The sequence below is a fragment of the Bradyrhizobium sp. USDA 4538 genome (genome assembly GCF_024171045.1).
GTDB lineage: Bacteria > Pseudomonadota > Alphaproteobacteria > Rhizobiales > Xanthobacteraceae > Bradyrhizobium > Bradyrhizobium australafricanum.
Genome location: NZ_JALJZE010000001.1, coordinates 7,338,302 through 7,395,161, shown reverse-complemented (window position 1 = coordinate 7,395,161; position 56,860 = coordinate 7,338,302). Strand labels below are relative to the sequence as shown.

Below are 56,860 nucleotides of genomic sequence, written 5' to 3'. Positions count from 1 at the left end.
GCTGCGACGTATGGCAGCCGCCGCAATTGGCCTTGTCCGGATCATTGAACAATTGCAGGCCGCGCAATTCGCTCTCGTTCAATCGCGCCCTGCCCTCCAGCCAGTAGTCGAACTTGCTGGTGTAGGGATGGAAGCTCGGCTCCTCCACCTGATAGCGCGCGACGGCAAACATCGCCTCCGCGACCAGCAGCCGCGTATTGTCGAAGACACCGGCGCCGAACAGCTCGGCGAAGCGCGGCGCGTAGCTCGCCTGGCGCAGCTTCTGCGCCACGATTTCGATGCTGCCGCCGTCCATCTCGTTGGGATCGAGCAGCGGGAAGATCGCCTGGTCCTGCAGCGTATCGGCGCGGCCGTCCCAGAACAGTCCGCCCTGCGGCACGATGTTGACCGCCGACGCGGCAGTCCCGGTCGCGACCTTCTTGGCGCGCGGAGCCTGCTGGCCGAGCGCGGCCAGTTGCGCGAAGTCGACGACATTGTCGTCTTCGTCCTTTTCCGGCCCGATGCTGAAATTCGGCTGCCGCTCGAGATAGGTCAGGCCCGGCACGGCGCGTGTCCCTTGCCGGGATTGCGCGGGCCCGCCGAGCATCACCGGCCCATCATTGGGTGGCCCGTAGGCGTGGTCCGGACTGTGACAGGACGCGCATGACAATGCGCCCGACGAGGACAGCGACGCGTCGAAAAAAATCTTCTGGCCGAGCTGCGCCATGGCGGACAGCGGAGCAACAGGCGGACGCCTGAGCTGCACCGGGTTCGGATTGGTCCCCGGAAGTCCCTGCGTCTCGACGGCCGCAACGGCGCCGGCCATGCACAGCAGGCCGGCGCCGAGAAGCCACAAGGTGCGGCCATTCATATCAGATCCAGTGTCGTTAAGCGTTTTCGCGCGAACTGGAGACCAGTTCGCGCGAGCAGAACGCGTCAGGGCAGAGCTTCGGTTCTGATTGGATCAGAACCGAAGGGCGTTAGTGGTGATGGTGATCGTCCGGCGCGCTGACGATGACGGTGCCGGCGGTCGGATCGAGAAACAGCGTGTCCTGCCGGTACTCGTGGTCCTGGCCGTGGCCGCGCTCGAAGTCGAACATGTCGGCGATCGATTCGACGTTGTCGTCGAACGAGCCGCCGCCGAGACGCTGGCCGTGCAGCCAGTTGTCCTCGATGAAGCGAACGACGGAGGCCTGCGAGATGCGGGTGTGGCTGACGTAATTCCGCTTGGCGAAGGGCGAGATCACCAGGAACGGGACACGCGTACCGGGACCGCAGCGGCCGTTTACCGGCTGGCCGTTGAGGCCGTTCGGCGGCGTCTGCCTGCCGATACCGCGACCGCACTGGCCGGGACCGTTGACCTGGTCGGCGGTGGGATCATACGAGGCGCTGATCGGTGCAAGGTACTGGTGGTCGTACCAGCCGTCGGAGTCGTCATAGGTGATGATGACGGCGGTCTCGCCCCACTCCTTCTGCTTCTGCAGGAAGTTGATCAGCTCGACATTGCCGGCCTGCTCATCGAGCGGATCGGAGTTGCCAGGATGACCGTCCTGATAGGCCGGCATCTTGATGTAGGAGACGGCCGGGAAGTTGCCGGCCTTCACCGAAGCATAGAAGTCCTCGAGATCGTAGGCATGATTGGCCGGATCGAGCGTCTTGCTGCCGGGCATATAGGAGTGTCCGACCGCATTCACCGAGCTCGGTCGCGCATGGGTCGGGTTCGCGGTCGACTTGTAGTACTGGAACCAGGCGTGGTGCGGGATGTAGTCCACGACGGTGCCGTTGACGTTGCTCGAGAACGTGCTGCGGCCGCAGTTGGTGGTGCCGTTGCTGTTCTTGAGCGTCAGGTCGAAGCCGCCCATGAAGCTGCCCCAGCTGATCTGCTCGGCATTGAGCAGGTCGCCGATGTTCTTGCTGGTCATCAAGACCTGGCTCGTCGTGCTCGAGCAGGCATCGTAGGCAGGGTCGGTATCACCGATGAGCGTCAGGCCGCCCTGGCCGTCGGCGATCGACGATGACGAGCCGACGATGTTCTGCGCGCCGTTGGTCTGGCCGGACACGACCTCGAGCGCGCCGGGCGTCGACGGACCAAAGGTGTCGGTCCAGCTGTTGTCGCTCATCGCGAAGTTCTGGGCGTAATTCCAGAACGCGGTGACGGTGTTGCCGTCGAAATAGCCCATCACCTGCCCGTTGGTGCCGAACGCGCCGACGCCGCCGGCGGTGCCGCGACCGGTGAATTTCGGAAACAGGTCTTCCTTGCCGTTGTCGACCGCCTGCTGCTCGGGCGTATAGGCGTGGTTCTGCGACTTGGTGTTGGCCTGGGTGCGGTCGAGGCGGAACGGATTGGTTGCGCCGGTGCCGTTGGCCGGATTGGTGTTCGGGTTATTGGTCAACAGATTGGCGCTGGCGAGATTGTTGACCTTCGGCGTATGCGGCTTCGCCGTGAACGGAATCGAGCCGGTCGGGTTGGTCGCAACCGGGTAGGTTGCGAAGTAGTGATCGAACGAGCGGTTCTCGTTGAAGATGACGACGAGATGCTTGATCGGCGTTTGGGTGTGGATGTCGTGCGGATGATGATCGTGGCCGTTATTGCCCTTGTTGTCGTCCTGAGCGGCGGCGCTGCACATCACCGCAGCGGCAGCAACCAGACAGACTCCGACCGTCGAAAGAAATTTGGCTTTCACCGTAGTGCCCCTTTTTATTTTTAAGGATTTATGACGTCGACCTGCGACAAGTTATCCACCACCGATGACAGCGCTGTGTCGGTCGAATGAATGCGACGAACGATGATGCGCGCTCATGTCCGCATCGGTTGCAGATATCGGGGGACCAATCTTTGCGCGCATGACAGACGCCCTCCTCTTCCGTCTCACGCGATCGGCTATCTGTGGACGCGGTTTCGGTCACAAGACATGGAATTGAACGGATCGCGTTGGAGATGACTGCAGCAGTCAGCAATCATGCGAACAGGTTGTGCACCGCCGGCTGTCGCGGCTTGCTCACGCCCGAAAAAAATCCGCGCCTTCCGGGGATGTGTCCCGAAAAGCGCGGATGCTTGGTCTGGTGGCGGATGAAGGCCGCGATTCAACTCGGCGTGAAGCCTACCCCTTCATTCCCGTGATCGAAGCACTGACCGCGCGCGGATCGCGCTGCGGCCAGCGGCCGCTCTCGACCTGCGCCAGGAATTCGCCGACGATCCGGTTGTATTCGTCGGGCTCCTCGATGTTGATGGCGTGGCCGCAGTTCGGCATCACCGCGAGCGCGGCCGACGGGATGCTCTGCTTCATCAGGATGCCCGGCAGCAGGCAAGGCCAATCCTCGTCGCCGGTGATGATCAGCGTCGGCACCTTGATCCGCTTCATCTCGTCGACCAGCGTGTAGAGCGAAGGGCGCTCCTTCTGTACGCCCTGCTGGGTGTTGGCCGATCCCACCGCCGAATGCTCGGCCAGCATGGCCTTGAACTCGGCATGGCCGCGCGGGTCCTTGTTCTCGTACTGCACGCGGGTCGGCCCGTAGGCGTAGCGCTCGGCGAAGGTCGGAATGCCCTCCTTGCGGATCATGCCCGCGATCACGTCGGCCTCGGCGCGAAACGTCTCGCGCTTATCGAGCTCGGCGCCGTAGCCGCAGCCACCGATGCATAGCGACAGCGCCCGATCAGGGTGACGTAATCCGAAATGCAGCGTCGCAAAGCCGCCCATCGACAGACCAACGATATGCGCCTTCGGCGCGCCGATGTGATCGAGCACGGCCAGGATATCGTCAGCGGCGCGCGCCTGCGAATAGGACGAGACCTGCTCCGGTACATCCGACGGCGGAAAGCCGCGCGCATTGTAGGCGATGGTCCGGAAGCGCTTGCCGAAGTGCCGCATCTGCGGCTCGTAGCTGCGCAGGTCGCCGGCGAACTCGTGAACCAGGATCACCGGATGCCCCGATCCGGTCTCCTCGAAATAGAGCCGCACTCCGTCGTCTGTCACAGCATAGGGCATGTTGATCTCCTGCCTTCTCTCTTTGCTTGTTACGGATTGGTCGCGTTACGGAATGGTCGCGGCCTTCAACGGCTTGGCGCGCGGCAGATAGGTGCCGTGCTCCTTGCCGCCGATGAGCGTACCGTTATCGACGACGACCTTACCGCGCACCATGGTCAGCACCGGCCAGCCCGTGACCTCGAGCCCCTCATAGGGCGTGTAGTCCGCGCCGTCGTGGATCAACTCGTGGCGAATCGTGACCTTGCGCTTCGGGTCCCACAGCGCGATGTCGGCATCCGAGCCGACCGCGATGGTGCCCTTGCGCGGATAGAGGCCGTAGATCTTGGCGTGGTTGGTGGCGCTGAAGGTGACAAAGCTGTTGAGGTCGATCCGTCCCTTCACCACGCCTTCGGAGAACAGGATCGGCAGCCGCGTCGCCACACCCGGGATTCCGTTCGGCACCCAGCGGAAGCTGGTACGTCCCTTCGGCGCAAGCTTGCCCTGCGGGTCGTCGTAACGGAACGGACAATGGTCCGACGAGAACACCGAAAACACCTTCTGCTGCAGCCCTTCCCAACAGGCCTGCTGGCTGGCGACGTCGCGCGGCGGCGGCGAGCAGACGTATTTTGCGCCTTCCATGTTGAGCTGATCGAGATCCTTTTCGGTCAGCATGAGGTATTGCGGACAGGTCTCGCCCATGACCCGCAAGCCCCTTTGCTGCGCGCGCCGGATTTCGTCCATCGCCTCGCGGTTCGAGACATGCACGATCATGATCGGCACGTCGACGAGCTCGGACAGCGAGATCGCGCGATGGGTGGCCTCGCGCTCGACCGGGATCGGCCGCGAGGTCGCATGGAAGCGCGGCGCGGTGTTACCGGTCCGTTCGAGCCGGTCGGTCAGGAAGCGGATGGCGTCGAAATTCTCCGCATGCACCATCAGCATGGCGCCGGTCTCGCGCGCGACCGACATGGTCTCGAGCAGCTCGCGGTCCGACAGCGCGAGGCCCTCATAGGTCATGAAGACCTTGAGCGAGGTGTAGCCGTCCTCGACCAGGGCCGGCAGCTCCTGGCCCAGCACATGCTCGGTCGGATCGGTGAGGATGAGATGGAAGGCGACGTCGACATGGCACTCGCCTTCGGCCAGCGAATGGTAATGCTTCAGCGCCTCGCGCAGGGTCTGGCCCTTCTCCTGCAGACAGAACGGCAGCACGGTGGTGTTGCCGCCGAAGGCCGCCGATCGCGTGCCGCTGGCAAAACCGTCGGCCATTACGATGCCGTCACCGGACGGCTGGGCGAAGTGGACATGGCTGTCGATGCCGCCGGGCAGCACCAGGCGGTCGGTGGCGTCGATGATCGTGGCTGCATCGCCGAGATCATGGCCGAGCGCCGTGATCTTGCCGCCACGGATACCGACGTCGCAGGCGAAGGTGTCGGCCGCGGTCACCACGGTGCCGCCGCGGATAATGGTGTCGAAGGACATCAGTTTGTTCCCTCCTTCGGTGAGCGGTGTTCGATGATTGCGGCGAGTGGCTCGGCCAGCCCGCGCGTCGGCTTCGGATCGGGACGGCGGAAGGTGCCGGCCACCGCCTTGCGCGGCTTGAGCACGGCGAGCGTCTCCGCCTGCCGCACCGCCGCCGCGACCGGATCGACCACCGGCACCGGAATGCGGTCGCGGACTTTTGCCGCGAGTCCGGCAAGCGGTGCGCCCGACAGAATGACGACGTCGGCGTTGTCCTGATCGACCGCACGGTTGGCGAGCGCGACCAGCAGCTCCTCCTTCTCGGCCTGCACCTGCGAGATCGACTGGAAATGACCGTCAAGCGTGCGAATGCCGGCGCAGCGCGAGCTCAGCCCGTGCATGGCGACGCATTCCTCGTACCAGGGCGCCAGCGCGCCGGCGAAGGTGACGATACCAAACCGGCGGCCGAGCATGCAGGCCGTGAGCATCGCAGCTTCGGCCAATCCCACGACGGGGAAGGCGAACAGCTCACGCGCGCCGAACAGGCCGGGATCGCCGAACGCCGCGATGACAGCGGCATCGACGCCGGGGCCGGCTTCGGCCAGCATCTCCAGCGCGATCGCACCACCGATCTGGGCCTCGGCGCGGGTCGCGATATAAGGCACGCCGCGCGCGGCGGTGAGCGGCACGAGCTCGGTGCCGGCGGATGCCGCCTTGCTGCCGGCGGCATGGAGCAGATCCGTCACATCAGCCGTCGTGTTGGGATTGAGCAGCAGGATCTTCATGGCGCAACGTTCCTCGTCTTGCGGCCGCGCGGCCTTGCCGGTGCCTCCGGTGCCGCGGCGTCGTCCGCCTTGTCGTTCATTGCCTTGGCATCCAGCGTCTCGGCGACGATCTCGCCAGTGCGGCGCACGTGGTGGGCCAGTATCTGTCCGGCCCGGGCCGCATCACGCGCCTTCAGCGCCGACAAAATCTCCTGATGCTCTTGCACCGATTCATCCCAGCGGCCGAGCACCGACAGCGCGAAGAAGCGCGCCCGCTCGGCCCGCGCCAGCAGCGCCTCGTGCGTCGCCTTCAACACGGCATTGCGGGCGAAGCCGACGATCGCCGAATGGATCTGCTGATTAACTTGAAAATAATCGCGCAGCTCGCCGCGGCCGTGATGCCATTCGATCTTGTCCTGCAGCGCCGCGAGCCGTTCGAAGTCGTCCGGCTCCATGCGCAGCGCGGCGAGCTCGGCGGCGCAGCGTTCGATGCCGCTGACGGCCTCGAACAGTTCGGCGAGTTCGGCACGGCGGAACGGCGCCACCACGGCGCTGTGGTTGAGCCGCAGCTCGACCAGGCCCTCGCTCGCCAATTGCTTCAGCGCCTCGCGCAGCGGCGTGCGCGAGACGCCGAGCGCGTCGGACAGGTCCGCCTCCCCCAGCGATTGCCCCGGCGCCAGCTCGCCGCGCACGATCATGGTGCGCAGCCGCGCCGCAGCCTGCTCGTGTAGCCCGACCCGCGGCACACGCAGGCGGCGCCGTTGCAGCGCGGTCATCGCGCGCTTGGGTTCCTTGTTACGTCTGGTCGCCTTGGGTTCAGTCACCGCTTGCCTTCACTGTCATGATTGGAGATCGCGCCCTCCCACGTGGATCGCGGCGGCCGCGCGCAGATCGGGGTTCGAGAACAGGCTGCCCCAGCCCTGCACGCGCGACGGATCGCAGCCGGCCGCGGCAAGGCATGCCCACAGCGTCACCGCAATCGAATCCAGCACCGGGACGCCAAATCCGCGCTCCAGCCGCTCGGCCGCGCCGGCGCCGCGCATGTTGGTACAGAGCACGACGGCGGCATCGCAGCCCTCGCGCACCACCTCCTCGATCAGCCGCGCGACCTCGGCCTCGCTGACCTCGGCAAAGGAGAAATTGTCCTGCAGCGACAGATGCCGCTCGGCAAAACAGTGCAGCCCTTGCGAATTCCAGTTGGCGACGATCCGCTCCTGCACGTCCTTGCGATACGGCGTCACCAGCCCGATACGGCTGGCGCCGATCCGCCGCAACACGTCGCGATAGGCCAGCACCGTGGTACAGGCCTTGATACCCGTTGCCGCCGTGATCTCTTCGCACAGGCTCTCGTCGCGGTCGAAACCGAGCCAGCTTGCCGAGGTGCCATTCCAGGCGATGACGTCGACCTTGGCATGCGCCAGCAGCTCGGCCGCGCGAAGAATCTCGCTGGCGTCGAACTGGCGCAGCGCCTGCTCCGACAGCGCGATCTCGGTCACCTTGAAGCGCGAGAAATGCGCCGAGACGTCGTCGACGCCCGATAGCATCGCGCAGGTGATCGGCTCGAGCGCGGTATTCGACGACGGCGTCAGCATGCCGAGCCGGACGGGACGTGTCATTGGTGAGCCTCATCAAGCGGGCGAATCCTTGGCGGATTCGGCCGCATCCGTTTTAGACCGGGAGCTTGCGGCTGTAATCGATCAGGGTCGAGCAGATCAACAGCGCAATGCCCGCGGCGGCGAAATACATCAGGGCCAGGAAATAGGAGCCGGTGGCCTGCACGATGAAGCCGACGATCAGCGGCGTCGTGATGCCGGCGATGTTGCCGCCGAGATTCATGCAGCCGCCGAGGAAGCCGGACTTGCCGCGGCCCGCCAGCGCCGACGGAATCGCCCAGTACATGCCGCACCAGCGCAAGAAGAACAGCGTCGTCGACAGCAGCACCACGACCGCAACCGCGTTGGTGACGTAGGCGACGAGGAAGATCGACACCGTCGCCATGATCGCCGCGATGCCGAACAGCGTGCGGAACACGGTGTTGGGCGACCCGCCCCGCTCCCGCCAGTTATCGCCGATCCAGCCGCCGACCAGTTCGCCGACGAAGCCTGCGAAGAAGATGATGAAGGACGCGCCGCCCAGCGCCTTGATGTCGAAGCCGTGCACCTTGAACAGGTAGGTCGGCATCCAGGTCAGCAGCCCGTAGAACGTGGTGTTGAAGAACATCCAGCCGAGGCACATGCACCACACCGAGCGAAACCGGAAATACGCCATCCAGCTTGCGCCCGAAGACGGCGGCGTCGCCGCATCCTCGATCGCGTGCGCCTCCTCGAGATAGCGCGCCTCGGCTTCATTGACCGACGGATGCTCGCGCGGCACGTTGCGGATGTAGTACCAGGCCCACAGCCCGCACAGCATGGTGCCGACGCCGGCGATGACGAAGGCGACGCGCCAGGAGCTGAACGCCGCCATCAACCAGGCGATCACGATCGAGCCGAGCGCCGCACCAAGCGGCGCGCCGCCGTCCAGCAAGGTGGCGCCGCGGCCGCGCTCGGTCTGCGTCATCCAGATCGCGTTGAGCTTGCCGCCGGCCGGATAGATCGGCGCTTCCGACGCGCCGAGCCCGAGCCGGGTCAGCAGCAGCAGCATCCAGCTGGTGGACAGCGCCGCCAGCGCCTGGAAGAAGCCCCAGAACAGCGTCGCGAGCGCGATCACGATACGCGGCTTGAAGCGATCGGCGAGCATGCCGCCCGGCACCTGCATCAGCGCATAGGTCCAGAAGAACGAGCTCAGGATCAGGCCCTGCATCGCCGGATCGATATCGAACTCCTTGGCGATGACCGGCATCGCGACCGAGAGCGAGGCGCGATCGATATAGTTGATCGAGATCAGGAACAGCATCAGCAGGAAAATCTTCCAGCGCACGCCTGAAGGCTTTGCCGTATCTGCCATTGCGATGGTGGACACCTGATCGCTCATTGCTTGCTCCTCCCGACAGATTGTTTTGCCCTGCCGCGCCCCTCGTCCTTGACGGTCGCTGGCCTCTCCTGCCCTGCGTGAAGTCTGCTTCAAGGCGGCAAACGGGACAAGCACATTTTGTATTCTGCATACAATTTAGTTTATCTTATTGATATAAGTCGATATTTTATCAATCTTGCGCTTCAATTGAGCAGCCGATGATCAGGAATTGGGCGTCAGGTCAGCCGCACGAGGCAGGCGATTGCAGGGAATTGGCCCGGCGTCGCCGCTGCAACAATCGCCCGCCTCGGTGCTCTGCTCACTGCAAAAACGAGCCTAGCCCGCATGAGCGAAGCGACATGCGGGGACAAAACCAGCCCCGGATATCGCTTCGCTCATCCGGGCTACGTAGGCACGGACAGCGGCGCCCCGGGGCCGTTGCCCGGGACGCAGTGAGTGAGCTAGCGACGGATGAAGGCCGCCACCACCGCGCTGGAGGTTGCGCAGACGGCGACCACCAGGAACACCAGCGAGGTCTGGTTATGCTTGTCCATGAAGTGGCCGATCATCGGCTCGCCGAGACCTGCGAACAGGTAGGCGAAGAAGTTCATCACCCCGGTCGCGGTCCCTGCCCGTTTGTGGCCGACCAGATCCGGGCACAGCGCCCAGAACGAGGATTGCGGACCGTAGGTGAAGAAGCCGCACAGGAACAGCACGGTCATCCCGAGAACGATGTCCGAGGTCGGGATCGCGTACATGCACAGCGAGGTGACCGCGGCGAGCGCCATGTAGAGCACGATGGCGAGGTAGCGGCGCGAGCCGAACACCTTGTCCGAGACCCAGCCATTGCTGAACGCGCCGACCGCCATGCCGACCGGCAGCGCGATGCTGATCCAGCGCGGATCGATCACCGAGGCGGCGCCGGCCTTGGCCCAGTTGCCGCCGAGGAAGTGGACGGGCACCCACACCAAGAGGCCGTAACGCGCCGCGTTCTGGAAGCCGATCGCGACGCCGGCGACCAAAAGGCGCCAGTTCGACAGCACCGCCTTGTAGCGCGCCAGCGAGCCCTCATTGGCGCTGACCGCAGTTTCCGCAGAGGCGACATCGTCGGCCTCGTCATGCGGCGAGGCAAAGCCCATGTCCTCGGGCTTCTCGCGCGCGATCAGATAGAACGCGATGCCGCCGAGCAGCAGCAGCACGACCGGGATACGGAAGATCCAGCGCCAGTCGAGCTGGAAGTAGCCGACCACGACCAGCGAGGTGACGAACGACAGCACCGAGGCGAGACCGGCCGCGAATGTATAGAGTCCGTAGACCGTGCCGCGCTCGTGGCGGCCCCACCAGTTCGACAGCAGCCGGCTGCCCGGCGCCCATCCCATCGACTGGAAATAGCCGTTGATGCCCCAGAACGCGGTGAGGCTGACGATCCCGGTCGAGAGACTGGTGGCCCAGTTCATGATGAAGGAAAGGATCGCGCCCGCGCTCATCACGCGGCGGCCGCCGAACTTGTCGCCGAGATTGCCGTTGATCGCCTGCCCGACCGCGTAACACCAGAGCAGCGCCGCGCTGGCCCAGCCCAGCGCCTCCTTGGTGACGCCGAACTCGGCCTGGATGCCGGGAATGGCGAAGCCGAAGGTTTGCCGCCCGGTGTAGAAGAACAGATAGCAGAACATCGCCGCGAACAGCATCCGCCACTGCGCGCGGCGGAACGATGTCGCGAGCTCCGGATTTTGCACTCCGACCGAGCCGACGCCCGACGGACTGAACGTGATCGACATTAAGGCCTCCCCTGATTGATTGGTGATTGCAGTCGGCCGCCGCGTTGTTCTTGTTGCGCGCGTGCGGCCCTCGTTCGGACGTCCCTATGCCGGCCAGGGCAGCGAATAGGTCTTGACGTTGGTGAAGCTCTTGATCGCCTCCTGCACGCCTTCCTTGTAGCCAAGGCCGGAATCCTTGATCCCGCCGAACGGTGACATCTCGATCCGGTAGCCCGGCACTTCCCAGACGTTGACGGTGCCGACGTCGAGCTCATTGACGAACCGCGTGATGTAGTCGAGCCGGTTGGTGCAGACGCCAGACGACAGGCCGAACGCGGTCGCGTTCGAGATCCGGATCACGCTGTCGATGTCGTTGGGCACGCGGATGATCGGGATCACAGGCCCGAAGGTCTCCTGCATCACCAGCTCGCTGGTGTAGCGAATCCGGTCGACCACGGTCGGCGGATAGAGCGCGCCGTCGCGAGCGTTACCGTGCAGCAGCTCGGCGCCGTCGGCGACGGCGGCATTGACGCGGCGCTCGAATTCCTTCGCCGCGCCCTCATGGATCACGGTGCCGACGTCGACCGTCGGGTCCATCGGGTCGCCGCATTTCAGCTTGCGCGCCTTCTTCAGCACCAACGCGACAAAATCGTCAGCGACCGCCTCGACGCAGAGGATGCGCTTGACGGCGGTGCAGCGCTGGCCGGAATTCTTGGTGGCGCCGGTGACCGCGAGTTCGGCCGCCTTGTCGAGGTCGGCGTCCTCCATCACGATCAGCGGATCGTTGCCGCCGAGCTCGAGCACCAGGCGCTTGTAGCCCGCTTTATTGGCGATGTGCTTGCCGACCCTGACCGAGCCGGTGAAGGTCACGAGATCGGCGTCCGGATCGGTGATCATCGCATCCCCCATCGAATGCGGATTGCCGGTCACCACCGACAGCATCTCCGGCGGCAGCCCGGCTTCGTACAGCACGTCGGCGAGCGCGAGCGCGGTCAGCGGCGTCAGCTCGGTCGGCTTCAGCACCACGCGGTTGTTGGTCGCGATCGCCGGCGCGATCTTGTGGCTCACCATGTTGAGCGGATGGTTGAACGGTGTGATCGCCGAGATCGCGCCGAGCAGCGGGGTGCGCGTCGTGAAGATCTTGCGCGCCTTGCCCTGCGGGCTGATGTCGCAGGAGAACGTCTCGCCGTCGTCCTTGATCGCGAGCTGGCCGGCAAACGAATAGACGTCATAGGCGCGCCCGGCCTCGTAGAGCGAATCCTTCCAGCACAGGCCGGACTCGGCGGTGATCAACCGCGCAAATTCCTCCTTGCGCCCGGCCAGGATCTCGGCGGTGCGCAGCAGGATGCGCTGGCGCTCGTAGCGCGTCAGCTTCGGCTTGAACGCGGCCGCCTTGGCGAAGGCGCTGCGCACATGCTCCGGCCGCGCCGCCGGCACCGTGCCCACCACCTTGTTGGTGTAGGGACTGAAAACCTCGACATGCTCGTCGGTGTCGACGAGGATGCCCGCGATGCGCATCTGCTCATGGCGAACGGCCGGGCTCTGGATGTTCATGGCACTGTCCTTGGGGTCCGAATGCGTCACTGGATGCGGTTGAGCGCGACGTCGAAGGCGTCGAAGTTGCGCAGGGCGTGGCCGGCGGGCAGCGCGATCTTGCGGTTGGCGATCAGCGGCACCCGCTCCTCGGTCAGTCCGCCATGCGAGCGCAGCGGCTCGGTCAGGCCCGACAGATCGTGACGCGCCTCGCTGGTGCCGAGCACCTTGTGCCTGGTCGAGATCACGACGATGTCGCCGATCCGGTCCGGCGGCAGCTCGAACCTGGCGCAGGCCTCGTTGCGCGTCAGCGCGACCTCGATGCCTCCCGTCGCACGCAGCCGCGACAGCAGCGTGTCGACGTTGGCGCCCTCCGGCGTGTAGATCGTCGCGAACGAGCCGAGCGAGCCGTGATGGGCGACATAGGGATCGGTGATCGGCAGGATCACGCGTGCGGCACCCGTACCCGTCCAGTCGTCCATGACGTCCTGGAGGTAGATCACGTCGGGCTTGCCGTCGGGCAGGAACTTGTCGTTCATGCCGTGGTCGGCGGTCGCCACGATGTTGCAGCCGAGCGCATCGAGCTTCGCGAGATAGCCGTCGATCATCGCGTAGAAGTCGTTGGCGATCTTGGTGCCGAGCCCGACCTTGTGCTGGATGTAGTCGGTGGTCGACAGGTACATCAGATCGGGACGGTAGCGCTCGACCAGCTTGACGCCGGCCGCGAACACGAAGCGCGACAGATCGGCGGAGTAGACCTCGGGCAGCGGCAGGCCGACGAAATCGAGCACATCATCGATGCCGTTGGCGGCCTTGGTGGCCTGGTCGGCCTTCTCCGACGAGAACGCGATGGCGCGGCCGCTGGAATAGTCCAGACCGTACGCAAGCAAGGTGCGCAGCTTGTCCTTGGCGGTGACGGCGGCGACCTTGTAGCCGGCGTCGTGGACACCGGCGAGGATGGTCGGTGCGCGCAGGAACTTCGGATCGTTCATCATGACTTCGGCGTTGTTCGCCGTGTCATAGAAGTAGTTGCCGGCGATGCCATGCACCGCGGGCGGCCGTCCGGTGATGATCGAGAGGTTGTTCGGATTGGTGAAGCTCGGGATCACGCTGGCGGCATGGACATGCGCGCCCTCCTTCATGAAGCGCGCGAAGGTCGGCGCGACGCCGGCCTCGATCGCCCGCTCGATATAGCCAGGCTCCGAGCCGTCGAGGCAGATCACGACCGTCGGCCGCGTCGGCGCGTCGTAACGGCGCCCGTTGACGGTGATTGTCTTGCGATTGTCTTGCATGATACCTCTCCTTGTCACTGCGCCGCCGTCACGCGCTCACCGCGCTCGGCATCCGCTGCGTCTGCGCTGCCTCGATCAGCCGTTCCTTCGATCCCAGGAAGTTGCGGCCGCGCTCGCCTTCGAGCGAGTCCGCGATCAGCGCGTGCCATTCGGCGCGCTCGATCCTGTAGGCGGCCGGATTGCAGGAGATGCCGAGCCGCGCCATGAAGTCCTCGAGATCGTCGGCCGCGCGCGCGAGGTCGCTGCCGAAGATCTGCCGGAGGCTGTCCTCGCAGAGCCCGCCTGCCCCTTTGACGCTGCGCAGCACCATCGGCAGCGAGAACGAGCAGGCGATGCCGTGCTGCACGCCGTGCCGCAGCGTGATCGGATAGGACAGCGAATGCGCGATCGCGGTCTTGGTGTTGGAGAACGCGAGGCCGGCAAACAGTGCCGCCTGCGCCATGCGGCTGCGCAGCTCGAGATTGCCGAGGTCATTGGCGAGCTTCGGCAGCACGTCGAGGATGCTGCGCGCCGCGGCCACCGCGTGGTTGGCCGACACCGGGTTGTTGTTGACGTTCCAGATGCTCTCCAGTGCATGCGACAGCGCGTCGAGCCCGGTGCTGACGGTGAGGAGTTGCGGCTTGCCGAGCATCAGGCGCGGATCGATCACGGCATGGGTCGGATAGAGCGACGGACGCGCCAGCGAATATTTCTTGCCGTTGGCCTCGTCCCACACCGTGCCCCAGCAGGTCACCTCGCTGCCGGTGCCGGCGGTGGTCGGCACCGCGATGATCGGGATCGCCGCGAGGCGCTCGGCGCCCTGCTGCGTCTCCAGATAGGTCTTGACGGTCGCGAAGTCGCCGCCGGCGGCCGCGAACACCTTTGCGGAGTCGATCACCGAGCCGCCGCCGAGCGCGACGATCACCTCGGGCTGCCTCGCGAGCCCGGCAAAGCGCGCGGTCTGTTCGGTGAGCAGGCGGTAGTCCGGATTGGGCGCGACGTCGCGGATGGTCAGGACCGACGGTCCCGCCGCGGCGCGCAGCCGCCGCTCCAGCTCGTCGAAGACCGGCTCGCCATAGGTCACGAGCGCGTAGGCGCGCTTGCCGATCAGTCCCGGCAGCTTGTCGAAGCTGCCGGCTCCGAATTCGATCCTCACCGGGTTGGAATAAGTCCAGTCCATCAGCGCGTCCTCCGTTTGGCGCGAAGGTACGGCGCCGGCTGCTATTGACAAATTCATTCTACGGATGCGTTCTATTGATTATGTCAATAGTGTTCAGCCAGCTGCGCGCCTTCCATGCGGTCGCCGCCCATGGTGGCTTCACCGCGGCCTCGCGCGTGCTCAACGTCGGCCAGCCGACATTGACCATCCAGGTCAAGGAGCTGGAGGAGAGCTACGGCGTCGAGCTTTTGATCCGGAAGCCGCGGCATACCGAACTCACCGAGGCCGGCGCCGCGCTGTTCGAGATCACCCGCGGCATCATGACGTTCTGCGACGAGGCCCACGACCTCCTGGCCGCGCACGGCAAGGCGACCAAGGGCCATCTGCGGGTCGCGACCGTCGGACCGTTTCATGCCACCGAAATCATCGCGGCGTTCAAGCGCGATCATCCGGAGGTGCAGATCTCGACCCTGCTCGGCAATTCCGAACGCACCTTCCGCCACATCGTCGACTTCGAGGCCGACGTCGCGATCCTGGCGGAGGTGCCGGAGGATCCGCGCGTCACCATGATCCCCTACCGCACGCACCGCGTGATCGTGTTCGTCAACCGCGACCATCCCTGGTTCAAACGCAAATCGGTCAGGCTGCGCGAGCTGGCCGACCAGCCTATCGTGCTGCGCGAGCGCGGCTCGACCACGCGGCGCGCGTTCGAGGCGACGATGCAGGCCGAGGGCATCAGGATCGAGCCGGTGTTCGAGATCGAGAGCCGCGAGGGCGTGTGGAAGGCGGTCGAGCGCGGCCTCGGCATCAGCGTCGTCGCCGACTTCGAATTCGTGCCGCATCCCAACCTGCGCGCGCTGGAGATCAGCGACCGCACCATCAAGACCCAGTACAGCATCGCCCATCACAGCGGGCGCGGTCATTCCCCGATCATCAAGGCGTTCATCGACACGGTTCGGCGGATGAAGGGGCGTGATGCTACCGCGAGGGGGTCTTCGGCCCGGCCTTGAGTGCGAACAGCGCCAGAAGCGCGGCCAAGCTCAGAGCCGATGTGACCGCAAGCGTGTAGCCACCGAGCGGCGAGATCAGGAATCCGAATATGAGGGGCGCGAGCGCTTGAGACAGTCGCGACGGCGCGCCGAGCAGTCCCAGGCGGTAGCCGTAATCCTTCGGACCGAATATCGCCAGCGGCAGCGTGCCGCGCGCGATGGTCAGGATGCCGTTTCCGGCACCGTGCAACAGCGCGAACACCCCCGCGAAGCCACCGCCGAACAGACCGATGACGCAGGCGCCCAAGGGATGTGTGATGCAGGCCAGGCGCGCTGACCAGAGCGGATGGAAGCGCTTCAGCAGGCTCGCTTCGACAATGCGTGCCGCCACCTGCGCCGGGCCGATCAGTGCGCCCGCCGCGATCGCCTGCGCCGGCGTCGCACCGAGCGACTCCAGAATTCGCGGCAGATGAACCGCCATCGCCGACGTCACGCTCCAGGCGGCGGCGAAGGCAAAGGCGAGCAACACCATCGCGCGATCGATGGCAATGTGCGGCTTCGGCGTGTCGGCCGCGATCCGATGCTCCCGCTTTAGCCCGGGGATCAGGAGGCCGTTGAGCGGCAAGCAGATCAGGATGTGCGCAGCGGCCCAGCCGAAGCAGGTCCAGCGCCAGCCGATGGTTGCGAGCCCCCACGCACTCAGCGGCCAGCCGATCGTGCTGGCAAAGCCCGCGATCAGGGTAATGCCGGTGATGGAGCGACGGGCGGCGTTGCCGTAGATGCGCCCGAGCGCCGCGAAGGCTGCATCATACAGGCCAAGACCCATGCCGACGCCGAGCAACAGCCAGCTCACCGCCATCAGCACGCCGCCCTGCGACAGCCCGAGCAGGATCAGACCGGACGCCAGGATGAGGTTGGACGCGCAGAGCACTTCGCGTCCGCCCATCCGGTCGATCTGGCGGCCGACGCGCGGACCGAGCAGCCCGGAGATCACGAGCGCCATCGAGAACGCGGCGAACAGCCAGTTCGTCGAGATGCCGAGGTCCCGCGCGATCGAGTCCGCGAGGATGGCAGGCAGATAATAGCTCGACGCCCAGGCAAGGGTTTGCGTGGTCCCGAGCGCAACAATCAGGACGTTGTCTGCACGGCGGCTCATCCGGCGCGCGCACCCGGCGTCCTGGACGGAACCACTTCTCCGTCTTCCTTGACGAACTGGCCAATGTCCGTGGCGAGAAGGTCAAGCACGACCTCGGACGGCCGGCACAGTTTCACGCCGTTCGGCGAGACCACGATCGGCCGATTGATCAGGATCGGATGCGCGATCATGAAATCGATCAACTCGTCGTCGCTCCATTTCGGATTGGCAAGGTCGAGCGCTGCATAAGGCGTGCCTTTCTCGCGGAGCAGCGCGCGGGGCGTCATGCCCATGGCCTTGATCAGGGAGATCAGCGTGTCGCGCGCGGGCGGCGTCTTGAGATACTCGACGATCTCCGGCTCCTCCCCGCTTTGGCGGATCATGGCCAGCGCGTTGCGCGACGTCCCGCAAGCGGGATTGTGGTAAATCGTGATCGTCATCGGATTGCTTCCATCTTCGTTTCGCTCTGCCGCAGGAGCCACGTCATCAGCGCCAGCGCGGCCATCGCCCCCAGAATCTCGGCGACGATGAATCCCGGCAGGTCCTGCGCGCGGATACCGGAAAACGTATCGGTGAATGATCGCGCGATGGCAACGGCTGGGTTGGCGAAAGACGTGGAGGCGGTGAACCAGTAGGCGGCGGTGATGTAGAGCCCGACCAGCCATGGGATAGCGGCCTCGCGAAACCGCAGGCCACCGATGATCGTTGCGACCAGTCCGAACGCGGCAACGAATTCCGCAAACCACTGCGGGAACCCGGTCCTCGCCCTGGCGGAGAACTCCAGGAGCGGCAGGCCGAACATGGCATGCGCGACCATCGCACCCAGGATTCCCCCGAGCACCTGCGCCGCGACGTACTGCGCCGCGTGCGGCAGGCGGAGTTCGCCCTTGAGCGTGAACACCAGCGTAACCGCCGGATTGAAGTGCGCGCCGGATATCGGTCCAAGGATCGTGATCAGCACCACCAGGATGGCACCGGTCGGCAGCGTATTGCCGAGCAGCGCCAGCGCCACGTCCTTGGTCAGGGTTTCTGCCATGATGCCGGAGCCAACGACGGTCGCGACCAGAAGCAACGTGCCGAGACCTTCGGCCACAAGGCGCCGTGGCAGATCGAAATCGCGCATCAGACGCGCGCCTTCTTCTTGCTCGTGGAAGGCTTGCACTGGGCGGCGGCGAGCGCCGGCGCGCAGATCTCCGGGTGGCCCGCGCAGCAATCCTTCATCAGGAAGGCAATGAGGTCGCGCAAACCGGTGAAATCCGCCGAGTAGATGATCGAGCGCGCCTCGCGGCGCGGCAGGATCATGCCGGCGTGTTCGAGGTCCTTCAGATGGAACGACACGTTGGATGGCGACACCTCGACCGCCTCGGCAATCGCCCCCGCGGCCATCCCCTCAGGACCGGCCTTGACCAGCAATCGCACGATCCGCAGCCGCGTTTCCTGCGACAGCGCGGCAAACGCGGTTCGGGCTTGACGCTCCTCCATCTTTCGATAATCCTACAATTCAATAATCATTGGAATGAGGATAGCAGCCATGGACACGCTTGCCAATACCCGTTCGATCGTCGGCGCCCTGCTTCCGGTGGAAGAGCTGTCATCCGCGGCCCTCCTTTCCGGCCTTGAGGCGCACAAGGAGAAACCGCTGATCTTCAGCTACGACGGCCGGGACGTCCGCCCCAGCTACCACGTGACCGAAGTCAAGACCGGTTCGTTCAGGGCGCTCGATTGCGGCGCGAACCCGGAGAGCTGGAGCGAGACCTTCATTCAGCTCTGGGACATCGAGGAGGAAAACCGCGGTCACATGCCGGCCGGAAAATTTCTTGCGATCATCCGCAAGGTCGACGAGGCCGTCGGCTTCGACCCGCAAGCCCGGCTGACGTTCGAGGTGAGCGACGGTGTTCGGCCGATGCAGATCTATCGCGCCGAACGCATGGATGCCGGCGACGCGGCGATCCGCGTCTATCTCTCGGCGCGCCCGTCGAGCTGCAAGCCGCGCGACCGATGGCTCCAGGAACAGCAGTCCTGCTGCGTACCGAAAGCCAAACAGCCTTGCTGCGGGTGATGGATGCTTGAACGCCTGATATGGCCAGACGTGTCACGCGGATTGGCGCTCGCGGCAAGGCTGCCCGGAAATCGCCGATCACTGAGTTGCCCGACAGGTCAAGCCTCCGAAGCAAAAATATTTCGCTTTATCAGAAGCGCAACTCAGTGTATGAATAACGCGTCTCACCCGATCGAGGGGCGCTGCGCATCGTCACGGGTGTTGCGGTGAGATGCGGTGGACGCGGCAAGCGCAACTGACGAGTGCGCATGATGCGGACGGCGAAATCGTGCAGGCCTGACGCCCTAGCGGCAGGTGTCCTCTCGCAAAGTGCGCAAACGTTTGCGAGGGCGGCGACAAAAAAGCCCAGTCTCGCCGGGGAGAGCACGTATAAGCCGTAACCCATCGCGCAGGGAAAGCCGGGTTGTTTCCGGTTACACCTGTGGTCCTACCCCCCGAGCTTTCTACCTTTTGCTCGGGGCCCATGGGTGCGATCGGCACCCGGCTTTCCCTGCGCCCTCTGTTCAAGAGAGGGCGGAACAAAAAGCAAAGCTCGGGCAGATCATGTCGCGAGAATGCGAAAGTTTGACTCCCGATCGTGCAACACACTCGCTGTCGTCCCTGCGAAAGCAGGGACCACCACAGATCGGCATTGTCGCGGGATGGTTGAACGACGAGTCCCGTTCACAACACGGGCCGCGGAGTATGGGTCCCTGCTCCCGTGCGCAATTGCGCACTAGGCAGGGACGACACCGAGATTGCAGCGATGATGGAGCGCGCCCTACCCGCTCAAGCCGCCGTCGGCTCGCTCGACAGCGCGGCGAACACCGTCTCCGGCGAATGGGCGATCACGGCGAGCAGCGCGCGGGCAGGTCCGCGTGGCGCGCGCTTGCCCTGCTCCCAGTTGCGGATGGTTTCCACGGGCACGCCGAGCTTGGCGGCGAATTCCAGCTGGGTGAGCTGGGCCCGGCGGCGCAGATCGCGTACGGCCGGCTGCGCGGCCGCAGGCTGCATCGCCGCCCGGTCGGGATGTGCGGGCACGAGCGGGATTTCCTGCCCGTCGCGCAATTCGACGATCCGTCCGTCCGCCTTGAGCCGCAACCGCTGCATGATGGCCCCCGTGATGGCCCCTTGGAGATAGCGGCATCATCGATGAAGCGCGTTAAGTTCGGATTAACGATAAGCGGCCCGGCGCGGCTCGCGCCCGAACCATGCGCCGCCCTACCCGCGAGCGCGTTACTTGAGGCCGAACCACAGCGTGGCGATGCCGAGGAACGAGAAGAAGCCGACCACGTCGGTGACGGTGGTGACGAAGGTGCCGGAGGCGACCGCGGGGTCGGCCCGCACCCGTTCCAGCACCATCGGGATCAGGATGCCGCCGAGCGCGCCGGCGACCAGATTGCAGATGATCGCAAGCCCGATCACGATGCCGAGGCCGGGGATCTTGAACCACGCCACCGCGGCAACGCCGGTGATGACGGCAAAGGCGATGCCGTTGACGAGCCCGACCATGGTCTCGCGCAGCACCACCCGCATCGCGTTGTACGGGCCGAGCTCGCGGGTGGCGAGCGCGCGCACCGCGACCGTCATGGTCTGGGTCGCGGCATTGCCGCCCTGGCTCGCCACGATCGGCGCCAGCACCGCGAGCGCCACCATCTTCTCGAGCTGGCCCTCGAACAGACCGAGCACCGACGAGGCCAGGAACGCGGTAGCGAGATTGACCAGGAGCCAGTTGAAGCGGCCGCGGGCGATGGTCCACACCGTGTCGGACAGCTCTTCGTCGCTGGTGACGCCGCCGAGCGCCTTCAAGTCTTCGTCTGCCTCCTCCTCGATCACGTCGACGACGTCGTCGATGGTGATCACGCCGACCAGCCGGTCGATGGTGTCAACCACGGGAGCTGCGACCAGGTTGTACTTGCCGAACATCCGCGCGACCTCTTCCTGGTCTTCCAGCGCGGAAACCCGGCGACGGTCCTCGTCGATCAGATCCTTGATCGGGACCGGGCGGCGCGCGCGCAGCAGCACGTCGAGCGGCACGGCGCCGAGCAGGTGCTTGTCGGCATCGACCACATAGATTTCGTAGAAGCGATCCGGCAGGTCCGGCGTGTCGCGCATGTAGTCGATCGCCTGCCCGACATTCCAATCTGGCGGCACCGCGATGAACTCGGTCTGCATCCGCCGGCCGGCGGAATTCTCCGGGTACAGCAGACTGCGCTCGATGTCCTCGCGCTCGGCCGCCGGCAGCTTCTCCAGGATCTCTTCCTGGTCCTCCTCGTCGAGACTCTCCAGGAGCTCGACGGCGTCGTCAGATTCGAGCTCGCGGACGCCCTCGGCAACCGTCTCCGGCTCGAGTTCCTCGAGGATCTCCTCGCGGACGGTCTCGTCGACTTCGTTGAGCGCCGAGAAGTCGAAATCGGTGCCGGTGATCTCGACCAGGGTGACGCGGTCGTCCGGCTCCAGCGCCGCGATCAGGTCGCCGAGATCGGCCTCGTGCAGTTCCGCCACCACCTCGCACAGCAACGGCCGGTCGGCGGCGTGGATGGCCCGGGTGATCGCCGCGACGAATTCGCCGCGGAGCTCGCCCTCCTCGTCCCGCATCGGCATCCGGGCCAGCGGATCGGCCTCGGCGGGTTCGGCAACGTCGAAATTCTCGGCCATGCCGTGTTTCGCCGGTTTGACAGGAGGGGAAAAACTGGTTGGATGAGTGCGGAACGGATTACCTAATCGGTGGGGCCCAGTGCAATGAGAAAGATGTCGAGCGCACCGCGACCGCTCCGGAAGGCTTTCGCGGCGCTGGTCGCGCTCGCGCCTATTGCACTGTTCGGCTCGGCGCACGCCGCCGAATGCCAGCGCAAGGACGCGCTCGGCACCTCACGTGTACTCGAGGTCGACCCCGCGACCTATCCGCGCGTCGGGCTGAAGAGCTTTCCGCAGACCCTGCCGCTCAGGGATGGCGAGGTCGTGCTGACCTTCGACGACGGACCGACGCCGGGGGTCACCGACAAGGTGCTGACGGCGCTGGCGGCTGAATGCGTGCAGGCAACCTTCTTCATGGTCGGCCGCAACGCGGCCGATCATCCCGATATGGTCCGCAAGATCGCGCGCCTCGGCCACACCATCGGCTATCACAGCTGGGACCATCCACATCTCAACAAACTCCCGCCGGATCAGGCCGAGGCGAACATCAACCGGGGGATCGAAGCGGTCCAGAAGGCCCTGCGCGGCACCGAGAGCAAGATTCCGAGCACGCCGTTCTTCCGGTTCCCCTATTTCGAATCGACACCCGCCCTGCTGGACCACCTGGAAAAGCGCGGTATCGCGGTGTTCGGAGCCGATTTCTGGGCCAGCGATTGGAACAAGATGACCCCCGAGGAGGAACTGAAGCTGCTCACCGGGCGGCTCGAAGGCCACCGCAAGGGAATTGTCCTGCTGCATGACCCGCAAATGCGGACAGCCGAGATGCTGCCCGCCTTCTTGAGGTACCTGCAGGAGCATAAATACCACGTCGTCCACGTCGTCCCGGCGGCGCTGAAAACCGTGTCCGACCGGTCACATTGAACCCGGGACCCAAGGTGGATTACAGACCGTTAAGGCGGCATTCATGGCGCCGCACCTAAGGATTCGTCAGTGCGTTTGGAATGCGGCCGAGATTCGATGATTGCAAACGTCCTGGTGATGATCCGGAAGCGGTCGCGGACCGTGGTCCGCGCGGGGCTGCTGGGCTGCGGCTTGATGACGCCGTATGCCGCCCTCGCCGCAGACTGCCCTAACCCCAACGCACTCGGCACCTCGCGGACCCTCGTCGTCGATCCCAAGGAGCATCCCCGGATCGGCACCATGCAGTATCCGGAGACCTTGCCGCTCGCCGATCACGAAGTGGTACTGACCTTCGACGACGGGCCGTTACCTAAATACAGCAACCAGGTGCTGGCGATTCTCGCCAGCCAGTGCGTCAAGGCGACCTTCTTCACCATCGGCTCCCAGGCCCGGTTCAATCCGGAGGGCGTGCGCAAGCTGATCGCGGCCGGACATACCGTCGGCACGCACAGCCAGAACCATCCGCTGACGATGAACAAGATGCCGCTCGAGAAGGTGCGGCAAGAGGTCGACGACGGCATCGCCTCGACGCTCGCCGCCCTCAATGGCGACAAGAGCAAGCTCGCGCCGTTCTTCCGGATTCCCGGCCTGATGCGCGCCGAGATCCCGGAGGCCTATCTGGCGTCCCAGGGCATCCAGGTCTGGAGCGCCGACTTCCCCGCGGACGACTGGCGCCACATCTCGCCGCAGCGGGTCTATGACCTCGCGATCCAGCGGATCGAAGCCAAGCGCAAGGGCATCCTGCTGCTGCACGACATCCAGCCGCGCACCGTTGCGGCGCTGCCGCGCATCCTCAGCACGCTGAAGGAGCGCGGCTACCGGATCGTTCATGTCGTGCCCGCAACGCCCGATCGCCCGGCGACGCCGACCCAGCCGCAGCAATGGTACCTGCATCCGCCGACCGAGACGGTGGCGACCACGCGCTGGCCCAAAATTCCGAATTTCGTGTTCACCGCGACGCGGACGCTGCCTGCCCCGGTGTTTGCCGACATGGATTGGCGCGATGCCGACATCCTCGACCACGCACAGCACGCCCGGGTTGCGATGCCCGTCCGCACGCTGTGGCCGCAGCCCCAGCTTGCCCGGTTCGCATCCGTCTCGACATTGCCGGTCCCGGCGTCCGACGTGTTCCGCGTTCCCGAGGCGCTTGACCTGACCCTGCTCGCAGCCCGATCGGCGGCCAATCGCCGCCTCGTGCAGCGCGCGGCAGTTGGCGTTGGCATACCGCGCGCGCAGGCGTTCTCCGCGCGCCAGGCCAGGCATCCGAAACAGGCCGCGCATCACGTGCCCGCCGCGGCGCACGGCAGAGCCCATGGCGCCCCCTTGCATGTCGCACCGCCGGCCGCGGACAATGCGTCAGTTCACGTCGCCAATAATCTGAAGAAGCGTACGCCGCGCGCCGAGGCGGCGGCGGCCGGCAGGCGCGTGCCTGATTGACGTGATCTAGCTGGCCACGATCTTGGCGACGCAGAGCAGGATCACCAGCGCCAGGAAGAAGATATCGATATAGGATTTGATCTCGCCGGCATGCCTGAGCACGGTGACATCGGCGACGATCTGCCTGCGCGAGGCGACAGCATTGGGCCCCTCGCCGGCCGCCGCGGCGAGCCGTCGCGTCTCGCCCTCCAGGCGCTCGATGCGCTGGAAGAAATAGAACGAGCGCAGGCCGGAAAAGGCGTGCATCGCCGCATAGACCAGGACCAGAATCGCGACCGTCGCGCGCTGCTCGTACTTCTCCAGAAGGTTCAGCGTGAAATAGACCAGCCCCAGGAACACGAAGTTGGAGACGACACGGTAGGCGTAGCTGGCAAAGATCATCAGGCGCTCCGGGTAAGCAAGCTTGCATCCGCGCAATCGCCAGAATCGGTGGCCGCGGTACCGGCATCTATTCGGTCGGCGTTACAGGATCGCGTCGAGCGGCATCTCCGCCTCAGCAGCCGGCTCCAAGTCTGGACATGAGTCACGCGCGGCCGGCGAGCGGCCGCGCTACGAAAACCTCAGCGATTTCAAGGATTAGTTGAGGCATGGTGCGCTCGGAGGGCGTTCGTATTCTGTTTAATTTCAATGATTTAGAGAGGCAGCCAAAGGAATTAGGTGCCTTTCCTGCGCGAAAGTGCATTTTTGGGCGCCCAACCCGGGCTTCGGAACGCTGCCGCTCACCGGCGCCAAACTATGCGAAGTCGATGAATTTAGGCACCGCCCTGAAACCATGCTGTCGGGTTATGACGCATCACCGCGCGACAGAACAAAACAGGAACTATACTTCGGCGCTATACTGTACTACGTAGCTGCTTTTGGTTGTGGAATCACTTCGCTTCAATGTCTAAAACTGACTTAGTCCGCACAAGCCGAGATGGCGATCAGTTCCATTACTTGTGGGCCGCCCGACGCTGTCTGAGGCTCCTATCCTCGGATAGCGGTTTGGTTGCCGTGGCCATTGAAGGCCCATCACCGGACGAGCAACCGGGTAGCGCGCCTGTCGAGGCCGGTGAAGAGCTCATCGACATCGCCGAATATTTTGGTAGCGAGGACATCAAGCAGGCTCGCTTGGTGCGCTACATGCAGCTGAAGCACTCAACGTTGCACGCGGATGACCCGTGGACGGCAAGCGGGTTGGAAAAAACCATCCGGGGTTATGCGAAGCGCTACGCGGAGTTGCAAAAAACGACACCGCGCGCAGAGTTAGCGAACAAACTCGAATTTTGGTTTGTAACCAACCGGCCGATAAGCTCGGATGTCGCCGAAGCGGTTGAAGACGCCGCAAACGAAGCCACGGCGCGTCATCCGAATGAGCGGAAAAAGTTGGAAGACTTCACCGGATTGACTGGTGCTGATCTCGCAGACTTTTGCAAACTTCTTCATTTTGAAGACCGGGAAGACGGTTACTGGGATCAGCGCAACATCTTGTTCCAAGATGTGAGCGGCTATCTGCCGAATGCCGACGTCGATGCGCCAACTCAGTTGAAGGAATTGGTAACCCGCAAGGCGCTTTCCGAGAGTGGCCAGAATCCGATCATAACGAAGATCGATGTCCTACGGGCCCTTAAAACCGACGAAAGCCTTCTCTACCCGGCTGCCAATCTGGTAGCGGAGGTCAGCAATGCGGTGCCCCGTGAGCAGGAGCCCACGCTTATACAACAAATTGTGGCTGCGAACGGTCCTGTTGTCGTCCACGCTTCAGGCGGCGTTGGAAAATCGGTATTCGCAACGCAAATCGGCCAAAAGCTTCCGCCGGGATCGGTCTGCATTCTCTACGATTGCTTTGGTAATGGCGAATACCGCAGCGCGGCTAAGTATCGCCACAGGCACAAAGATGCTCTCGTTCAAATCGCGAACGAGTTAGCTGCAATGAGTCTCTGCCACCTTCTCATCCCGACAGCGAGTGCGGACGCCGCCGCCTATGTGCGGGCTTTTGTTTACAGGCTTCGCCAAGCAGCAACCTTGGTTCGATTGGCCAATCCTCACGCGCTGCTTTGCATTGTGGTGGATGCGGCCGACAATGCGCAGATGGCGGCGCAGGAAATCGGCGAAATTCGTTCCTTCGCAAAAGATCTCATTCGCGTTCAAATTCCTCAGGGCGTGCGGCTTGTGTTTCTTTGTCGTTCACATCGCAGAGACATGCTTGAGCCTCCCCATAACGCCGCTGTGGTTGAGTTGCGGCCATTCAGCCGCGCCGAGACAGACGCGTTTCTGCGCCAGAACTTTCCAGACGCAATCGCTCGCGATGTCGATGAGTTTCATCGGCTGAGTTCGCATAATCCGCGTGTGCAAGCATTAGCCCTGTCGCGAGGACTCCCTCTGCAAGAAACACTGCGGTTGCTTGGCCCGAACCCAACGACCGTGGAAGATGCAATTTCGAGTTTGTTGGATGATGCGATAGCCAATCTCAAAGATGTTTCAGGCCCCATCGAGCGATCTCGCGTAGAAGCGATCTGCGAGGGATTGGCGGCGCTGCGGCCTCTGGTTCCGATACCAATATTGTCCGAGATGTCCGGCGTCGAGCAGGATGCCATCAAGAGCTTCGCCTATGACATAGGGCGCCCACTTCGCGTCGTCGGCGAAACGGTCCAGTTTCTGGATGAACCCGCCGAAACCTGGTTTCGAGAAAAGTTTCGACCAACGGCAGCGAAGATGGGCGAGTTCATCGCGCGACTAAAGCCCCTCGCGGGCAAAAGCGCCTATGTTGCCTCAACCTTGCCCCAGCTAATGCTTGAGGCCGGTCAATTTAATGAGCTCGTTGAGCTTGCGCTCTCGTCAAGCGCGCTTCCAGAGGGAAGCCCGCTTGAAAAGCGGGATGTCGAACTTCAACGGCTGCAATTCGCCCTGAAAGCGGGGCTTCGATCGCGGCACTATCTGGCGGCAGCCAAGCTCGCCTTAAAGGCCGGCGGCGAAACAGCAGGCGATGAACGACAGCGGAGCCTGCTTCAGGCCAATACGGATCTCGCTGCCGAATTCCTTGAGACCGATCTCATTCAGGAAATCGTCTCTCGCCGCACATTCGGATCGGGCTGGCTTGGATCGCACCACGCCTACGAAGCCGCGTTACTGTCCGGACGTGAGGAGTTAATTGGCGAAGCTCGCAGCCGCCTTCGCATGGCTCATGAATGGTTACGAAATTGGTCGCGTTTATCACCCAAACAACGCGAAGAAGAGCCCATCGAGGATCAAGATATCGCTGAGCTTACGCTTGCGCATCTTAATATTCATGGTCCGACGAATGGCGCGGATAGCCTGAGAACTTGGAAGCCACGGGAGGTCTCGTATCGTGTCGGCCGCTTAGTAGTGCGCAGACTAATCGATCACGGCCGATTTGCCGAAATCGAAGAACTAGCTCGCTCCGCGGGCAACGATGTCGGCCTAGTTCTGGCTGTAGCGCGCGAATTGCGCGAGGTCCAAAAACAACCGCCTGCAGAGGCGACAAGGCGGACGCTTAAGCTGCTGCTAGGTCGCCGCATCGACATCCGCAAGGCTGAAGGTTGGGATGACAAACAAGAATCTGTTGATGCGGTTCTCGCACTCGTAGAGTCAGCGTTAAAGGGGGGCGAGGTGACATATGATGACGCGGACAGGCTGCTTTCGCGCTATTTGCCGTCCGAGCCTCCCCGTGGGCTAGCATCGCGATTTTCGACGGCCCGGTTTCCGTTGCTTCGTGCGTACACCTTGAGAGCTGCTTTACGCGAACAACCGCTCGAACTGGCGGATGTAGCGCATGCCGAACTTAAGGAAGAAATTAACAAGGCGAACCAGCATTCAAAGTCCCGCGACTTACAAGAATTTGAAGAAGACGTTGGCGCGCTGCTTCCCTGGCACAAGCTTTGGGCTTCGGTCCTAATCGGACGCGTCAAAAAGGAAGACGTCGCGCAGGAAATCGCAAAAACGGCCGCAACTTCGTCGAGAGCGGAACGGATCTATTATCGCGACGGTTTCCATACCTCGAATGAAGTCGCCTTGCTCTGGATGGACATCCTTCATCAGACGGATACGGCAACGCCTGAAGCGTTGGCAGCGTTCGATCAGTGGAAGAACACGCTGAAGCGTCCGTTGTTTACACCGACACTTAATTCGATCTGCCGCCTGTGTGCGCTGAAGGATGACACGAAATCCACAGCCCTTGTGTATGCCGCGGAGTCGTACGCACTGACCAAAAATGAGCGCTCAAACGCCGACTCAAAATCGGATGGATATATCGACGTCGCGCGCGCAATTCTAACGACAAGCAAAGCCGATGCGAAAGCGTATTTCAATGAAGCAGTGGAGGTTGCCAGCAAGATAGGCGATGAAAATCTCGCCAGATGGGAAGCCATCCTTGATCTGGCAGACCACGCATCGCGCCCCGATCGACCGGCTCCCCTAGCTGCGTATAAGTTCTCGCGCTGTGCCGAGCTAACCTATGCTTATGTTGATCGTGACAAGCATTTTCCTTGGCACAGCACGGTTCACGCGCTTTGCGGCCTGTGTCCGACATCGGCACTCACCGTCATGAGCCGCTGGCGAGACCGAGGTTTCGGCTGGCATGAAAGAATATTGCCAATCGCCGTCGAAAACTTAATCGAGCGCAATGTTCTTGATCCCCGAGACGCGCTGCCTCTCGTGGGATTTCGAGCGGAGTGGGATTATGATGGGTTGCTTGGCCATATCTTAGCCAGATGTGAGAATTCATCTGAAACGGCTTCCGCAGCCCAGATCATTTATCGTTATGCGCGTTTCGCTATCTCCGAGTCATCAAGCTTGAAAAAGCTTCAAGATGTGGCGGCCAAGCATGGCATTACGCTGGATGGTCTTGCCCAGGCAATTTCCTTCGCTGAGCAAGAAGAGAAAGATCGCAAGCAAGACCATGACACCTATGACGCAGTTGATGTCTTGAAGGATCAACCGAGCCGCGATTGGAACGCGATATTTGCAAGCACTGATCTGACATCGCCGAGCGGGCTCTCGCAGGCTCATGATGCATTTAGACAGACGGAGCCCCCTTTTTATGAGGAGGAGTTCTTCAGTCAAGCAATGCAACGAATTCGGCCTGGAGCCGAAGCTCAGTTTGTCGAGGCTTTTGTCCAAACCCCGGAGTTTGAACTCTACTCCTTGCGGCACTTTTTGGAGCAGATACCAGCTAGCTGGAAAGATAGACCAGCAATTACGCAGGCGCTGGCGCAGGCTTTTAAATTGTTTTGCCGTCGCCACTGCATGGACATCAGAAAGAGCCGTTATTATCAACGGCTACCGCTTGAGAAGGCTTGCACGATAACCGGCGTTAGCGTGGACGAAATTGTCGATGTCGTGCTTTCGGCAATCGGCGAGACGTCCGACTTGATTGAAACCGACCGGCTCTTCTCGCTCCTCGGCCTTCTCACGTATAAACTATCGGCCGACGAAGCGCTTGAAGCGTTGACCTATGGCATGGACTTGTTCAATTCCGCATTGGACGATGCGGATGGCGACGGGCCGTGGAGAGACGACCTTTTGCCTCCCGCTGATATTCGCGAAGCCCTAGCGGGCTACATTTGGGGCATGCTGGCGGCGCCACAGACGGTGTCACGGTGGGAAGGAGCGCATGCCGTACTTGAAACCTGCACGTTTGGACGCACCCATCTTTTAACTTGTTTGATGACGCTGGCCTCGCGTATGCGGGGGACTCCATTCGCTGATGGGGATTTCCATTTCTATCGATTGCATGCAGTTCAATGGCTGCTCATCGGTCTGGCACGCGCCTCAATAGCTAACCCCAGGATCCTGATTCCGCACGCTCAGCAACTTCTCGATCTGACCACGAAACCGCACGTTCTGATCAGGGAATTTGCAGCGCGCACCCTGCTTGCGCTGATCGAGACAGGCCAACTTTCTGATGAAGACGGACTAGCGGATCGTTTGAAGAGCATCAACGAATCTAAAATGGCCATTGTTGAGTCGGACGCAGATGATGATATCCTCGCAAGTGAGCCCGATGAGGTCGAGAAGGACGAAGACCGCTATTATTTCGGCATAGATATCGGCCCCTATTGGTATGCTCCGTTGGGCCGCATCTTCGGCGTGTCGCAAGCTGAGATTGAGAGAAGAGCCCTTAGGGTCATCCGAAAAGATTTCGTATTCTCTGCGAGAGGTCGATGGGACGAAGATGAACGTGCCAAGCGAAATCTCTATGAAGAACAACACACCTCTCATTCACACGGTTCATCTCCTCGCACCGACAATCTCCATTTCTATCATGCCTACCATGCGATGATGGTCGTTGCCGGACAGTTGCTCGCGACGAGACCGGTCCATCGCAATCGCAGTTACGATGAGGGTGACAAGTTTCAGGACTGGGTCTGCGAGCACGATCTCACACGCAAGGATGGGCGCTGGCTTTGGGATCGTCGCGATCCTCAACCCCTTGAAAGAAACGGATGGCTCCAACGTAGCAGGGACGATTCCGATCGACGAACAATAACCGATGGTGATTTCGAGGAAGCGCTACGCTCGGGCGCCACGCTGAACGTATGGGGGTCTTGGTCAAAGGCCGATTCGCACCGGGAACAATCAACAAACATCTACAGCGCGCTGGTTGGTCCCGATCGAAGCGAAGCGCTGCTGCGTGCTCTCGCCAGTACTAGGGACTCATATGATTACGCTATCCCCAGTGCCGATAGTGAGATGGAGATTGATGAATCAGGCTTTGAGCTCAAGGGATGGATACAGCTTGACAGTGCGGGATCGCGGCTGGATGGACAGGATCGCTGGGCCGGAGGGATTCCCTTTCCTCCGCCGCAACCGGCGCCGTTCATTGTTCAGCTGATGGGCATTCAGACGGACGCTGACCGACGCTTCTGGAAAGACCAACACCAAGTGTGCAGTATAGAAAGCCAGGTGTGGGGACACTTCGATGAAGGCAAGCGTCACACAAGCACGAATCCGGATAATGGTCGCCGTCTCCAGGCGTCGCTGCATTTTATGACCGACATGCTGAAAAAGCTGAACCGCGACCTCATCATTGAAGTACAAATCGAGCGTCACCGCCGTTATCGATCATATGAAAGTTCAGAAAAAGATGACGAGCGGGTCCCGAAGCAAGCCAAACTCTATCTCCTGAGCGCCGATGGAAACTTTCGCACAGTCTGAAAAGGTCTTTGAACTCGGCCGCAAGCTCGTCGATGAGTTGGGGCTAGCCGACTCAACAGATACGTTGGGTCGGTGGATGGCGCACTATATTTCCGATCTGATCGTCAAAGCCGAGAATGCGAGCGTGGCCAATAAGGCGGTTGCTGAAAAGGAAGCATCCGAAGCCATCCTAAATCTATGGAGGCATCGTTCGGAGCTTCCGGACGGCAAACGCCCGTTTGGAGAGTTGGAGCCGATCATCCGGATCGTTGAAAGCCTTGATCCGGAAAACACTACGCCGCGTTATTTCAGGGGACGACGTCCTCCGAAGGATGAAAAAGCGGAGACTTCGGAGCAGGAAAGTTGGCTAAACGTGGTCGAGGGGCTCGACTATTCGGCGAAGGTGCTTATTGGCCATTGCCTCGCAGAGGCGGCCGGCGCCGCACTGGACAAATCGAAGGAATGGGTAAAGCTTGCCGAGACGATCGACGACGACGGCGTGCCGGAAATCGTTATACGCCTTGTCGTAAGTGCCGCGGATATAGACAAGGCGCCCGATCTCAACGCCGAACAACGCAAACTTCTCACCAACAGAATTGAACGTTTGAAGGCATTCGTAGGCATAGCAAAGTCGGTTGCCGAGACACTTGAGCACCGCCTTGAAACAATTCCCTCGGCAACCGAAAGCGATGATGAGACGATAGTGCTATCGGCTCCCCCGGAGTTACACGATCCATTCGCGGAAGATTAGCCAATATTCCAGCCACGTTCTAAGGACCATTCTATCTCAAAGGGGAAGCCGCCCATCGAATGCGACGGGTGCGCCTTGTAGCGCTCGCAGAACTGATCGAAGACGCGACGAAATGCATCTTTGGTGCCTGACGATATCTCCCCGGCCCGAAATTTCTTTAGTTGGATTCCGAGTTCACACGTATCGAGTTGATCGAGGAGATCATAATCCGGGAATTCGAGATCCTGGTTTCTCACGCCAGTAGTTGACCAAAGGACCTGGTCCTCAAAATAGAGGCATGACAGCCGGCGCGCGTTCCCGTCCTTGTCGTTGCCGATAATGCCGTGCCAACCCTTCTTAATGCCGGGATCGAAAGTCTTGAAGAAGGTATGGATTGATTGCGTCGCCGGCGCAGAAAGCCAATAGGGATAAGGGCGACCGTTAGAGCCACTGCTGACGATGAATGCCGGATCGAAGCTTTCGTCCCGGGGGATTTGTCCTTCGTGTTGCGCCTGATCGAAGGCCTTCGAAAGTTCGGTGACCTCGATGATCCAGCGCAAAACGGTCATACCCCGATAGAGTTTGGTCACATAATTATCGTTGATCCGCAGCATGCCTAGTTCGGCCCGCCGACAAAGATCATTCTTGATCGCATCGCGCTCCTGCTGTTTCTCATCGGTCTGGTGCAGTGGTCCGTCATATTCGACGACCATCAGTGGCCGGTAGGCCGCGTCTGTCACGACGAAATCGCAATGGCTGCGGGTGTAAAAATCAAACTCCCGCTGCGTAAGATAGGCTTTTCCCTTCTGAATCACATCAGACAGACGTTGTTTGGGAAACACCTTGAGGGCGTTGTCCGATGTAATCTTTTGGAGCTCGCGATAGGCGACCTCCTCAGACCGGTTCAAAAGAGCTTCCACCTTCTTCATATTTTGCGTCCGGCTTGCTGGTGACTTGCTAAGCTCTGCTCATTCTGCGTGTATGTCACCACATGCTCCCACGAGCGTAGAGCAATTCACAAGCCATGACCGACAACAGCAAAGATAACGATGGCGTTGACGATGTTCCAGGCGTGCCGAAGCGATCGCTTTCGACTTATGCGCGGCTATGGCAGTTCGAGACCTGGTTGCGCAGGATGGTCTATGTGGAGCTCCGAGCGCTGCGAGGAGACGATTGGAATGCCGATTTACCCAAACTCGGGAATTCGTTTCAATCGGACAAGCGCCTAATCCATATGCCCACCCCGGAGATGGATGCGCTTAGCTACGCACCACTCTCAACCCTGAAGAAGGCCATTGACGATAACTGGTCGCTTTTCGCGCCGTACCTTCCGCCCCAGAATCTTTGGCAGGCGAAGCTGGAGGAGATATCCCAGATCCGGCACCGCGTGGCCCATTTCCGGGTAGGCCATGAGGATGATCTGCAGCGTATCGTCCAGCTCTTGAGAGACATCGACCAGGGGTTCTGGCGCTTCTGTACAAGCTATAACGATGAAGACACCCCCCTCCCACCGGGCAATGACCCTGTGATTGCCCACTTCCTCCACCTGGATCCCTTTCCCTGGACAGAGGTCAGTGACAATAAATGGGCGCGGGTTGGTGCGGCCGATCCCGAACTCGTCATTGCCGTAACGATCGAGATATCAAGGCGTGCCTGGACCCAGCGGGAAAGCGCCGTGGATGGCAAGCCAGGGTACTTTTATGATCTTCATTTTCATGCACGTGACCGCCGATGTTTTGCCTATGAGGGTTTTCTCAAGGGCACGCGCGCCGTTCATCATCACTGCGCGCATGTATGCTTGAGCGGTCTTGACAATCATATTCGGCTGACGATCCCCGCGGTGCTCGGAAGCCAGCGGATCATTCCAATTGTGCAGCGGTATCTGGATGTCGCCGGATATGAGGTTGCTCGCTCACATTGGCAGCAGGGCAAGGCGCAACGGATCGCCGATGAGTGGCCGGAATATGTGCTCGGCCCTGAGGATCCGCTCGAATTCCTGAAGCCAGGGATGCCTTGCTCATTCTTCGGCGCCTGAGAAGCTGTCTCGACGCTCGGATGTGTAAGGGCGCGCAGCTGCATGCTGGGTGGAGGCCGCCGCCAGCTTGCCTATTTATTCAGTTTTGCCGCCGCGCGTCGAACAGCCTCTTCGCTTACTTTCCCAGTGACTTCCCTCATCTTGCCTAGCGTCGTGTTTGGCGAGAACTGCGGAATGGGCTTTGAGAGATTTTTATTCAGCGTGTCGCTTCGCTTTTGCTGAATCTGACCGTCTTTGTCCCGATGACGGTTGTCGAGTCCAGGCTCTTTCATTGGCAGCCCTCTGTGGTTGTCGCACGCTTATCATACTCTCGTCGAATCGCGATTTAGCCAATGTCGGGAAGCGAGGGTTTCCACTACTGTCGAGCGCAACATGGTGCTCATTCTTATGCCGCGTTGTGCCAGTTTTGTGCCGTGGAGTTTTTTCGGAAGAGTTCGGAAACGCCGGCGGGATCCATCTAACTTATTGTTAGATAATAGTATTCCTTGGCAAGGTTTAGGAAGGCTTCGCAATACATGAAAAAGCCCGCCACAAGCGGGCTAATTCATTGATCCAACATCTGAAACTTGGTTGCGGGGATAGGATTTGAACCTATGACCTTCAGGTTATGAGCCCGAGGGAGCTCACGCGCAAGGCGATCCCAGTATGGCGGAAGAACTCCTCCCGTTGAGAGCCAGCAAATTTGATGACGGGCTAACCGAAGTCATTCGTCCTTCAACAACTTCCAAGGCTCCACATTGAGGCCCTTGGCAATCCTCGCCACATTGTCGATTGACACGTTTCGTTCAGAGCGTTCAACGCCGCTAAGGTAAGTGCGGTTTATACCGCTCTCAAGCGCAAGCGCTTCCTGGCTCAAGCCACGCGCAGCTCTGAGGCGGCGCATGTTCTTCGCCAGAGTATCGCGCAGGGGGCCCTTGTGCGTCCGCTTCACAAGCACACAAGGGGCCCACTGGTGCCTTTAAGGCGACCGCTTTTAAGTTACAATCGGTATGGCTTCATGCTAGTGTCAGACGATCGGTTGGACTCGTGCGAATAACACCATGGATCTTGTGAGCGATACGGTGGAGGCTTTCCTTGATTTGGGATGCGGAAGCGAGGCTTCCCTCGACCCGCTCTGGTACAGCGCTGGTTACCGACTGATCGGAACGGGCGAGATTGTCTGCTCCGTCAAATTGCCTTGGTCGGTCGCGGAGGCCGCAATCCTCGGCCGGTCGAATATCTCGGTTAGCCTCAGCCCAGGCGGGCGGATCGAGGTATCCGCAGGAGGAGTCCTCGTAAACGAACAAATCGATGCACTTGTCGCCCGCGCCGTCAGCGAAGAGAATCTTTGTCTGGAGGGTGCTACAGCCTTGGATCTGAGGTCGCTTCTGCATCGTCTCGAGCGCTCAAGGAACTTGGTCAAGGAAGCGATCGCGCGAGTGCCAACGGCCCCGAGGGTCGCAGTTGATTGACAACGCTTCCTACTGCACGAGGGGCTTAGCCCGATCGGCGGTTTCTATGGGCTGTTCTTGGGAACATCTTCGCAACCCTGTCTCCAAAGCCGTACGTCTGCGCGAATATGTCCGCCCGAACGTTGCCAGTTGAACCTCCGATCCAGTTAATCACTAGGATGCCCTGATACATTCGACGACCCATGTAACCGTTCGATCGAACTCGCGCGGGTTTCGGTCGAACGCAATCTGTGCTCCCGAATTGTTATCCGCGTGGATGGCTCTGGTCGGGCCATCCGGTCAAACGCTGCCCCTCACTCCGGAGCAAAGATCGGGAAACCGCCGGCCGCCCGCAAAACAGCCGCCGCGGCCGCTCGCGGTATACGGTATGGATGGTGCCGCCGAGTCCACCTGCGCGCCTGAGTTTTGGTTCAAGCTCACCTTCGATCTGCTACCGCTCGGCTCACCGAGGCATCGGACAAGCCGGGTGAATTACCGAGTCGTGACCGATTACTGAGGCCTCACGAGCGGCTTCCATATCAAGATTTTCGGTTCAGCCGCGACATGGAAGGTCTGTGTCCGACCCGCGCCCGCTAATCGTGGGCAATATAGTCCCGTGCGATCACGAGGTCATGCCACACGACGTTCCTACTGCGGAGCACAACATGGCTGTGCGGATGACCGGTGTTAAAACGATCCCCCGCGACCCAGGCGAGCCTGACGCCGAGGCGCTTCTGGTCGAGGATGAAGGGCTGCAGGTCGGAGAGCTCCGCGTTATCCTCAGGCGCCACGATGAACCGGAACTGGTTGTCGCCGGCGCTTCGTTCGGTGAAGGCCTTGCCGTCGGCGCGGTCGCGCGCGGCGTCGTAGAGCTCGCCTGGCTCGCTCTCTCGCTTGACGCCGTCACGCTCCACGTAGCGTCGATACGCGCGGATGGCACCGGTGCCCCGCTTTGATACGGACGAGGCGCGCCTCGATTACACCCCGGCCACTGGTGCTCCGCCGGCCGACAAGGACCGCACCTTGTGCGTGTCCGCGGTCAATTTGGTCACCTGAGAAGTTCGACGCGCGATGAGCCGTAACGCCGGCCTTCTGCGGATTGCCCGACGCTCCGAAGATATCTGGCCGCCTTCCAGGCTCCGCGGTTGCCGATTCAACCGAGCTTCGCTTCGAACACGTCGTCGTCGATGCAATGCATTCCGCGCGCTCCTCGCTGAGAAGACCGCGATACGTGAAGCCAATGAACCATCGCCAAGGCCGCCGACGCAATCAGCGAACAACACCATTGCCTTAGATTCCCATCGACAACGTCTAGATCCCGGTTGGCGACATCGCGGCTTGCGGTATCCCCAAATCTTGGATGTGCAGACAACGACTTAGCCGCACTTCGGCGACAGTGCTTTTATCTTGCGACGACGCCCCCTGCTCACTTTCACTAGTTCACACTTCCTCTCTCTGCTGTGACGTGATCTTGCACACGAGCCATGGAGCGTCGGCGAAGCCGAGAAACCTGGGTCGCTACGCGCGTCCGAGCCAGATGTTACCCAGCAAAAAAACTAAAAATCTGACGGCTTACCGGGCCTCAAAGTCTCCGAACTGGAGCCCTTCGAATCCCACAGACCGGTGCAAATTCTGGCGTCGATGGAGTGTTTTTCTTCGGCCGGATCGGTGGAGAATCCCTTCAATAACTCTCCAAACTCAACGCAAAAATTCACTCGGCGTGAATGCATTCTTCGTCTGCAATCGACCTTTTGGACCTTCGCGGAGGACGAACCACTCCGCTCGGCCAGGTGCCGAGATCGATGCCAAATACAAGCGAAGAGGCGCGTGAACGGCTAGGCGCTTCGGCAGCAGACCTGTACCGAAAGGAGAAACTCCTCCCTTCAGCAGCAACAAAAAGCCGCCCTCGCGGACGGCTTTCCGGTCGTAGTTTCCGCCTCGCCCGCGACCAAACGGGATAGGCCTGACGGCCTATTCGGCCATGACAAGAGCGGTCAAACTGGCTGTGGGGCCGTCAGCGCCTCGTCCAACCGATGCCTGTGTCGGTGAACAAATCCGGTTGGACCGGACGTTCCTCAAAACTGAAGACGGCCTTCGCCTTGGCCTCGATTTCGGCGATGAGGGCGTCCTGCCGCTCGACTGACAGACCCTTTTCGCTCCAGATCGTGCGCAGTTTAGCCTCTGGTTCCGCTGATGATCGAGCCTTGTTGCGTGGCATGTCTTCAAAATTCGCGCAGACGATTTCAACGTTTGGCGCAACGCCTTTCCAGCCATCGCGGTGGTAAGCGCAGTCGACGCCGCACCCGGCTTCCAGATGGATTCCGGTCTGTTCTGCGAACCTCAGATAGTCAGCGCTCTTGCGTTCGCGGTAGCACTGCGCGCCGCTGTACTCGAACGGCGCGGACATCTGCGGGATGATAAATGCGCCATAGTCGGCCATGTCCGACACAAGATCGATGACGTGAAATTCGAACGACCGCCCGGTGTAGCGCGGTCCCTTTCCGGCCCTCGGAGTGGCTCCAAAGGGAGGATTGGCGATCACGCAACCGAAGTGCCCGAGGCCTTTGAGATCGAAATCGAACACGTCGGCACAGATCCATTGTGCCTCCGGCAGCACCTTGCGACCGACTGCGACATAGGCGGGATCGCGCTCGATGCAGACGATTTCCCGCTCGGGTTCACCCTGGCTGCGCCCGTAATACCCTCGCCAAAAGACGTGAAACGCGAGCGCGCCGATCCCGGCGCAAAGGTCGATCATTCGACCGCTGCCGGCATCGATTGCGAAGTCTCCAGCAAGGCCTGTCGGGGTAAAGAACGCGCCCGCCGACCCATTGATGTGGTTTGCCCCCTCGTGCCAGTTGTCCAACACGAACAGCTTTTCATCGTAAGTGAGAACATCTTTCTTGAGCAGTTCGACAGCCTCGGCATGCGCCTTGGCCTCGACCTTCGTCAGCTTAGCCATCGTGAAATCTCGCTCGTGGGGCCTCGAAGGGCCGTTTGACAATCGGCGCGGCGCGCATGGCCTTCGCCATGCCGCCTGCCCGTCGGCGAGACCGGGGTTTCGGGGGGCAAGAGCTTGTTTTGGCGCCCCTTAAGAGGCGGGAATCCGATGGTGCGCAACGCGGTTGCACCGAGCGGCGAAGCTGCGACGTGCGACCGACTTGCTGCACCGGAGGACAAAAGAAGGTCTTGCAGGGGGTGAGGGGCAGCGCCCATCAAGCCCCCCACTCGATCAAGAACTCCTGGAGCGCATTTTCAAATTGGAGCCTGTTGGCGCGCCCCAAGACTGCTCTGAAGCAAATGGATTGAGGGCCATCTGGCCTCTGATGGCCGCGCGCCGAACGCGCGATCGCGCAGAAAAAGTCGCCCACACGACGGGCGACAGCGAACCGAAGCTGGCGTCCTGTAGACGAGAAGAGGCTCCGCGCGCTGCGCGGGAGCCCAAGATTCGATCTAATCGACAGGGTTCCAGATCAGGAAAAAACCGCCCTCATCGCCCAAACCGACGCCTCGGCCAAGGTTGGCGTAGAGCTTGCGGGACCCAAGCTCGGGTGCGGCGAGTGACAGGCTGACGTAGTCCCTGCCGCTGCTTTCTCCGCGTCGGATCCAGCCGGCGCCGATCTCGACGCCCTGGGCGATGATGCGGAAATCCGGATGGGTGTCGGCCGACTTGTCGCGGTTGGGCACGATGTCGATACCGGTCCGGACGGACAAGGTCTTGAGCTCGCCGCTGAAGCCGCCGTTCTCGTTGCGGGTGACGAATCCGATTGCAGTCATGGTCTGTTTCCTTCGTTGCCGCAGCGCCGATCCGCTGCGATGGCGAGACCGTCATGGCGGCCGGGACGCAACCGAACCCTTGGGGCGAAGCGTAAGCGGCGCACCCGAGCGCGCGCCTTTTTTTGCAGCGAAGCGGCCGCGAGGAGCCGGCTTGCCGGCGGGGAAAAAAGGAAGCGTGCGAGGGTTTCGGACGGCGGAACGGCTGCCATAGGTCTTGGCGCCATGAGCAAGGAATCGTCCAAGGCGAAGAAGCTGAAGGAATTGGCGATCGAGCAATATCCGAAGCTCCGTCCCTTCAAGGCGCTCCTGACCTATTTCGTGGACAACAGCATTCTCGGTACGCTGAACGGCCCGAGGCACGCCCGGTCCCGTAGGGCTTTGGGTTGTCAGCGCTGGGTATTTTGCGGCCGGGCTGCGGGGAGCTATCGCCGGTTGGCTTGCGATGATCATGCCAGCGCTTCTGATCGTTCCGATGGTGCACTTCGTCGGCTGCAAGATGGATCACCCTCGCGTCAAATCAATCTTGCAAACCATCGTCCTCCGCAAGCGCGGGGTTGTTGCTCGCGGCGGCCATTCCGCTTGGACAGGAAGCTCTGACCGGCCCGCTTACTGCCTGATCCAGTCCGCGTCATAGCCACGGTCGGCAAGCAGCATTGACCCGGCTTTCAGACGAGACAGCATTTTTCCAGCAAGTCGAACGTCATGGGTCTCGCCGCGGCTCAGCGCCAGCCGTACCGGCAGACCATTGCCATCGACCACCGCATGGATTTTGCTGGTCCAGCCGCCGCGAGACCTTCCCGTCGATAGGCGCTGGTTCCTTGTGATGCAGGCTCCATGCTGATGCACGCGGACAATGGAGGTGTCGATCATCTGGACAGCGACATCATGGGCGGCGGCAAGCGCTTCTATGATGCGGCCCCAGACACCAGCTCGCCGCCACCGGACGAACCGGTTGTAGCGAGTGGTGTATGGGCCAAACGCCGCCGGCAAATCACGCCAGGGTGCTCCTGATCGGAGGACCCAGAAGATGCCATTGAGGACACGTCGATCGTTCACTCGAGGAACGCCACGCGGCTTGTTCGGTAGCATCGGCCTTATGGCAGTCCATTCATAGTCGGCGAGTTCGTAGCGCATGATTCGATCCCACAGTTTGAGAGTTTGAATCACGGGAGTCCGGCCAAACGCAACGCTCCTGGCTCAGCCCCCGTTCGGCGCTTACGGGCAGATGCGGACATCAACCTGCCGACAATCACTGATGACTCCGTCGATAATGACCCAAACGCAGACACTGCTCGCTTCCGCCTGTGTTGCGCGGACGCCAGCGCAAGGCTCGGAGATTGATCTAGATCAAGATGTTGGCATGGCGGCGATGTTCGCCTAACGCGATCGAGCAGACACTACAGTGATGACGATGAAGCTGTTGAAAGAACCTTTGCTTCATTTTTTAATAGCAGGGGCAGCCTTGTTCGGCGCTTATGCTTGGATGAATCGCGCGCCGGAAGATCCGAACGCGGGCCAAACCCCGTCCCTCCAGGTCGGCGCTGGCGATATCGAGTGGCTGGCACAAAACTGGACCACCCAGTGGCGGCGTCAGCCAACACCGGATGAGCTGCGCGGGCTGGTCACGGACTACACCGATGAACTGCTGCTCGCACGCGAGTCGCGCTCCCTGGGACTCGAAGATAACGACGTGATCGTCCGGCGACGCCTGGCGCAGAAACTGACCTTTCTTGTTGAGGATACCGCACGCCGGGCCGAACCATCGGATACCGAATTGCAGCAGTTCTACGCCGGGCATGCCCAGCTCTTCCGCAGCGATGCACGCATCTCGTTCACGCAGGTCTATTTCAGCCCGCAGCAACGCGCCAACGCGCAGTCGGACGCCACCTCAACATTGCAGCGGCTGCGCAACGACGGCGCGCTCTCGACGGCAGCTTTGGGCGACCGCTTATTGCTCGAAGCTGATTTCCGCGACGAGACCGAGCAGTCTGTGTCCGCGGCTTTCGGCGGCGCCTTTGCACGAGCGGTGTTCTCGCTTGAGCCCGGTGTCTGGAGCGGCCCGATCGAATCAGGGTACGGCCTGCACCTGGTGCGCGTTTCGACCCGGCAAGAAGGCCAATTACGTCAATTTGCCGATCTGCGCGAGCAGGTCGTCGACGCGTGGAGAAGCGAGGAGGAGAGAACGGCGAAGGAGCTATATCTCGCGGGACTGCGCAAGAAATACCGTCTTGTCGTCGATGACGCCTTAAAGCCGCTGATGGTGCCGATCGCGGCCGCCTCCTCGAGGCAGCCGTGACAGCGCGCCGCTCACGCGAGCTTCGCTCCTGGGCGCACCGCTCCGTCAAGCTCGCCATGATCGCGATTCTTGCGGCTTGGGGCCTTGCGTGGCTGACGCCCTGTTCGGCCCATGAGGTTCGTCCCTCCTATCTCGAAGTGCGCGAAGAGCGGCCCGGTGAATTCGACGTCCTGTTCAAGACGCCGATGCGCGGGCAGCTTCGCTTGGCGCTCACGGCGACTTTCTCCGGCAGCGCTGAAGACCTCACGCCGATGACGACGCGTGCTGCCGTCGATGCCGCCGTGCAAACGTGGCGCTTTCGCGCGCTCGTTCCGTTGCGTGGACAGACGGTGCGCATCGATGGACTGCAAAACACCATGACAGACGCCTTGGTGCGCATGGTCTTCCTTGACGGAACCAACTGGGTGCGGCGGCTCACTCCGCAAGAGCCGGCAGCAATGATACCCCTGCAGCAGAGCGGTTGGTCGGTCGCCGGCGTCTATCTCAGGCTGGGTGTTGAGCACATCCTGTTCGGTATCGACCACCTGTTGTTCGTGCTGGCGCTGCTGATCCTCACCCGCGGGACCTGGCTGCTGGTGAAGACGGTAACCGCATTCACGGTCGCGCACAGCATCACGCTGGCACTGGCGACGCTCGGCTATGTGCATGTGCCGGCTGCTCCGGTCGAGGCGGTGATTGCCTTGAGCATCGTGTTTGTGGCCGGTGAGATCGTGCATTTGCAGCAGGGGCGTGAAGGCCTGGCGGTAAGAGCGCCGTGGCTGGTCGCGTTCACTTTTGGCCTGTTGCACGGATTCGGCTTTGCCGGCGCGCTGCGCGAGGTAGGGCTGCCGGAAGGACACGTGCCGCTGGCGCTCCTGTTCTTCAACGTCGGGGTGGAGATCGGCCAGCTGCTGTTCATCGCAGCGGCGGTGTGCCTCTCCTTTTGGTTTCTGCGTTTTCACAGATCGAGAATCCGCTGGGCAAGCCTCGCGACGTCTTATGCCATCGGGAGTCTTGCCATGTTTTGGGTAATCGAGCGTATCGCTGCATTTGACGTGGCTCATCGATTTTGGGGAGGAAACACATGAAACGAGCGGTGTTGCAGATCGTTACCGGGTTGAGTGCCGCCTGTTTCATCTCGCCAACATTCGCCCAGGACGTTGGCGCGCCGGAAAAAGATCAGCTCGAACAATCCCTGCAGAAACCCGCCTATTCGCCTTACGTGAATCGCGAGTTTCCCACGCGACCGTTCTTTGGCGACACGCACCTGCATACGTCGTTTTCGATGGATGCCGGCGCGTTCGGCGCCCGGCTCGACCCGAAGGACGCCTATCGCTTTGCCCGCGGCGAACAAGTCACTTCCAACACCGGCCAGCCGGTGAAGCTTTCCCGGCCGCTTGATTGGCTTGCGGTGACAGATCATTCCGACAACATGGGCTTCTTCCCGGACCTGTTCGCGGGTAAGCCTGATCTTCTCGCCGACCCGACCGGTCGCAAATGGTACGACATGATCAAGTCTGGCCAGGGTGCCGAGGCCGCGATCGATATCATCGTTCAATTTTCGCACGGTACGTTTCCGAAGGATCTGATGTACTTCCCGGGAACGCGTGCCTATCGGGGCGCGTGGCAGAAGACCATCGAGGCTGCTGAACAGTTCAACGATCCCGGCCGCTTTACCACCTTCATCGCCTACGAATGGACCTCCAACACCGGCGGCAATAACCTCCATCGCAACGTGATCTACCGCGACAACGGTGACAAGGCGAGCCAGGTCGAGCCATTCACCGTGTATCCACCCTACGGCAGCGACAATCCGGCCGACCTGTGGAAATGGATGCAAGGCTACGAAGCCAAGACCGGCGGCAGCGTACTGGCGATTGCCCACAACGGTAATTTGAGCAACGGAACGATGTTCCCCGTGGTCGAGGCTTTCGGCAAGGCCCTCGACCGCGACTATGCGGAGCAACGCGCCAAGTGGGAGCGGCTCTACGAGGCCACACAGACCAAGGGCACCGGCGAGTCTCATCCGTATTTGTCGCCGAACGACGAGTTCGCTGCGTTCGAAATCTGGGACAAGGGCAACCTCGACGGCAGTGTTGCCAAGAAGAAGGAAATGCTTGAGTTCGAGTATGTACGTTCAGCCTACAAGAACGGCCTCAAGCTCGAGCAGCGCCTCGGCGTCAACCCCTACAAGTTCGGCCTCGTCAGCGGCAGCGATGCGCACACCGCCCTCTCCGCGATGGAGGAGAACAACTTCTTCGGCAAGACCGTTCCGCAAGAGCCGAGCCCGCACCGGATGGGCGCTACCTTCATCGATAACAGGACGACCGGCGTGAAGATCATGGATTGGGAGGTCGGCTCCTCCGGCTATGCCGCCGTGTGGGCTAATGAGAACACCCGCACGTCCATTTGGGATGCCATGCAACGTAAGGAGACCTACTCCACCACCGGCACCCGTGTGATCGTGCGCTTCTTCGGGGGCTGGGATTTCGTGCCCCAGGACGCGGACAATCGCTTGCCGGCCCAGGTCGGCTACACCAAGGGCGTGCCTATGGGAGGCGACCTTCGCGCGGCGCCGCAGGGAAAGGTACCGACATTCCTGGTCGCTGCGCTCAAGGACCCGATCGGCGCCAACCTTGACCGCTACCAGATCATCAAGGGCTGGCTCGAGAAGGATGGCAGCGTGGGCGAGAAGGTCTTTGACGTCGCCTGGTCGGGAGATCGCAAGCCCGGCACCGACGGCAAGTTGCCGTCGGTCGGCGACACCGTGGACGTAGCGAATGCAACGTGGACCAACACGATCGGTGCGCCCGAGCTCATCACGGTCTGGAAAGATCCCGAATTCGACCCGAGCCGGCCGGCCTTCTACTATGGCCGGGTGATCGAGATCCCCACCCCGCGCTGGACCGCCTACGATGCGAAACGCTACGGCGTCACGCCGTTGCCCGGCACCGCCATGAAGGTCACCGAGCGAGCCTTTACGTCACCCATCTGGTACACGCCGGCGAAGTAGTGCCGGGCCTGAAACGGAGGGCTTCATGCGAAAGCACCGGATTGCCGCAGTTTTCGTGCTCGGCTGGTGCGCTGCCTGGGCGCCGTCCCAAGCCCCGGCTTGCGGTTACCACGATGACGTCACGCTCGCGCGCGGCATGCTGAATTGGACCTACCCCGACGCGCTCCATGTCCTGGGCGCAATGGCACAGGCGGTGAGCGAGCGGCGACTTCCGCCCCCGGCGCGTACGCCCGATCTTTGGGCCTATCACCGCACAGTGCGATCGCTCGAACAGTTGGGAGAGCAGCTGCGGATACCGGCGGGTGAGAACGCGCCGATGGCTTTTGCGCTGTTGTTGATAGAGCCGATGTTATGGACTCGCTTCACGCCAGAGGGCGGCGACCTGCATGCGCAAGTTCATGTCTCTGCACCGCCTGTCGGCGAACTCGTCCTCATCAGTGGCGAGGACGTGGTTCGGGAGATAGCCAACCATCGCTTGTCGGTAGGCGACGCCTACCGACACGGCCTCATCCGCCTCTACGGCACGGAAAGCGAGGTGTCGCGCTTTCTGCAGTTCTATTGCCGGTGTGCATAAATGCGTTGGGTCAAGTCCAACAGCAGTCTTGATCCTGCGCTGAACAAAGCGTTGATTTTCGCGGCCATAACCGAAACAGTAACCGGCCTTGCCCTGGTAATCGTTCCGTCACTCGTCGGACATTTGCTGTTCGGTGAAGACCTTTCTGGAATTGCCATTCCGATCGGGCGACTGACCGGCATTGCCCTTATCGCGCTAGGCATTGCTTGCTGGCCCGGTCCGCCGCTAATCGGCATGTTCGCTTACAACGCGTTGGCCGCGCTTTACCTCGCCTACCTCGGTTTCGCGGGTGGCTTGGCCGGCATTATTCTGTGGCCAGCAGTTGCGCTTCACTCGGTTCTGTCGATTCTTCTCGGCCGCACTTTTTGGGAATCAGAAAGCTGAGCGATTGCTATTGGCCCGTTTCAACATGTCGTATCGCGGCGCGGCTTCGGTCGCAAACTGTGCGAAGCCGGACGTCACAGCCGGATTTTATGAGTACGCGCCCTAGCACTACTTTGGCAGATTGTTGATTTTGCCGCGTTTTATAGGATTCCCGAATCAATTTTTCAATGATTCATGGGTGGTCGGCTCTGGGAGGGCTGACCATGCCCGGATGGGAAGACGAACTCGAACGCTGGCTGATGCCGTTCTTGGACCGGCTGGGTCATAAGACCCGGCAGCGGATGTGTCCTCTGTATGTTGCGGGATTGATCGGTCCGGGCGATCGCAAGAGCGTTCAGCCGATGGCGGAACGCCTTGCCACGAGCAACTACGACCAGTTGCACCATTTCATTGCGGACGGTGTCTGGGACGCGACGCCGCTGGAGACAGAGCTGCTCAACCAGGCGGACCGACTTGTCGGCGGCAGGGATGCGGTGCTGGTTATTGATGACACCTCACTTCCCAAGAAGGGTGAGCGCTCGGTCGGTGTTGCGGCTCAATACGCGTCGGCTCTCGGTAAAACGGCAAATTGCCAAACGCTGGTGTCTTTGACGCTTGCTCGCGGCGAAGTGCCCGTGATGGTCGCGTTACGTCTCTTTCTGCCTGACAGTTGGACAAGCGACATATCTCGTTTGAAGCGCGCTCGCGTGCCAGTCGAACATCGAACGGCACGGTCCAAGCCCGAGATTGCTCTAGCCGAGATTGACCGCGCGATGGCAGCCAACGTGCGCTTTGGATGTGTGCTGGCGGATGCAGGATACGGCCTCAGCGCACCGTTTCGACAAGGGCTAACAGAGCGCGGGCTGACCTGGGCTGTCGGCATCCCTCGGCACCAGAAAGTGTATCCGGTCGATGTGAAGCTCATTTGGCCGATTACCAAAGTCCGCGGAAAACCACGAAAGCACCACGTGCCCGATATCTTATCGATTGCCGCAGAACAAATGCTCGCCAGCGCCAAATGGAAAACCGTGAGTTGGCGTAGCGGGACGAAAGGTCGGCTTAAAGCCCAATTTGCTGCTCTCCGTGTCCGGACCGCCGACGGCCCTCCGCAGCGGATATGGGATAAAGGTCAGCAGCATCTCCCAGGCGACGAAGCCTGGCTCATTGGCGAGCAACGTGCGTCCGGGGAGAAGAAATACTATCTGGCCAACCTTCCGGCGGCGACGGATCTGCGCACGCTGGCCGCCACCATCAAGGCACGGTGGATTTGTGAGCAGGCGCATCAGCAGTTGAAGGAGGAACTTGGACTTGATCACTTCGAAGGGCGATCATGGCAAGGTCTTCATCGCCACGCCTTGATGACAATGATTGCCTACGCCTTCCTGCAACATCGTCGCCTCGCATACGCGGGGCGGAAAAAAAAGAATCAACGGGCCTCCGCCTCAGCCAACCATGCCAGCCGTACGTCACGCCATCGTCGATCTCATCCTTCGGCCGCCGTCTCAGCAGTGCCCATATTGCCGAAAGCAGATCCGTGAAAAACAGCGGCGAAAACACAATCTGCCAAAGTAGTGCTAGCTAGCAGAACCCGCGCAGCCGGCGTACCGGATTGTACAACGCGACGATATAGGAAGGCGGTCAAGAGAAAATGATCGCTTTCCTTTTCTTCGACTTTGCTGCCTCACGACGATGTTCTTCTCTTGCGGCTGTCCCATCGTTCTCCAGGCTTTGTTTAGCTTCACTAGAGTGAAGTATTACCGCGTGGTTGAATGAATTCTCGCGGCGCACTCCCCTATCCGGTTTTCGACATCGCGGTCGCCGGTCCGGATGGCGAGAAGCCGGCTTAAAGCGCCATGGGAGAAGGCAATGCCGCGGCGACCAGCCAAAGTTACGCAAGCAGATATTGCCCGCGCGATCCGCGCCGCTAAGGACGCCGGCGCGAGCGCGGTCACGGTCGATGCAGAGGGAACTATCCGGATTGCGCTCGCAGCAAGCGCCGCATCGATCGAGCCTGCATGCAATCGTGACGAGATCTGGACACCGTCGGAGGCATTGCAGCGCTACTTGAAACGCACCGAAAGCGACTGAAACGCACCTTATGCAATTGATGCGGAGTCACCGCATCGCTAGACTCCAAGCATTGGTCGACGGAGACACCAATGCTTGGGACGGAAAGACGCGCCCCCCGCGCGCCAGGGGATCGTCGGATGTACCTCTACTTTAACTATTCCGAGTCCGGCTCCCTGCGCTGGTACGTAAAGGTCAGCCGCAAAGGCCGCAGGATCGGGATAAGTGAGGAATACGGAACGTCAGCCTTCGACGCCGCCTATGAAGCAGGCGTTGCAGCGTTGGGGGGAGTTCTGCGCATGCGTCGCGTCAAAGACATGGCGAAGCCGGACCAGCCGGAACGCCGCTATCTGCACGTCGACGTAAGCCAATATGGTCAAGTGCGGTACTACGTGCAATTGCGCAACGGGCTGCCGAAGATCCGGATCAAGGCTGAATGCGGCACAACTGATTTCGACGCCGCGGTCGATGCGGCGGTTGCCAGCCAGATCGCGCTGTACGGCAACGAGGGCGATTACATCAACGCACAGAAGCAGCGCAATGAAGAGCGCCCTGCTCTGCCGAACACACCGGCTCGCCCTGGTACGCTGCGCTGGTACTGGAACGGCTACAAGCAAAGTGATCATTGGCTAGGCGATCTCAGTGTCGGTCATGAGGGCCTCGCAGAGTCGACGCGGCTTCAGCGCACCGGACTGATCGAGTCAATTCTGCCCGAAAATGGCGAGAAGCCGTTTGCGGTGCTCACGCGCAAGGTCCTCAAGGCGGAGATGAAGGCGCGTACCCCATCGCAGGCGGGCAATCTGCTATCCGCGGTTCGGGGCATGATCCGCTGGATGATTGACGAGGGCCACCTCGACGAAGACGACGACCCGACGATCGGACTGAAGTCCGGCAAGGCGAAGGCGAGCCGCGAGACCGGTGGCTTTGTGCCCTGGACCGACGATGACATGGCGCGGTACCGGGCGAAGTGGCCGCTGGGTACCGAGGCGCGGCTGATGTTCGATATCCTGCACTACACGTTCCTGCGGCTTGGAGATGCCCACCGTTTCGGGCCACCCCACCTGCGGCAGATCGTGCGGAAGATGGCGGTGCAGATCGCCACCGAGAAAAGTCAGGGCAATACGACCGTCACGGTGCCTGTCCACCCGGAGTTTGCTGCGAGCCTGAAAGCGGCCCGCGCCGCGAACATCATTGGTGCTGAGGTATTCACCGGCAAGCTCGAGCGCGGTCGCATCCAGCCCATGAACAAGAAGGCGTGGGCGGCCAAATTCAAGAAATACGCGATCCTGGCCGGCGTCAACGAACCGAAGAAGAGCTGCCATGGCGTCCGCAAGGCCCGCGCCGAGGTGGCCGCCTACGCCGACTGCACCGAGAGCCAGATGATGGCGATGTTCGGCTGGACCGACCCAAAAATGCCCGCCCACTACATCGCGCAGGCGAATCGCGAGCGGCTTGGAATCAGCGGAATGGAGAAGATCGTCACGTTCGATCAGAGCCACTCACTCGACGACTTCCTAGGGACGGCGGAGGCGAACAACGGGCGAACGCCGCGCGCGAACGGAGTGGTAACATTCCCGGGTAACATCCGGAAAAAAGTTCAATAATTTCAAGGGTAAATCTGGGTTTATGGTGCGCTCGGAGGGACTCGAACCCCCACGGTGTTACCCACTGCCACCTCAAGGCAGCGCGTCTACCAATTCCGCCACGAGCGCTTGGGATACCGGATGGAACCCCGAAGGCCCCGCCGGATCGACGGGGCCATGTAACAAATCACGGATGCAGGGACAAGGCGATTAATGCGGGAATTAGCCGCGAACCCCGGGAGATTTCGGCAGCATCTGCTTGACCTCGACCGCAATCCGGTTGCGGTCGACCAGGACCACGCCGCTGGCCACCGGCAGGTTGTTGGCGAGGATCTTGACCTCGTCGGCCTCGGTGGCATCCAGTTCGATGATGGCGCCGCGGGACAGCCGCATGACCTGGTGAATCGGCATCGTCGTGGTACCGAGGACCACCATGAGATCAACGCTGACTTTATCGAGGGTGGGCACTTCTGAGCCGCCGAACGGGAACTAGATTGTAGGTTCACCTGACCACGTTAGGGTTAGCTAATGGTTAACGACCGCCAAAGCCTCGATTTGACGACCTTTGCGCGCCCTCCGGGCGGCGAAGCGGTCGAATGGCGGATTTCCGACCGCGCGGTGCCCTACCCCGATTCGCTCGCCGCAATGGACGACCGGGTGGCGAAGATCGCGGCGGGCTCGGCCCCCGAACTGGTATGGCTGCTGGAGCACCCGCCACTGTATACCTCCGGCACCAGCGGCAAGGCCGACGATTTGCTCGCGCCGCGCTTTCCGACCTTCCAGAGCGGACGCGGCGGCCAGGTCACCTATCACGGCCCGGGCCAGCGCGTCGCCTATGTGATGCTCGATCTCAAGCGGCGCCGGCCCGATGTGCGCGCCTATGTCGCCTCGCTGGAAGAATGGATCATCCGCACCCTCGCCGCCTTCAACGTCCGCGGCGAGCGCCGCGAGGACCGCGTCGGGGTCTGGGTGCGGCGCCCGGACAAGGGACCGGACCATGAGGACAAGATCGCCGCGATCGGCGTGCGGCTGCGCCGCTGGGTCTCGTTCCACGGCATCGCGATCAATGTCGAGCCTGATCTTGCGCACTTCCAGGCCATCGTGCCCTGCGGCGTGGTCGATCCGCGCTATGGCGTCACCTCGCTGGTCGATCTCGGATTGCCGGTCACGATGGCCGATGTCGACGTCGCGCTCCGGCAGGCCTTTTCCGAGGTGTTCGGCGACACCGCAGCGCGCCTGCCGGAAGCGACGTCATAGGCTTCACGCCGCCTTCTGCGGCGCGACCTCGAGCTTGCTGGCGATGTAGCGGCGCTCCTGGGTGAGGCCGCCGAAGCCGTAGGCGTCGCCCTTCACCTCGTCGACATGGGCGTAGCTCTCGGTGTGGAGCGGCCCGAGCAATTCGCCCATCCGCTTGAACAGCGCCGCGAGATAGGCCGCCTTCTCGTCCTTGGTGTTGGTGCCCTCGGTGACGTGGATGTCGAGCCAGTAGCTCGCGAGCCCCTGCTCGGCGAGCGACTTGCCGCCCGCGAACCAGTCGGCCGCATCGGCGGACTTCACAATGATCGCGGTGACCTTGGGATCCTTGTGCAGAATCCCGGCGGTCAGGTCCGACACGGCGGCGGCGATGTCGGATTTCAGCGACGGCCTCTCGCGCGAGGTCGCGTAGGTGACGGTGATGAGCGGCATGATCGGTCTCCTTGAATCCGGTTGGCGCGGGTCAATCGCGCCTCCTCTAGCTAGACCTTCGCTCATCATCTTGGTATCTTATCTATATTGATAGCAATGATAGCGATCATTGATCATGACCGCCACGCTCGATATCGACACCGTGCAGGCCTTCCTCCTGGTCGCCGAGCTGCAAGGCTTCACCCGCGCCGCCGAGGCGCTTGGCACCACGCAAGCGGCGATCAGCATGAAGTTGCAGCGGCTCGAAACGGTGCTGGGCAAGCGGCTGGTCGAGCGCTCGCCGCGCGCGGTGCGGCTGACCGCCGACGGCGCGACCTTCCTGCAGCACGCCCGCGCGCTGATCGAGGTGCATGATCGCGCGCTGGCCGGCGAGAAACCCGCGCGGCAGCAGCTCACGCTCGGGATCAGCGATCACGCCGCGGGCCCGGAGCTGGTGCCGCTGCTGGAGCGGCTGCACGCGATGGCCTCCCAGCTTGCCCTATCCGTGACCATCGGCTTCTCGCGCGAAATGCTCGACGCTTATGATGGCGGCGAGCTCGACGCCGTGATCGTGCGCCAGGAAGGCAGCCGGCGCGGCGGCGAGAAGCTGACCGAGGACGAATTCGGCTGGTTCGCCGCCAAACGCTTCGTCTGGCCGCGCGGCGATGCGCTGCCGCTCGCGACCCTGGCGCCGCCCTGCGGCGTGCGCGCCCTCGCCGTGCGCGCGCTTGACAAGGCCGGCATCGCCTGGACCGAAAGCTTCGTCGGCGGCGGCGTCACCGCGGTGGTGGCGGCCGCGCTTGCAGGGCTTGCCGTCGCGCCCCTCGTCCGCCGCATCGCGCCGCCGGGCCTGGTCGATATCGGCCCTGCCCACAAGCTGCCGCGGCTCGGCACGTCGAAGGTGATGCTGCATTCGAAAGTCAGCGATCCCGCCAAGCTCGCGGCACTCAGGACGCTGGCTGCGACGTTTCGGAGCGTGGCGTCTGCGGCATAGGTTGAACATCGTAGCGGTTCACATCGAGTCTTCGCTTGCCGCCAGTTCGCACATGACGAACCAGTAGGTCAGGCCGGCGACAAACCCGGCCACGACGAACAGGCAAACCAGTCCGGATGTCCAGACAGCCGGGGATCGTAGAAGGACAGTGATGCTCAACGCACCGATCGCCGCGCCTGCGCAGGCGAAAAATCCCGCGGCCCTGATATGGAACTCCTCAGTGAACCAGACGACGATCGCAGTGGGAATTGCTGTGAGCAGACAGGTGATGATGAAGACCGCGGCCGACGGAAGCAGCATCATGACGATGCCGTAGAGCAGCCGCGCGACATCGCCGTGCGACGTCATCATCAGAACGGTCTGACCGACTGCGGAAATCACCGCGGTCGCGGCGCCACAGCCCGCAAGCCAGCCTCCGAATGCACGGGAACAGGTGCTGCACATCGAGGCCTCCTCACAGGATCGCATCGAACGCGCTGCGCAAGGTTTCGTGACGGAACACAAAGCCGTTGCTCAGCGCCTTGTTCGGCAGCACGCGCTGGCCGCCGAGCAAGAGCTCGTCGGCGAAGTCGCCGCCAACGGCGCGGAGCAGCGCCGCCGGCACGCGGAAGATCGCCGGCCGGTGCAGACGGCGTCCGAGCTCCTCGGTGAATTTCGTGTTGGTCACCGGGATCGGCGCGGTCGCGTTGACAGGACCGGACAGCTCAGGTCTCGCGATCACATGCGCGATCAGACGCACGAGGTCGTCGCGCTCGATCCACGACATCCACTGCTTGCCCGAGCCGAGCGGGCCGCCGAGGCCGAACTCGAACGGCGTCAGCATCCGCGTGATGAAGCCGCCATCGGTGCCGACCACGAGACCGATGCGCAAATATACCACCCGCACGCCGTGATCCGCGGCCGGCTTCGCCGCATTCTCCCAGGCCTCGCACAATTCGTGACTGAAGCAGGCGTGGGATTTCGCCGACTCCGTCAGCACCTGGTCCTGCCAGAGCCCGTACCAGCCGATCGCGGAGCCGCTCACGAGTACCGACGGCTTGCGTTCGAGGCGCGCGATCAGCTTGACCACATCAGACGTCATCTCGATGCGTGAGGCGACGATCTTGCGGCGCTTGGCCTCGGTCCACAGGCCGTTGCCGATCGGCTCGCCCGCGAGGTTGACGATGGCGTCGATCCCGGAGTCGGCGGGCAATTGGTCGAGGCTCGTGATCAGCGTCACCGGCGGCAGCAGCATGTCGGCCTTTGCCGGATTGCGGATCAACGCAATCACCTGATGGCCGGATGCGGTGAGGCTCGCGACCAGGCGGCTGCCGATGAAGCCGGTGGCGCCGGTGACGAGCACGGTCTGCCGCGCCGGCAATTTCTCGACCAGAGTCGCGGCCGGCACGCTGGCCATCCGTCCGAGGCGCCTCGTCGCGGCAAAGTCGCGCGCGCCGAACAGCGCGACGCCGAAGGCCGCAGCCGTCGCGAACAGACTTAACGGACCCGCATAGGCCGGCGCGACGGCGGTCGGCAGCATCGCCCAGCCGATCAGGACCGGCACCAGCAGCACGAGGATGGCGCCGTAATTGATCGCCAGCAGCGTGTGATTGATCCGCTCGCTCGGCGGCAGCTTTCGGCTCAGATCCTCCTCGACGAAATCCATCAAGGTGATGACGACCTCGACGACGAGGACGGCCATGATCGCGATCGCAAGGATGCCGTGCACTTGCAGCCAGCCGAGCACGAGGAACAGCAGCGCATAGAGCATGTTGCGCACGCTGTGCAGCTGCAGCTCGTGGCGCTGCGAGGGACGCCAGGCCAGCCGCTCGGTGAATTCGTGGTGATAGAACGTATCGAATGCGCCCATCGCAATCTGGATGGCGACAAGTGTCCAAAGCAGCGGCGTCATGGAGTGGCCTCCCTGAACACGGCGGACTGACGGATCAGCCTGCCGAAACGCGGGTGGATGATCTCCAGCGTGAAGCGGAAGTCACCGCAGCCGAGATCGGAATGGGTCACGGTGAGATCGCCCGGCGTAAGCCATTCGGGCAGCGGCAGGCGGAACGGACCGAGTTGCAGCGAATAGCCGACGCTGCGAAACACCAGCGCCTCGTGCTCGACCGCGATCCGCAGCGCCATGCTGACGCCGAAGCCGACATATTCCTCGAGCCCGGTCGAACCGGCAAAGCGCTTGGCGGAATGAATCACCTGCGGGAAGCCGTCGCGGCGCGCGCAGATGCGGGTCCAGACCTGGCCGCCGCTTGCCGCGTCCTCGGTGACGGTGACGATCATCGCCACGCGCGTTTCGGTGCCGGTCGGGAACGGTCCGCCGATCAGCCGTGCGGCCTGCGCCAGCCACCAGCCGATGCGGCTGCACGCCGCCTCCTCGACCTCGCCGACATAGACGACGGTGTTGCCGTCCTCGAACCGTTTCGAGAAGCGCCGCCAGATCGCAACCGGCAGGCGGCCCCAATCCTCGTCCGACAGCAATGCGCGGAAGCGATGGTCGTCGAGCAGCTTTGTATCGGAAGCCGGTGCTGTCTTTAAGGTGGATATCCTTGCTGACGCCATCGCACGCTCCCGTTACGCCGCCGCCTTTATTTGGCCCTGCTCGTGGGCAGGAAACTCACGATCTTCTCGCCGAGCTTGATCAGCGCGACCAGGCGCGGCCGCGGCACGTTCAGCATCTGCGTGTACCAGCGATCGACCAGCTCGGTGAATGTCAGCATCTCCTTCAGCCGCTTGCTGGCGAGCGGGCTGATCGCGGGATCGTCGGCCGCGTCGGAGACACAGGCGCGCAGCGCTGCGAGCGCGGGATCGATCTCGCGCTCCTTGCGTCCCGCCGCGATCTTGGCCGCGACCTCCCAGATGTCGGTCTCGGCCTCGAAGTGGTCGCGGCGATCGCCAAGGATCGGCACCCGCCGGATCAATCCCCAGGACAACAGCTCCTTGATCGAGTTGGAAACGTTGGAGCGCGCCATGCCGAGGGTGTCGGCGATGTCTTCCGCCGTCATCGGCGCTTCGGCAAGGTAGAGCAACCCGTGGATCTGGCTGACCGAACGGTTGACGCCCCATTCGTCGCCCATGTCGCCCCAATGCAGGATGAAGCGCTCGACGACGGCGGGAAGTTTTTTCTTGGCGGTTATTTCTGTCATGACAGAAATATCAGACGGTTCGGAGCAGAAGTCAAGGCTGGCCATGCTGTCCACGACGGCGCACGAGACATGGCAGGTCTCCTGACCTATCCGGCGCCTCGGCGAATGCCGTGCATCGGAGGTGAGGAGTTTTCCTTTGTGGCCCCCGAGCTCTTCGTCCAAGTTGATCCGGGTGGATGTTTTTGGGCCGTGCACCGGGTCGCCCGCGTCACGGCCGCAAGGGAGATTGCGCATGCCAGCGTCCGACAAGGAGTTCGTTGGGTCCATTCCAGAGCTTTACGACCGGCTCCTCGTGCCGATGATTTTCGAACCCTACGCACGCGATCTGGCGCAACGCGCCAAGGTGCTTGGCCCGCGCGACCTGCTTGAGACGGCAACCGGCACCGGCGCCGTCACCCGCGCGCTGGCGTCCGCGCTCGGCAGCGACGCCAGGATCGTGGCGACCGACCTGAATGAACCGATGCTCGAACGAGCGAAGTCACAGATGCCGGGCCGGACCGCAATCACCTGGCGGCAGGCCGATGCGCTGAACCTGCCGTTCGACAACGCGAGCTTCGACGTCGTCGCCTGCCAATTCGGCGCGATGTTCTTCCCCGACAAGCCCAAGGGTTATTCGGAGGCGCGCCGTGTGCTGAAGCCAGGCGGCCGTTTCCTGTTCAGCATGTGGGGTCGCATCGAAGACAACGAGTTTGCCGACGTGGTGACCCAGGCATTGGCGGAGGTCTTTCCGGCCGACCCGCCGCGCTTCCTGGCGCGCACGCCTTATGGCCACTACGCGGCCGACCCGATCCGGGCCGATCTTGCAGCCGCGGGCTTCAGCAAGATCGAGATCGACGACGTTCGGCTGCAAAGCCGGGCGAATGCGCCGCATGATCCTGCGATCGGCTTTTGCCAGGGATCACCGTTACGCGGCGAGATCGAGGCGCGCGGCGGTATCGGCCTTGATGCCGCGACCGAGCACGCCGCGTCGGCGATCGCGCGCCGCTTCGGCAACGGCGCGATCGAAGGCCGGATTCAGGCGCTGGTGATCTCAGCGGTCGCGTAACGACGCGCTTCAGATCGTGGGCAGGACCGAGAACCGCTCCCCTGCCCGGCGCTGGTTCAAAAGATCGGAACTGCCAGATGCGGCGTGCACGGCAGCGACGCGCGCCGAGAACGGACCGCGGCCACATGCCGTGATCATTTCAGTGACGACGTCGTCGGGGCCGGCGAACACCGCCTCGACGCTGCCGTCACGGCGGTTGCGGACCCAGCCTTCGAGGCCGCGCGCGTTTGCCTGCTCGTCGACCCAGGCGCGATAGCCGACGCCCTGGACGCGGCCGCTGATGGTGACGTGGCGGATCACACCGCTCATTTCTTCAGACCGAGAAACTCGCCGCTGCGCGCCTTGGTCTCCGCCTCGCGCATGACGCGGCCGGTCAGTTCGGACGAGGCGATACCCTTGAGGTTCTTCGGCGAGGTGCCTTCGCGCAGCGCCTTCAGCGTCTCGTAGACGGCCTGGGTTGCGGCCGCGAATGGCGCGTGGCCTTGCAGCGCGATCCTGACGCGCCGGCTTGCCAGATAGTCGAGCGCGGTCATCTCCTCCGGCGCGCCGCCGAGCACGATCGGCAGCGTCGTCGCGGCCGAGAGCGCCTCCAACTCGCCACGCGATTTGATGCCGGTGAAGAACAAGCCATCGACGCCGACCGCCTCATAGGCCCTGGCGCGTGCGATCGCATCGTCGAGACCGGTGATCGAGACGGCACCGGTCCGGCCCAGGATGACGAGCGACGGATCGCTGCGGCCGTCAAGCGCCGCCTTCATCTTGCCGACGCCTTCCTCCAGCGAGATCAGCTGGGTCTTGGCCTGGCCGAACGCCTGCGGCAGCAGCGTGTCCTCGATGGTGAGGCCGGCCGCGCCGGCGGCCTCCACCTCCTGAACCGTGCGGCGGACATTGAGCGCGTTGCCGTAACCGTGGTCGGCATCGACGAGCACTGGCAGCGTCGACGCACGCGACATGCGGCGTATCTGCTCGGCGAATTCGGTCAGCGTGATCAGCGCAATATCGGG

Annotated in this window: 52 protein-coding genes, 1 tRNA gene and 1 pseudogene (2 of these 54 cut by a window edge); 19 read left to right on the top strand and 35 right to left on the bottom strand. The window is 62.3% G+C overall.

All coding sequences use genetic code 11. From position 1 onward, the window contains the following. The 12 genes from J2R78_RS33825 to psrA form a co-directional block, all read right to left on the bottom strand. Positions 1-850, bottom strand: the 5' portion of a protein-coding gene (locus J2R78_RS33825) for a cytochrome-c peroxidase (RefSeq protein ID WP_253608325.1). Its footprint begins 482 nt before the window's first position; 850 of the gene's 1,332 nt are visible here — the first part of the coding sequence; the start codon lies at positions 848-850; its stop codon lies beyond the left edge, outside the window. 109 nt (positions 851-959) lie between these two features. Next, the gene (locus J2R78_RS33820) at positions 960-2,606 is read right to left on the bottom strand and encodes an alkaline phosphatase family protein (protein WP_256558989.1); all 1,647 of its coding nucleotides are present in this window, start codon (positions 2,604-2,606) and stop codon (positions 960-962) included. Positions 2,607-3,080: 474 nt separating this feature from the next. After that, on the bottom strand, positions 3,081-3,965 hold the full coding sequence (locus tag J2R78_RS33815; protein ID WP_253608323.1) for an alpha/beta fold hydrolase: 885 nt from the start codon (positions 3,963-3,965) through the stop codon (positions 3,081-3,083). A 45-nt stretch (positions 3,966-4,010) separates the two neighbouring features. After that, positions 4,011-5,423: a dihydropyrimidinase gene (gene hydA / locus J2R78_RS33810; RefSeq protein WP_253608322.1), complete on the bottom strand. Its 1,413-nt coding sequence runs from the start codon at positions 5,421-5,423 to the stop codon at positions 4,011-4,013. Next, entirely contained in the window at positions 5,423-6,187 is a 765-nt protein-coding gene (locus J2R78_RS33805) for an aspartate/glutamate racemase family protein (RefSeq protein ID WP_253608321.1), read from the bottom strand. Before J2R78_RS33805 ends, hydA begins: the two co-directional genes overlap by 1 nt. After that, positions 6,184-6,942 (bottom strand): GntR family transcriptional regulator, encoded by a 759-nt coding sequence (locus J2R78_RS33800; protein ID WP_057020880.1) that lies wholly within the window; start codon positions 6,940-6,942, stop codon positions 6,184-6,186. Before J2R78_RS33800 ends, J2R78_RS33805 begins: the two co-directional genes overlap by 4 nt. A 63-nt stretch (positions 6,943-7,005) precedes the next feature. Next, a complete protein-coding gene (locus tag J2R78_RS33795) occupies positions 7,006-7,782 on the bottom strand; it encodes an aspartate/glutamate racemase family protein (RefSeq protein WP_076834556.1) in 777 nt (258 codons plus the stop codon). A gap of 52 nt (positions 7,783-7,834) precedes the next feature. Beyond that, complete coding sequence (locus tag J2R78_RS33790) at positions 7,835-9,139, bottom strand: MFS transporter (protein WP_028336433.1); 1,305 nt, start codon at positions 9,137-9,139, stop codon at positions 7,835-7,837. Between the two features lie 440 nt (positions 9,140-9,579). Continuing rightward, positions 9,580-10,896 carry an MFS transporter gene (locus J2R78_RS33785; RefSeq protein WP_253608320.1) on the bottom strand — a complete coding sequence of 439 codons (1,317 nt, stop codon included), beginning with the start codon at positions 10,894-10,896 and terminating at the stop codon, positions 9,580-9,582. Positions 10,897-10,980: 84 nt separating this feature from the next. Further along, positions 10,981-12,429 (bottom strand): phosphonoacetaldehyde dehydrogenase, encoded by a 1,449-nt coding sequence (gene phnY / locus J2R78_RS33780; RefSeq protein ID WP_253608319.1) that lies wholly within the window; start codon positions 12,427-12,429, stop codon positions 10,981-10,983. A 26-nt stretch (positions 12,430-12,455) separates the two neighbouring features. Then, positions 12,456-13,703, bottom strand: coding sequence for a phosphonoacetate hydrolase (phnA, locus tag J2R78_RS33775; RefSeq protein ID WP_375166701.1), 1,248 nt, complete (start codon positions 13,701-13,703; stop codon positions 12,456-12,458). A 25-nt stretch (positions 13,704-13,728) separates the two neighbouring features. Next, the gene (psrA, locus tag J2R78_RS33770; RefSeq protein ID WP_253608317.1) at positions 13,729-14,859 is read right to left on the bottom strand and encodes an iron-containing alcohol dehydrogenase PsrA; all 1,131 of its coding nucleotides are present in this window, start codon (positions 14,857-14,859) and stop codon (positions 13,729-13,731) included. Positions 14,860-14,939: 80 nt separating this feature from the next. Here psrA and J2R78_RS33765 point away from each other — a divergent pair, with 80 nt between their 5' ends. Beyond that, positions 14,940-15,848, top strand: coding sequence for a LysR substrate-binding domain-containing protein (locus J2R78_RS33765; RefSeq protein ID WP_253609994.1), 909 nt, complete (start codon positions 14,940-14,942; stop codon positions 15,846-15,848). On the opposite strand, the gene J2R78_RS33760 is transcribed toward J2R78_RS33765, so the two are convergent. Genes J2R78_RS33760 through J2R78_RS33745 form a run of 4 tightly spaced genes read right to left on the bottom strand, consistent with a single transcriptional unit; the run spans position 15,817 to position 18,444 of the window. Beyond that, complete coding sequence (locus tag J2R78_RS33760) at positions 15,817-16,983, bottom strand: MFS transporter (RefSeq protein ID WP_253608316.1); 1,167 nt, start codon at positions 16,981-16,983, stop codon at positions 15,817-15,819. The genes J2R78_RS33765 and J2R78_RS33760 overlap by 32 nt on opposite strands. Then, complete coding sequence (gene arsC, locus J2R78_RS33755) at positions 16,980-17,402, bottom strand: arsenate reductase (glutaredoxin) (RefSeq protein ID WP_253608315.1); 423 nt, start codon at positions 17,400-17,402, stop codon at positions 16,980-16,982. The genes J2R78_RS33760 and arsC overlap by 4 nt, the downstream gene beginning before the upstream one ends. Beyond that, positions 17,399-18,085 carry an MIP/aquaporin family protein gene (locus J2R78_RS33750; protein WP_253609993.1) on the bottom strand — a complete coding sequence of 229 codons (687 nt, stop codon included), beginning with the start codon at positions 18,083-18,085 and terminating at the stop codon, positions 17,399-17,401. The genes arsC and J2R78_RS33750 overlap by 4 nt, the downstream gene beginning before the upstream one ends. Continuing rightward, positions 18,085-18,444, bottom strand: coding sequence for a helix-turn-helix transcriptional regulator (locus tag J2R78_RS33745; RefSeq protein WP_253608314.1), 360 nt, complete (start codon positions 18,442-18,444; stop codon positions 18,085-18,087). Before J2R78_RS33745 ends, J2R78_RS33750 begins: the two co-directional genes overlap by 1 nt. Before the next feature lie 49 nt (positions 18,445-18,493). On the opposite strand from J2R78_RS33745, the gene J2R78_RS33740 reads away from it, so the two are divergent. Next, complete coding sequence (locus J2R78_RS33740) at positions 18,494-19,021, top strand: DUF6428 family protein (protein WP_253608313.1); 528 nt, start codon at positions 18,494-18,496, stop codon at positions 19,019-19,021. 768 nt (positions 19,022-19,789) lie between these two features. On the opposite strand, the gene J2R78_RS33735 is transcribed toward J2R78_RS33740, so the two are convergent. After that, on the bottom strand, positions 19,790-20,110 hold the full coding sequence (locus J2R78_RS33735; RefSeq protein WP_253608312.1) for a DNA-binding transcriptional regulator: 321 nt from the start codon (positions 20,108-20,110) through the stop codon (positions 19,790-19,792). 126 nt (positions 20,111-20,236) lie between these two features. Then, positions 20,237-21,658: a magnesium transporter gene (gene mgtE, locus J2R78_RS33730; RefSeq protein WP_253608311.1), complete on the bottom strand. Its 1,422-nt coding sequence runs from the start codon at positions 21,656-21,658 to the stop codon at positions 20,237-20,239. A gap of 84 nt (positions 21,659-21,742) precedes the next feature. Between mgtE and J2R78_RS33725 the strand changes: the two genes are divergently transcribed. Together J2R78_RS33725 and J2R78_RS33720 are read left to right on the top strand one after the other, a co-directional pair. Further along, the gene (locus J2R78_RS33725; RefSeq protein WP_253608310.1) at positions 21,743-22,558 is read left to right on the top strand and encodes a polysaccharide deacetylase family protein; all 816 of its coding nucleotides are present in this window, start codon (positions 21,743-21,745) and stop codon (positions 22,556-22,558) included. 96 nt (positions 22,559-22,654) lie between these two features. After that, positions 22,655-24,034: a polysaccharide deacetylase family protein gene (locus tag J2R78_RS33720; protein ID WP_253608309.1), complete on the top strand. Its 1,380-nt coding sequence runs from the start codon at positions 22,655-22,657 to the stop codon at positions 24,032-24,034. A gap of 6 nt (positions 24,035-24,040) precedes the next feature. Here J2R78_RS33720 and J2R78_RS33715 read toward each other — a convergent pair whose 3' ends face one another. Beyond that, on the bottom strand, positions 24,041-24,415 hold the full coding sequence (locus tag J2R78_RS33715; RefSeq protein WP_057020844.1) for a hypothetical protein: 375 nt from the start codon (positions 24,413-24,415) through the stop codon (positions 24,041-24,043). Positions 24,416-24,916: 501 nt separating this feature from the next. On the opposite strand from J2R78_RS33715, the gene avs3a reads away from it, so the two are divergent. After that, positions 24,917-31,189, top strand: a complete 6,273-nt coding sequence (gene avs3a / locus J2R78_RS33710) for an AVAST type 3 anti-phage nuclease/ATPase Avs3a (protein WP_305884496.1) — start codon at positions 24,917-24,919, stop codon at positions 31,187-31,189. Continuing rightward, on the top strand, positions 31,167-31,919 hold the full coding sequence (avs3b, locus tag J2R78_RS33705) for an AVAST type 3 anti-phage proein Avs3b (RefSeq protein WP_253608308.1): 753 nt from the start codon (positions 31,167-31,169) through the stop codon (positions 31,917-31,919). Before avs3a ends, avs3b begins: the two co-directional genes overlap by 23 nt. On the opposite strand, the gene J2R78_RS33700 is transcribed toward avs3b, so the two are convergent. Next, positions 31,916-32,827 (bottom strand): DUF2726 domain-containing protein, encoded by a 912-nt coding sequence (locus tag J2R78_RS33700; RefSeq protein WP_253608307.1) that lies wholly within the window; start codon positions 32,825-32,827, stop codon positions 31,916-31,918. The genes avs3b and J2R78_RS33700 overlap by 4 nt on opposite strands. Positions 32,828-32,922: 95 nt before the next feature. Here J2R78_RS33700 and J2R78_RS33695 point away from each other — a divergent pair, with 95 nt between their 5' ends. Further along, positions 32,923-33,933, top strand: a complete 1,011-nt coding sequence (locus J2R78_RS33695) for a hypothetical protein (RefSeq protein WP_253608306.1) — start codon at positions 32,923-32,925, stop codon at positions 33,931-33,933. Between the two features lie 71 nt (positions 33,934-34,004). On the opposite strand, the gene J2R78_RS33690 is transcribed toward J2R78_RS33695, so the two are convergent. Together J2R78_RS33690 and J2R78_RS33685 are read right to left on the bottom strand one after the other, a co-directional pair. Further along, a complete protein-coding gene (locus tag J2R78_RS33690) occupies positions 34,005-34,205 on the bottom strand; it encodes a hypothetical protein (RefSeq protein ID WP_253608305.1) in 201 nt (66 codons plus the stop codon). A gap of 431 nt (positions 34,206-34,636) precedes the next feature. Beyond that, complete coding sequence (locus J2R78_RS33685) at positions 34,637-34,816, bottom strand: helix-turn-helix domain-containing protein (protein ID WP_253608304.1); 180 nt, start codon at positions 34,814-34,816, stop codon at positions 34,637-34,639. Between the two features lie 157 nt (positions 34,817-34,973). Between J2R78_RS33685 and J2R78_RS33680 the strand changes: the two genes are divergently transcribed. Continuing rightward, positions 34,974-35,384 carry a hypothetical protein gene (locus J2R78_RS33680; protein ID WP_253608303.1) on the top strand — a complete coding sequence of 137 codons (411 nt, stop codon included), beginning with the start codon at positions 34,974-34,976 and terminating at the stop codon, positions 35,382-35,384. A 572-nt stretch (positions 35,385-35,956) separates the two neighbouring features. Here J2R78_RS33680 and J2R78_RS33675 read toward each other — a convergent pair. The 3 genes from J2R78_RS33675 to J2R78_RS33665 all read right to left on the bottom strand — a co-directional run bounded on the left by J2R78_RS33675 (position 35,957) and on the right by J2R78_RS33665 (position 39,140). After that, positions 35,957-36,277 (bottom strand): hypothetical protein, encoded by a 321-nt coding sequence (locus J2R78_RS33675; protein WP_253608302.1) that lies wholly within the window; start codon positions 36,275-36,277, stop codon positions 35,957-35,959. A gap of 1,100 nt (positions 36,278-37,377) precedes the next feature. Beyond that, complete coding sequence (locus J2R78_RS33670; RefSeq protein ID WP_253608301.1) at positions 37,378-38,325, bottom strand: methyltransferase; 948 nt, start codon at positions 38,323-38,325, stop codon at positions 37,378-37,380. Positions 38,326-38,816: 491 nt separating this feature from the next. Further along, positions 38,817-39,140: a DUF736 family protein gene (locus J2R78_RS33665; RefSeq protein WP_253608300.1), complete on the bottom strand. Its 324-nt coding sequence runs from the start codon at positions 39,138-39,140 to the stop codon at positions 38,817-38,819. 412 nt (positions 39,141-39,552) lie between these two features. Here J2R78_RS33665 and J2R78_RS33660 point away from each other — a divergent pair, with 412 nt between their 5' ends. Then, on the top strand, positions 39,553-39,774 hold the full coding sequence (locus tag J2R78_RS33660; RefSeq protein WP_253609991.1) for a hypothetical protein: 222 nt from the start codon (positions 39,553-39,555) through the stop codon (positions 39,772-39,774). Here J2R78_RS33660 and J2R78_RS33655 read toward each other — a convergent pair. Then, positions 39,750-40,274: pseudogene (locus J2R78_RS33655) on the bottom strand (IS5 family transposase); the annotation flags it as partial. The gene J2R78_RS33660 and the pseudogene J2R78_RS33655 sit on opposite strands and share 25 nt — an antisense overlap. 271 nt (positions 40,275-40,545) lie before the next feature. Between J2R78_RS33655 and J2R78_RS33650 the strand changes: the two are divergent. The 7 genes from J2R78_RS33650 to J2R78_RS33620 all read left to right on the top strand — a co-directional run bounded on the left by J2R78_RS33650 (position 40,546) and on the right by J2R78_RS33620 (position 49,036). Continuing rightward, the gene (locus J2R78_RS33650; protein WP_253608299.1) at positions 40,546-41,436 is read left to right on the top strand and encodes a peptidyl-prolyl cis-trans isomerase; all 891 of its coding nucleotides are present in this window, start codon (positions 40,546-40,548) and stop codon (positions 41,434-41,436) included. A gap of 56 nt (positions 41,437-41,492) precedes the next feature. Next, on the top strand, positions 41,493-42,503 hold the full coding sequence (locus tag J2R78_RS33645) for a HupE/UreJ family protein (RefSeq protein WP_253608298.1): 1,011 nt from the start codon (positions 41,493-41,495) through the stop codon (positions 42,501-42,503). After that, entirely contained in the window at positions 42,500-44,428 is a 1,929-nt protein-coding gene (locus J2R78_RS33640) for a DUF3604 domain-containing protein (protein ID WP_253608297.1), read from the top strand. The genes J2R78_RS33645 and J2R78_RS33640 overlap by 4 nt, the downstream gene beginning before the upstream one ends. Positions 44,429-44,453: 25 nt before the next feature. Then, positions 44,454-45,002 carry a hypothetical protein gene (locus J2R78_RS33635; RefSeq protein ID WP_253608296.1) on the top strand — a complete coding sequence of 183 codons (549 nt, stop codon included), beginning with the start codon at positions 44,454-44,456 and terminating at the stop codon, positions 45,000-45,002. Continuing rightward, positions 45,003-45,386 carry a hypothetical protein gene (locus J2R78_RS33630; RefSeq protein ID WP_253608295.1) on the top strand — a complete coding sequence of 128 codons (384 nt, stop codon included), beginning with the start codon at positions 45,003-45,005 and terminating at the stop codon, positions 45,384-45,386. It abuts the gene before it with no gap. Between the two features lie 167 nt (positions 45,387-45,553). Next, on the top strand, positions 45,554-46,903 hold the full coding sequence (locus tag J2R78_RS33625; RefSeq protein WP_253605578.1) for an IS701 family transposase: 1,350 nt from the start codon (positions 45,554-45,556) through the stop codon (positions 46,901-46,903). Between the two features lie 669 nt (positions 46,904-47,572). Further along, positions 47,573-49,036: a tyrosine-type recombinase/integrase gene (locus J2R78_RS33620; protein WP_253608294.1), complete on the top strand. Its 1,464-nt coding sequence runs from the start codon at positions 47,573-47,575 to the stop codon at positions 49,034-49,036. Positions 49,037-49,059: 23 nt separating this feature from the next. On the opposite strand, the gene J2R78_RS33615 is transcribed toward J2R78_RS33620, so the two are convergent. Next, positions 49,060-49,144: transfer RNA gene (locus tag J2R78_RS33615), tRNA-Leu, on the bottom strand. Between the two features lie 93 nt (positions 49,145-49,237). After that, positions 49,238-49,483: a FliM/FliN family flagellar motor switch protein gene (locus J2R78_RS33610; RefSeq protein ID WP_076831216.1), complete on the bottom strand. Its 246-nt coding sequence runs from the start codon at positions 49,481-49,483 to the stop codon at positions 49,238-49,240. Between the two features lie 60 nt (positions 49,484-49,543). Here J2R78_RS33610 and lipB point away from each other — a divergent pair, with 60 nt between their 5' ends. Then, the gene (lipB, locus tag J2R78_RS33605) at positions 49,544-50,272 is read left to right on the top strand and encodes a lipoyl(octanoyl) transferase LipB (protein WP_253608293.1); all 729 of its coding nucleotides are present in this window, start codon (positions 49,544-49,546) and stop codon (positions 50,270-50,272) included. A gap of 3 nt (positions 50,273-50,275) precedes the next feature. On the opposite strand, the gene J2R78_RS33600 is transcribed toward lipB, so the two are convergent. Continuing rightward, a complete protein-coding gene (locus J2R78_RS33600) occupies positions 50,276-50,701 on the bottom strand; it encodes a 4-oxalocrotonate tautomerase family protein (protein WP_253608292.1) in 426 nt (141 codons plus the stop codon). A gap of 115 nt (positions 50,702-50,816) precedes the next feature. Here J2R78_RS33600 and J2R78_RS33595 point away from each other — a divergent pair, with 115 nt between their 5' ends. Then, on the top strand, positions 50,817-51,674 hold the full coding sequence (locus tag J2R78_RS33595; protein ID WP_253608291.1) for a LysR family transcriptional regulator: 858 nt from the start codon (positions 50,817-50,819) through the stop codon (positions 51,672-51,674). A gap of 18 nt (positions 51,675-51,692) precedes the next feature. On the opposite strand, the gene J2R78_RS33590 is transcribed toward J2R78_RS33595, so the two are convergent. The 4 genes from J2R78_RS33590 to J2R78_RS33575 are packed head-to-tail and all read right to left on the bottom strand — an operon-like array spanning position 51,693 to position 54,811. After that, the gene (locus J2R78_RS33590; protein ID WP_253608290.1) at positions 51,693-52,118 is read right to left on the bottom strand and encodes a hypothetical protein; all 426 of its coding nucleotides are present in this window, start codon (positions 52,116-52,118) and stop codon (positions 51,693-51,695) included. Positions 52,119-52,128: 10 nt separating this feature from the next. Then, positions 52,129-53,565, bottom strand: a complete 1,437-nt coding sequence (locus J2R78_RS33585; protein WP_253608289.1) for a TIGR01777 family oxidoreductase — start codon at positions 53,563-53,565, stop codon at positions 52,129-52,131. Further along, positions 53,562-54,227: a DUF4166 domain-containing protein gene (locus J2R78_RS33580; RefSeq protein WP_253608288.1), complete on the bottom strand. Its 666-nt coding sequence runs from the start codon at positions 54,225-54,227 to the stop codon at positions 53,562-53,564. Before J2R78_RS33580 ends, J2R78_RS33585 begins: the two co-directional genes overlap by 4 nt. A 26-nt stretch (positions 54,228-54,253) precedes the next feature. Beyond that, on the bottom strand, positions 54,254-54,811 hold the full coding sequence (locus tag J2R78_RS33575; protein WP_253608287.1) for a GbsR/MarR family transcriptional regulator: 558 nt from the start codon (positions 54,809-54,811) through the stop codon (positions 54,254-54,256). A 232-nt stretch (positions 54,812-55,043) separates the two neighbouring features. Between J2R78_RS33575 and J2R78_RS33570 the strand changes: the two genes are divergently transcribed. Then, positions 55,044-55,856, top strand: coding sequence for a class I SAM-dependent methyltransferase (locus J2R78_RS33570; protein ID WP_253608286.1), 813 nt, complete (start codon positions 55,044-55,046; stop codon positions 55,854-55,856). Positions 55,857-55,865: 9 nt separating this feature from the next. Here J2R78_RS33570 and J2R78_RS33565 read toward each other — a convergent pair whose 3' ends face one another. Continuing rightward, entirely contained in the window at positions 55,866-56,165 is a 300-nt protein-coding gene (locus J2R78_RS33565) for an acylphosphatase (protein ID WP_253608285.1), read from the bottom strand. Beyond that, positions 56,162-56,860, bottom strand: partial view of an oxaloacetate decarboxylase gene (locus J2R78_RS33560; protein WP_253608284.1) — the 3' portion only. It continues 168 nt past the right edge of the window; the window shows 699 of its 867 coding nt (coding positions 169-867); its start codon lies off the right edge, out of view; the stop codon is at positions 56,162-56,164. Before J2R78_RS33560 ends, J2R78_RS33565 begins: the two co-directional genes overlap by 4 nt.

Coding starts and splice junctions, on each gene's coding strand:
- J2R78_RS33820 (WP_256558989.1), bottom strand. CDS start 2,606: ATGTGCAGCGCCGCCGCTCAGGACGACAACAAGGGCAATAACGGCCAC.
- J2R78_RS33815 (WP_253608323.1), bottom strand. CDS start 3,965: ATGCCCTATGCTGTGACAGACGACGGAGTGCGGCTCTATTTCGAGGAG.
- hydA (WP_253608322.1), bottom strand. CDS start 5,423: ATGTCCTTCGACACCATTATCCGCGGCGGCACCGTGGTGACCGCGGCC.
- J2R78_RS33805 (WP_253608321.1), bottom strand. CDS start 6,187: ATGAAGATCCTGCTGCTCAATCCCAACACGACGGCTGATGTGACGGAT.
- J2R78_RS33800 (WP_057020880.1), bottom strand. CDS start 6,942: ATGACCGCGCTGCAACGGCGCCGCCTGCGTGTGCCGCGGGTCGGGCTA.
- J2R78_RS33795 (WP_076834556.1), bottom strand. CDS start 7,782: ATGACACGTCCCGTCCGGCTCGGCATGCTGACGCCGTCGTCGAATACC.
- J2R78_RS33790 (WP_028336433.1), bottom strand. CDS start 9,139: ATGAGCGATCAGGTGTCCACCATCGCAATGGCAGATACGGCAAAGCCT.
- J2R78_RS33785 (WP_253608320.1), bottom strand. CDS start 10,896: ATGTCGATCACGTTCAGTCCGTCGGGCGTCGGCTCGGTCGGAGTGCAA.
- phnY (WP_253608319.1), bottom strand. CDS start 12,429: ATGAACATCCAGAGCCCGGCCGTTCGCCATGAGCAGATGCGCATCGCG.
- psrA (WP_253608317.1), bottom strand. CDS start 14,859: ATGGACTGGACTTATTCCAACCCGGTGAGGATCGAATTCGGAGCCGGC.
- J2R78_RS33765 (WP_253609994.1), top strand. CDS start 14,940: ATGTCAATAGTGTTCAGCCAGCTGCGCGCCTTCCATGCGGTCGCCGCC.
- J2R78_RS33760 (WP_253608316.1), bottom strand. CDS start 16,983: ATGAGCCGCCGTGCAGACAACGTCCTGATTGTTGCGCTCGGGACCACG.
- arsC (WP_253608315.1), bottom strand. CDS start 17,402: ATGACGATCACGATTTACCACAATCCCGCTTGCGGGACGTCGCGCAAC.
- J2R78_RS33750 (WP_253609993.1), bottom strand. CDS start 18,085: ATGCGCGATTTCGATCTGCCACGGCGCCTTGTGGCCGAAGGTCTCGGC.
- J2R78_RS33745 (WP_253608314.1), bottom strand. CDS start 18,444: ATGGAGGAGCGTCAAGCCCGAACCGCGTTTGCCGCGCTGTCGCAGGAA.
- J2R78_RS33740 (WP_253608313.1), top strand. CDS start 18,494: ATGGACACGCTTGCCAATACCCGTTCGATCGTCGGCGCCCTGCTTCCG.
- J2R78_RS33735 (WP_253608312.1), bottom strand. CDS start 20,110: ATGCAGCGGTTGCGGCTCAAGGCGGACGGACGGATCGTCGAATTGCGC.
- mgtE (WP_253608311.1), bottom strand. CDS start 21,658: ATGGCCGAGAATTTCGACGTTGCCGAACCCGCCGAGGCCGATCCGCTG.
- J2R78_RS33725 (WP_253608310.1), top strand. CDS start 21,743: ATGAGAAAGATGTCGAGCGCACCGCGACCGCTCCGGAAGGCTTTCGCG.
- J2R78_RS33720 (WP_253608309.1), top strand. CDS start 22,655: ATGATTGCAAACGTCCTGGTGATGATCCGGAAGCGGTCGCGGACCGTG.
- J2R78_RS33715 (WP_057020844.1), bottom strand. CDS start 24,415: ATGATCTTTGCCAGCTACGCCTACCGTGTCGTCTCCAACTTCGTGTTC.
- avs3a (WP_305884496.1), top strand. CDS start 24,917: ATGTCTAAAACTGACTTAGTCCGCACAAGCCGAGATGGCGATCAGTTC.
- avs3b (WP_253608308.1), top strand. CDS start 31,167: ATGGAAACTTTCGCACAGTCTGAAAAGGTCTTTGAACTCGGCCGCAAG.
- J2R78_RS33700 (WP_253608307.1), bottom strand. CDS start 32,827: ATGAAGAAGGTGGAAGCTCTTTTGAACCGGTCTGAGGAGGTCGCCTAT.
- J2R78_RS33695 (WP_253608306.1), top strand. CDS start 32,923: ATGACCGACAACAGCAAAGATAACGATGGCGTTGACGATGTTCCAGGC.
- J2R78_RS33690 (WP_253608305.1), bottom strand. CDS start 34,205: ATGAAAGAGCCTGGACTCGACAACCGTCATCGGGACAAAGACGGTCAG.
- J2R78_RS33685 (WP_253608304.1), bottom strand. CDS start 34,816: ATGCGCCGCCTCAGAGCTGCGCGTGGCTTGAGCCAGGAAGCGCTTGCG.
- J2R78_RS33680 (WP_253608303.1), top strand. CDS start 34,974: ATGGATCTTGTGAGCGATACGGTGGAGGCTTTCCTTGATTTGGGATGC.
- J2R78_RS33670 (WP_253608301.1), bottom strand. CDS start 38,325: ATGGCTAAGCTGACGAAGGTCGAGGCCAAGGCGCATGCCGAGGCTGTC.
- J2R78_RS33665 (WP_253608300.1), bottom strand. CDS start 39,140: ATGACTGCAATCGGATTCGTCACCCGCAACGAGAACGGCGGCTTCAGC.
- J2R78_RS33650 (WP_253608299.1), top strand. CDS start 40,546: ATGACGATGAAGCTGTTGAAAGAACCTTTGCTTCATTTTTTAATAGCA.
- J2R78_RS33645 (WP_253608298.1), top strand. CDS start 41,493: ATGATCGCGATTCTTGCGGCTTGGGGCCTTGCGTGGCTGACGCCCTGT.
- J2R78_RS33640 (WP_253608297.1), top strand. CDS start 42,500: ATGAAACGAGCGGTGTTGCAGATCGTTACCGGGTTGAGTGCCGCCTGT.
- J2R78_RS33635 (WP_253608296.1), top strand. CDS start 44,454: ATGCGAAAGCACCGGATTGCCGCAGTTTTCGTGCTCGGCTGGTGCGCT.
- J2R78_RS33630 (WP_253608295.1), top strand. CDS start 45,003: ATGCGTTGGGTCAAGTCCAACAGCAGTCTTGATCCTGCGCTGAACAAA.
- J2R78_RS33625 (WP_253605578.1), top strand. CDS start 45,554: ATGATTCATGGGTGGTCGGCTCTGGGAGGGCTGACCATGCCCGGATGG.
- J2R78_RS33620 (WP_253608294.1), top strand. CDS start 47,573: ATGTACCTCTACTTTAACTATTCCGAGTCCGGCTCCCTGCGCTGGTAC.
- lipB (WP_253608293.1), top strand. CDS start 49,544: ATGGTTAACGACCGCCAAAGCCTCGATTTGACGACCTTTGCGCGCCCT.
- J2R78_RS33600 (WP_253608292.1), bottom strand. CDS start 50,701: ATGCCGCTCATCACCGTCACCTACGCGACCTCGCGCGAGAGGCCGTCG.
- J2R78_RS33595 (WP_253608291.1), top strand. CDS start 50,817: ATGACCGCCACGCTCGATATCGACACCGTGCAGGCCTTCCTCCTGGTC.
- J2R78_RS33590 (WP_253608290.1), bottom strand. CDS start 52,118: ATGTGCAGCACCTGTTCCCGTGCATTCGGAGGCTGGCTTGCGGGCTGT.
- J2R78_RS33585 (WP_253608289.1), bottom strand. CDS start 53,565: ATGACGCCGCTGCTTTGGACACTTGTCGCCATCCAGATTGCGATGGGC.
- J2R78_RS33580 (WP_253608288.1), bottom strand. CDS start 54,227: ATGGCGTCAGCAAGGATATCCACCTTAAAGACAGCACCGGCTTCCGAT.
- J2R78_RS33575 (WP_253608287.1), bottom strand. CDS start 54,811: ATGACAGAAATAACCGCCAAGAAAAAACTTCCCGCCGTCGTCGAGCGC.
- J2R78_RS33570 (WP_253608286.1), top strand. CDS start 55,044: ATGCCAGCGTCCGACAAGGAGTTCGTTGGGTCCATTCCAGAGCTTTAC.
- J2R78_RS33565 (WP_253608285.1), bottom strand. CDS start 56,165: ATGAGCGGTGTGATCCGCCACGTCACCATCAGCGGCCGCGTCCAGGGC.